This window comes from Acinetobacter sp. Z1 (assembly GCF_024296945.1).
GTDB lineage: Bacteria > Pseudomonadota > Gammaproteobacteria > Pseudomonadales > Moraxellaceae > Acinetobacter > Acinetobacter beijerinckii.
Genome location: NZ_CP101115.1, coordinates 519,042 through 576,712, shown reverse-complemented (window position 1 = coordinate 576,712; position 57,671 = coordinate 519,042). Strand labels below are relative to the sequence as shown.

General features: G+C 39.2%; 47 protein-coding genes, 2 tRNA genes, 3 rRNA genes and 1 pseudogene. 33 read left to right on the top strand and 20 right to left on the bottom strand.

Translation table 11 applies throughout. The features are described 5' to 3' along the window. Nucleotides 1-1,806 (bottom strand): acyclic terpene utilization AtuA family protein, encoded by a 1,806-nt coding sequence (locus NGC85_RS02750; RefSeq protein ID WP_254804754.1) that lies wholly within the window; start codon nucleotides 1,804-1,806, stop codon nucleotides 1-3. Between the two features lie 191 nt (nucleotides 1,807-1,997). On the opposite strand from NGC85_RS02750, the gene NGC85_RS02745 reads away from it, so the two are divergent. The 4 genes from NGC85_RS02745 to NGC85_RS02730 all read left to right on the top strand — a co-directional run bounded on the left by NGC85_RS02745 (nucleotide 1,998) and on the right by NGC85_RS02730 (nucleotide 4,594). Then, the gene (locus NGC85_RS02745) at nucleotides 1,998-2,597 is read left to right on the top strand and encodes a TetR/AcrR family transcriptional regulator (protein WP_254804753.1); all 600 of its coding nucleotides are present in this window, start codon (nucleotides 1,998-2,000) and stop codon (nucleotides 2,595-2,597) included. After that, nucleotides 2,594-3,103 (top strand): GNAT family N-acetyltransferase, encoded by a 510-nt coding sequence (locus NGC85_RS02740; protein WP_254804752.1) that lies wholly within the window; start codon nucleotides 2,594-2,596, stop codon nucleotides 3,101-3,103. Before NGC85_RS02745 ends, NGC85_RS02740 begins: the two co-directional genes overlap by 4 nt. A gap of 118 nt (nucleotides 3,104-3,221) precedes the next feature. Continuing rightward, the gene (locus NGC85_RS02735; RefSeq protein ID WP_254804751.1) at nucleotides 3,222-3,839 is read left to right on the top strand and encodes a hypothetical protein; all 618 of its coding nucleotides are present in this window, start codon (nucleotides 3,222-3,224) and stop codon (nucleotides 3,837-3,839) included. A 17-nt stretch (nucleotides 3,840-3,856) separates the two neighbouring features. Then, nucleotides 3,857-4,594 (top strand): hypothetical protein, encoded by a 738-nt coding sequence (locus NGC85_RS02730; protein ID WP_254804750.1) that lies wholly within the window; start codon nucleotides 3,857-3,859, stop codon nucleotides 4,592-4,594. A gap of 55 nt (nucleotides 4,595-4,649) precedes the next feature. On the opposite strand, the gene NGC85_RS02725 is transcribed toward NGC85_RS02730, so the two are convergent. From NGC85_RS02725 to NGC85_RS02675, 10 genes and pseudogenes are all read right to left on the bottom strand, one after another. Next, nucleotides 4,650-5,822 (bottom strand): acyl-CoA dehydrogenase family protein, encoded by a 1,173-nt coding sequence (locus NGC85_RS02725; protein WP_254804749.1) that lies wholly within the window; start codon nucleotides 5,820-5,822, stop codon nucleotides 4,650-4,652. A gap of 93 nt (nucleotides 5,823-5,915) precedes the next feature. Next, on the bottom strand, nucleotides 5,916-7,079 hold the full coding sequence (locus tag NGC85_RS02720) for an acyl-CoA dehydrogenase family protein (RefSeq protein WP_254804748.1): 1,164 nt from the start codon (nucleotides 7,077-7,079) through the stop codon (nucleotides 5,916-5,918). Nucleotides 7,080-7,248: 169 nt separating this feature from the next. Beyond that, complete coding sequence (locus NGC85_RS02715; protein ID WP_254804747.1) at nucleotides 7,249-7,812, bottom strand: DUF4256 domain-containing protein; 564 nt, start codon at nucleotides 7,810-7,812, stop codon at nucleotides 7,249-7,251. Nucleotides 7,813-8,385: 573 nt separating this feature from the next. Beyond that, a pseudogene (locus NGC85_RS02705) lies at nucleotides 8,386-8,777 on the bottom strand (DUF2007 domain-containing protein). A gap of 295 nt (nucleotides 8,778-9,072) precedes the next feature. After that, nucleotides 9,073-9,573, bottom strand: coding sequence for a hypothetical protein (locus tag NGC85_RS02700; RefSeq protein ID WP_254804746.1), 501 nt, complete (start codon nucleotides 9,571-9,573; stop codon nucleotides 9,073-9,075). 136 nt (nucleotides 9,574-9,709) lie between these two features. Beyond that, a 5S ribosomal RNA gene (gene rrf, locus NGC85_RS02695) occupies nucleotides 9,710-9,824 on the bottom strand. Between the two features lie 173 nt (nucleotides 9,825-9,997). Further along, nucleotides 9,998-12,891 (bottom strand): 23S ribosomal RNA (locus NGC85_RS02690). A gap of 414 nt (nucleotides 12,892-13,305) precedes the next feature. Next, nucleotides 13,306-13,381 (bottom strand) — tRNA-Ala (locus NGC85_RS02685). A gap of 70 nt (nucleotides 13,382-13,451) precedes the next feature. Continuing rightward, nucleotides 13,452-13,528: transfer RNA gene (locus tag NGC85_RS02680), tRNA-Ile, on the bottom strand. A gap of 59 nt (nucleotides 13,529-13,587) precedes the next feature. Beyond that, nucleotides 13,588-15,125, bottom strand: a 16S ribosomal RNA gene (locus NGC85_RS02675). Together the 16S, 23S and 5S rRNA genes with 2 tRNA genes alongside form the textbook arrangement of a ribosomal RNA operon. A gap of 567 nt (nucleotides 15,126-15,692) precedes the next feature. On the opposite strand from NGC85_RS02675, the gene NGC85_RS02670 reads away from it, so the two are divergent. From NGC85_RS02670 to NGC85_RS02660, 3 genes are read left to right on the top strand one after another with little or no spacing between them, the layout of a single operon-like run. Further along, nucleotides 15,693-16,166, top strand: a complete 474-nt coding sequence (locus tag NGC85_RS02670) for a YfiR family protein (protein ID WP_039909287.1) — start codon at nucleotides 15,693-15,695, stop codon at nucleotides 16,164-16,166. A 5-nt stretch (nucleotides 16,167-16,171) separates the two neighbouring features. After that, complete coding sequence (locus NGC85_RS02665; protein ID WP_005051921.1) at nucleotides 16,172-17,395, top strand: diguanylate cyclase; 1,224 nt, start codon at nucleotides 16,172-16,174, stop codon at nucleotides 17,393-17,395. A gap of 8 nt (nucleotides 17,396-17,403) precedes the next feature. Next, nucleotides 17,404-17,883 (top strand): OmpA family protein, encoded by a 480-nt coding sequence (locus NGC85_RS02660; protein ID WP_254804745.1) that lies wholly within the window; start codon nucleotides 17,404-17,406, stop codon nucleotides 17,881-17,883. A gap of 46 nt (nucleotides 17,884-17,929) precedes the next feature. Here NGC85_RS02660 and NGC85_RS02655 read toward each other — a convergent pair whose 3' ends face one another. Continuing rightward, nucleotides 17,930-18,940: a metallophosphoesterase gene (locus tag NGC85_RS02655; protein WP_254804744.1), complete on the bottom strand. Its 1,011-nt coding sequence runs from the start codon at nucleotides 18,938-18,940 to the stop codon at nucleotides 17,930-17,932. Nucleotides 18,941-19,043: 103 nt separating this feature from the next. Between NGC85_RS02655 and NGC85_RS02650 the strand changes: the two genes are divergently transcribed. Then, the gene (locus NGC85_RS02650; protein WP_254804743.1) at nucleotides 19,044-20,672 is read left to right on the top strand and encodes a phospholipase D family protein; all 1,629 of its coding nucleotides are present in this window, start codon (nucleotides 19,044-19,046) and stop codon (nucleotides 20,670-20,672) included. Here NGC85_RS02650 and NGC85_RS02645 read toward each other — a convergent pair. Further along, nucleotides 20,665-21,495 carry a 1-acyl-sn-glycerol-3-phosphate acyltransferase gene (locus tag NGC85_RS02645; protein WP_039909289.1) on the bottom strand — a complete coding sequence of 277 codons (831 nt, stop codon included), beginning with the start codon at nucleotides 21,493-21,495 and terminating at the stop codon, nucleotides 20,665-20,667. The genes NGC85_RS02650 and NGC85_RS02645 overlap by 8 nt on opposite strands. Nucleotides 21,496-21,943: 448 nt before the next feature. Here NGC85_RS02645 and hflX point away from each other — a divergent pair, with 448 nt between their 5' ends. The 5 genes from hflX to NGC85_RS02620 all read left to right on the top strand — a co-directional run bounded on the left by hflX (nucleotide 21,944) and on the right by NGC85_RS02620 (nucleotide 25,580). Continuing rightward, nucleotides 21,944-23,287 (top strand): ribosome rescue GTPase HflX, encoded by a 1,344-nt coding sequence (hflX, locus tag NGC85_RS02640; RefSeq protein WP_254804742.1) that lies wholly within the window; start codon nucleotides 21,944-21,946, stop codon nucleotides 23,285-23,287. Between the two features lie 43 nt (nucleotides 23,288-23,330). Beyond that, complete coding sequence (locus NGC85_RS02635; RefSeq protein ID WP_005051928.1) at nucleotides 23,331-23,696, top strand: hypothetical protein; 366 nt, start codon at nucleotides 23,331-23,333, stop codon at nucleotides 23,694-23,696. An 11-nt stretch (nucleotides 23,697-23,707) separates the two neighbouring features. Further along, nucleotides 23,708-24,376 carry an LrgB family protein gene (locus NGC85_RS02630; protein ID WP_254804741.1) on the top strand — a complete coding sequence of 223 codons (669 nt, stop codon included), beginning with the start codon at nucleotides 23,708-23,710 and terminating at the stop codon, nucleotides 24,374-24,376. Between the two features lie 85 nt (nucleotides 24,377-24,461). Continuing rightward, complete coding sequence (locus NGC85_RS02625; RefSeq protein WP_005051930.1) at nucleotides 24,462-24,908, top strand: DUF2147 domain-containing protein; 447 nt, start codon at nucleotides 24,462-24,464, stop codon at nucleotides 24,906-24,908. Between the two features lie 228 nt (nucleotides 24,909-25,136). Continuing rightward, nucleotides 25,137-25,580 (top strand): DUF2147 domain-containing protein, encoded by a 444-nt coding sequence (locus NGC85_RS02620; RefSeq protein WP_254804740.1) that lies wholly within the window; start codon nucleotides 25,137-25,139, stop codon nucleotides 25,578-25,580. A gap of 57 nt (nucleotides 25,581-25,637) precedes the next feature. Here NGC85_RS02620 and NGC85_RS02615 read toward each other — a convergent pair whose 3' ends face one another. Then, nucleotides 25,638-27,821 (bottom strand): carboxy terminal-processing peptidase, encoded by a 2,184-nt coding sequence (locus tag NGC85_RS02615; RefSeq protein WP_254804739.1) that lies wholly within the window; start codon nucleotides 27,819-27,821, stop codon nucleotides 25,638-25,640. Between the two features lie 237 nt (nucleotides 27,822-28,058). Between NGC85_RS02615 and nagZ the strand changes: the two genes are divergently transcribed. Together nagZ and NGC85_RS02605 are read left to right on the top strand one after the other, a co-directional pair. Continuing rightward, nucleotides 28,059-29,078, top strand: coding sequence for a beta-N-acetylhexosaminidase (gene nagZ, locus NGC85_RS02610; protein WP_169108906.1), 1,020 nt, complete (start codon nucleotides 28,059-28,061; stop codon nucleotides 29,076-29,078). A 127-nt stretch (nucleotides 29,079-29,205) separates the two neighbouring features. Next, nucleotides 29,206-30,048, top strand: a complete 843-nt coding sequence (locus NGC85_RS02605; protein ID WP_005051934.1) for a class I SAM-dependent methyltransferase — start codon at nucleotides 29,206-29,208, stop codon at nucleotides 30,046-30,048. Nucleotides 30,049-30,104: 56 nt separating this feature from the next. Here the strand turns inward: NGC85_RS02605 and NGC85_RS02600 are convergent, their stop codons facing one another. Beyond that, nucleotides 30,105-31,421 (bottom strand): alpha/beta fold hydrolase, encoded by a 1,317-nt coding sequence (locus tag NGC85_RS02600; RefSeq protein WP_005051935.1) that lies wholly within the window; start codon nucleotides 31,419-31,421, stop codon nucleotides 30,105-30,107. Between the two features lie 344 nt (nucleotides 31,422-31,765). Between NGC85_RS02600 and NGC85_RS02595 the strand changes: the two genes are divergently transcribed. From NGC85_RS02595 to pta, 3 genes are all read left to right on the top strand, one after another. Next, on the top strand, nucleotides 31,766-33,031 hold the full coding sequence (locus tag NGC85_RS02595) for a glutamate-5-semialdehyde dehydrogenase (protein WP_005051936.1): 1,266 nt from the start codon (nucleotides 31,766-31,768) through the stop codon (nucleotides 33,029-33,031). Between the two features lie 292 nt (nucleotides 33,032-33,323). Continuing rightward, nucleotides 33,324-34,499 (top strand): acetate/propionate family kinase, encoded by a 1,176-nt coding sequence (locus tag NGC85_RS02590; protein ID WP_254804738.1) that lies wholly within the window; start codon nucleotides 33,324-33,326, stop codon nucleotides 34,497-34,499. Between the two features lie 35 nt (nucleotides 34,500-34,534). After that, nucleotides 34,535-36,670 (top strand): phosphate acetyltransferase, encoded by a 2,136-nt coding sequence (pta, locus tag NGC85_RS02585; protein WP_169108902.1) that lies wholly within the window; start codon nucleotides 34,535-34,537, stop codon nucleotides 36,668-36,670. Between the two features lie 67 nt (nucleotides 36,671-36,737). Here the strand turns inward: pta and NGC85_RS02580 are convergent, their stop codons facing one another. Next, the gene (locus NGC85_RS02580; RefSeq protein ID WP_254804737.1) at nucleotides 36,738-37,643 is read right to left on the bottom strand and encodes a DMT family transporter; all 906 of its coding nucleotides are present in this window, start codon (nucleotides 37,641-37,643) and stop codon (nucleotides 36,738-36,740) included. Between the two features lie 179 nt (nucleotides 37,644-37,822). Between NGC85_RS02580 and NGC85_RS02575 the strand changes: the two genes are divergently transcribed. The 3 genes from NGC85_RS02575 (at nucleotide 37,823) to NGC85_RS02565 (ending at nucleotide 41,005) form a co-directional block, all read left to right on the top strand. Then, on the top strand, nucleotides 37,823-38,683 hold the full coding sequence (locus NGC85_RS02575; RefSeq protein WP_254804736.1) for an AraC family transcriptional regulator: 861 nt from the start codon (nucleotides 37,823-37,825) through the stop codon (nucleotides 38,681-38,683). 148 nt (nucleotides 38,684-38,831) lie between these two features. Beyond that, on the top strand, nucleotides 38,832-40,358 hold the full coding sequence (locus tag NGC85_RS02570) for a fumarate hydratase (RefSeq protein ID WP_005059628.1): 1,527 nt from the start codon (nucleotides 38,832-38,834) through the stop codon (nucleotides 40,356-40,358). A gap of 104 nt (nucleotides 40,359-40,462) precedes the next feature. Next, entirely contained in the window at nucleotides 40,463-41,005 is a 543-nt protein-coding gene (locus tag NGC85_RS02565; RefSeq protein WP_254804735.1) for a DUF2059 domain-containing protein, read from the top strand. An 18-nt stretch (nucleotides 41,006-41,023) separates the two neighbouring features. On the opposite strand, the gene NGC85_RS02560 is transcribed toward NGC85_RS02565, so the two are convergent. The 4 genes from NGC85_RS02560 to tig all read right to left on the bottom strand — a co-directional run bounded on the left by NGC85_RS02560 (nucleotide 41,024) and on the right by tig (nucleotide 45,366). Next, nucleotides 41,024-41,740, bottom strand: a complete 717-nt coding sequence (locus tag NGC85_RS02560; RefSeq protein ID WP_254804734.1) for a DUF2846 domain-containing protein — start codon at nucleotides 41,738-41,740, stop codon at nucleotides 41,024-41,026. Between the two features lie 153 nt (nucleotides 41,741-41,893). Next, complete coding sequence (gene clpX / locus NGC85_RS02555) at nucleotides 41,894-43,204, bottom strand: ATP-dependent Clp protease ATP-binding subunit ClpX (RefSeq protein WP_005051946.1); 1,311 nt, start codon at nucleotides 43,202-43,204, stop codon at nucleotides 41,894-41,896. A gap of 28 nt (nucleotides 43,205-43,232) precedes the next feature. Beyond that, nucleotides 43,233-43,838, bottom strand: a complete 606-nt coding sequence (gene clpP, locus NGC85_RS02550; RefSeq protein ID WP_005051948.1) for an ATP-dependent Clp endopeptidase proteolytic subunit ClpP — start codon at nucleotides 43,836-43,838, stop codon at nucleotides 43,233-43,235. Nucleotides 43,839-44,034: 196 nt separating this feature from the next. Next, nucleotides 44,035-45,366 carry a trigger factor gene (tig, locus tag NGC85_RS02545; protein WP_254804733.1) on the bottom strand — a complete coding sequence of 444 codons (1,332 nt, stop codon included), beginning with the start codon at nucleotides 45,364-45,366 and terminating at the stop codon, nucleotides 44,035-44,037. Between the two features lie 472 nt (nucleotides 45,367-45,838). On the opposite strand from tig, the gene NGC85_RS02540 reads away from it, so the two are divergent. The 12 genes from NGC85_RS02540 to tatC all read left to right on the top strand — a co-directional run bounded on the left by NGC85_RS02540 (nucleotide 45,839) and on the right by tatC (nucleotide 57,547). Beyond that, complete coding sequence (locus tag NGC85_RS02540; RefSeq protein WP_254804732.1) at nucleotides 45,839-48,226, top strand: catecholate siderophore receptor Fiu; 2,388 nt, start codon at nucleotides 45,839-45,841, stop codon at nucleotides 48,224-48,226. Nucleotides 48,227-48,322: 96 nt separating this feature from the next. Beyond that, nucleotides 48,323-49,006 carry a Fe2+-dependent dioxygenase gene (locus NGC85_RS02535; protein ID WP_254804731.1) on the top strand — a complete coding sequence of 228 codons (684 nt, stop codon included), beginning with the start codon at nucleotides 48,323-48,325 and terminating at the stop codon, nucleotides 49,004-49,006. Further along, nucleotides 49,006-50,121, top strand: a complete 1,116-nt coding sequence (locus NGC85_RS02530) for an alpha-hydroxy acid oxidase (protein ID WP_254804730.1) — start codon at nucleotides 49,006-49,008, stop codon at nucleotides 50,119-50,121. The genes NGC85_RS02535 and NGC85_RS02530 overlap by 1 nt, the downstream gene beginning before the upstream one ends. 386 nt (nucleotides 50,122-50,507) lie before the next feature. After that, nucleotides 50,508-52,205, top strand: a complete 1,698-nt coding sequence (leuA, locus tag NGC85_RS02525; RefSeq protein ID WP_254804729.1) for a 2-isopropylmalate synthase — start codon at nucleotides 50,508-50,510, stop codon at nucleotides 52,203-52,205. Nucleotides 52,206-52,334: 129 nt separating this feature from the next. Next, complete coding sequence (locus NGC85_RS02520; RefSeq protein ID WP_005059637.1) at nucleotides 52,335-53,495, top strand: homoserine O-acetyltransferase; 1,161 nt, start codon at nucleotides 52,335-52,337, stop codon at nucleotides 53,493-53,495. Next, nucleotides 53,495-54,088: a methionine biosynthesis protein MetW gene (gene metW, locus NGC85_RS02515; protein ID WP_005051957.1), complete on the top strand. Its 594-nt coding sequence runs from the start codon at nucleotides 53,495-53,497 to the stop codon at nucleotides 54,086-54,088. Before NGC85_RS02520 ends, metW begins: the two co-directional genes overlap by 1 nt. Further along, nucleotides 54,085-54,672: a tetratricopeptide repeat protein gene (locus tag NGC85_RS02510; RefSeq protein WP_005051958.1), complete on the top strand. Its 588-nt coding sequence runs from the start codon at nucleotides 54,085-54,087 to the stop codon at nucleotides 54,670-54,672. Before metW ends, NGC85_RS02510 begins: the two co-directional genes overlap by 4 nt. A 96-nt stretch (nucleotides 54,673-54,768) precedes the next feature. Then, nucleotides 54,769-55,224 carry a hypothetical protein gene (locus NGC85_RS02505; RefSeq protein WP_254804728.1) on the top strand — a complete coding sequence of 152 codons (456 nt, stop codon included), beginning with the start codon at nucleotides 54,769-54,771 and terminating at the stop codon, nucleotides 55,222-55,224. A gap of 112 nt (nucleotides 55,225-55,336) precedes the next feature. After that, on the top strand, nucleotides 55,337-55,960 hold the full coding sequence (rdgB, locus tag NGC85_RS02500) for an RdgB/HAM1 family non-canonical purine NTP pyrophosphatase (RefSeq protein WP_254804727.1): 624 nt from the start codon (nucleotides 55,337-55,339) through the stop codon (nucleotides 55,958-55,960). A gap of 151 nt (nucleotides 55,961-56,111) precedes the next feature. Beyond that, nucleotides 56,112-56,327: a Sec-independent protein translocase subunit TatA gene (locus NGC85_RS02495; protein WP_254804726.1), complete on the top strand. Its 216-nt coding sequence runs from the start codon at nucleotides 56,112-56,114 to the stop codon at nucleotides 56,325-56,327. Nucleotides 56,328-56,339: 12 nt separating this feature from the next. Continuing rightward, nucleotides 56,340-56,783 carry a Sec-independent protein translocase protein TatB gene (gene tatB / locus NGC85_RS02490; protein WP_254804725.1) on the top strand — a complete coding sequence of 148 codons (444 nt, stop codon included), beginning with the start codon at nucleotides 56,340-56,342 and terminating at the stop codon, nucleotides 56,781-56,783. Next, the gene (gene tatC, locus NGC85_RS02485; RefSeq protein WP_254804724.1) at nucleotides 56,780-57,547 is read left to right on the top strand and encodes a twin-arginine translocase subunit TatC; all 768 of its coding nucleotides are present in this window, start codon (nucleotides 56,780-56,782) and stop codon (nucleotides 57,545-57,547) included. The genes tatB and tatC overlap by 4 nt, the downstream gene beginning before the upstream one ends. Nucleotides 57,548-57,671 lie beyond the last annotated feature (124 nt).

Below are 57,671 nucleotides of genomic sequence, written 5' to 3'. Positions count from 1 at the left end.
TTATTTTTCTAACAATTTCGCTGGTACTTTGACTGGCATATCTAACAACTGCTGTGCAAAAGCCTTACCTTGGGGATCAATGCGTAAACTTGCGATCCCACCGCCACCTAAGGCATTTTCCAACATAAAATTCAGTGCATTCATCGCAGGTAATTCATAACGAATGACCTTTGACTTTTCTGGATCTAAAACATGCTGCATATAGTCTGAAACATTTGCTTCAGTGAGCGCCGCTCGAATCCACGGCAAATATTCCGCTTTACGCGCAATCACACCAATATTGCTATGGTTACCTTTATCTCCACTACGAGCATGAGCAATCTCAATCAAAGGCACTTCGATTTCATCGCCTTGATAAGTTGCACCTTCACCAGTTGAATGGGGAACAAAGTTCTGTGTAGCTAAGCCTGTTGGAATCTCAACAGGATGACGTTGCCCCTCAAAATCGACCTCAACCTTGATTTGATCTTTATCAATTAAGAAAGAGAAAAGCTTCACCACTGCCGAAGCTTTAGGACGCCCCCCGACAATCCCCGCCAATGCAGGGGCCATACCTGTGGAAGCTTGTGCGATTTCAGAAGCGAAGAACATACACGCTTCTTTAAACATATGTTTGACTGCAATTTTGACCACGACTTCACGACTTTCTTTAATGCGTGCATGTGCCCCATAGGTGCTTTCAATACCTAAAATTTCGATCGATTTTTCTGTAAATGGAGGAACAGAACGTAAAGCCAATACACGCTCACATTTATTGATAATGGCATTGGCAATGGTTTGAGCTTTCTCAGGCGCTTCGCGACCTGCGATTAAGAAACTGACTAAAACACGATAACCATCAGCATAAGTGGCACTCACTTTATATTGTTGAGTTGGTGCTCGACCTGTTGCACCTGTAACTTTAACTCGATCATCACCCACTTGTTCTAAATAGACTTGGCTAAAATCAGCTGTCACATCAGGAAGTAAATAGGCTTGTGGATTACCTATTTCATAAACGATTTGCTCTGCGACCGTTGCAGTCGACACTAAACCACCTGTACCTTGTGGTTTAGTCACAACAAAAGAGGAATCTGCACTGACTTCTACAATTGGAAAGCCCATGTTGTCAAAGCCTTGTACTAAACGCCAATCAGTAAAATTACCGCCTGTACATTGAGCACCACATTCAATTACATGCCCAGCCAATGAACCTTGTGCGAGTTTGTCATAGTCGTCCAATGACCATTTGTATTCATGCAACAACGGTGCAAGTACCACAGCCGAATCAACTACACGACCTGTAATCACAATATCCGCGCCCAAATCCAAAGCGTCACGAATAGCAACAGCACCTAAATAGGCATTACTGCTCGCCACATGTGCAGGCAAAGGCTCACCATTAAACATTTCTTTGATATTTTTTTGCTGTAATTCAGCATGCTTTGGCAATACATCGTCACCAAGTACCACAGCTACTTTTAAATCTAAGCCCTTTTCATCAATGATTTTTTGTAAAGCATCACGACAGGCTAACGGATTCACCCCACCTGCATTACTGATTACTTTGATTTTCTTTTCAGCAATTTTATTGATCAGTGGAGACATCACACGACTAACAAAATCCAATGCATAACCATGATTAGGATCAGTCATCATTGCTTTAGCCATGATTGACATGGTAATTTCTGACAAATAATCAAATACTAAATAATCAATATCACTCAGATGTACCAACTGAAAAGCGGCTGTATTGGTATCGCCCCAAAACCCTGAAGCACATCCAATTTTTACTAGCTTTTGGTCATCCTGCTTGACGCTTGTCATGAGCTTTCTCATTATTATTAAAAACAACACAACATTACCAAGCAAGTGCTTGGTTTGTAAAGTGCAGAATGATATGCTGCGTTAGCAAAAATAGACAAATTCAAGCAAATGCTTGTTATAAAAAGATAAGACAATTCATGAAATGAATTTTGTTACAATACACTTTGATTAGATGGGATAGACGGACAGGCATGATCGCAACTTCAATTGAGCAAATACCTAAAATCGTATGTTTTGACGATAGCCCACGTGGACGTTTGCTCTTAGGTGCCGCCTATCTGTTTTACAAGCAAGGCTATGATAAAACCACGGTTCGCCAACTTGGTGAATTTATTGGTATTCAATCAGGTAGTCTCTTCCATCACTTTAAAAGTAAAGATGACATTCTGGCTACGGTGATGGAACAAACCATCATTTATAACTTTGCCCGTTTAAAAGAAGCGGCTGAACGCTCAACTGATCCTGAACAGCAATTGCGTGATTTAATCAGAGCTGAATTAATTTCAATTACTGGTGATACTGGTGCGGCAATGGCTGTATTAGTTCATGAATGGTTTGCGCTATCAAAAGAAAAACAAGACTATCTTTTAAAGATGCGTAATGAATATGAGCAAGTCTGGCTTGATGTAATTGAAAAATTACGTAATCAAGGCAAGGTTAAACATGATGCATTTATTTGGCGACGTTTAGTCGGTGGTTCTATTTCTTGGACAGTGACTTGGTATAGACCTGAAGGTAAAGTTAAAATTGATGAATTGACTGAAATGGTCTGGGAAATGGCTTTGAAATGAGTCATGTCTATTTACGTAAGCCCCAACTCAGCGATTTAGCTGAAATCAAAAAGGCCTACCAAAATAGTATTCATCTACATCAACCGTGGACATATCCTCCTAGAGATTTTGAAAAATATCTACAACAAGAACATCGTTATTTTGTCTGCTTAACTGAAAACCATGCAATTGTAGGAACTTTTAATATATCGAATATCATTCGAGGTCACTTCCATTCCGCTTATTTAGGTTATGAAGCCTTTTATCCATATATAGGTCAGGGATATATGCGACAGGGACTCCAACTTATTTTACAAGAAGCATTTCAAACACTGAACCTTCATCGACTAGAGGCAAATATCCAACCTGAAAACACCCCCTCCATTCGCCTTGTGGCTAGGGCAGGCTTTGTTAAAGAGGGGTTTTCACGTCAGTATTTACGTGTCGGTGGTAAAGGATGGAAAGATCATGAGCGGTGGGCGATTTTAAATTCGAATTGGACAGATAAGAAATATCTAGCCTTCTAAAATTTAAACCCAATTTTACTACGACACAACTTAACGCCTAACCAATTTCCTCTATTCTCGTTCAAATTAAAAACTGCTATTCTGCTTAAACATCAAAAGATTACAAGAAATAGCAAAAATGAATCCAGTCCAACATGCCAATATTTCGGTGAAACGTCGCGGGGGTGAGCTTGAAGATTATACTGATATTCATGCTCTAATCGACAGCACCAAAATGCTCTGCACTGACAATCGCCATCGTATCTTGCATACTTTTTGGGGAGTTCAAGAAGTAATTATTCCGATTTTTGGACATTACTTCGAAAATAGTGCTGGCAATAGCATAGAAGTTAAAGACCTTTGTGAAAAAGATCATCTGTTAGTGGATTTCCATCACCGCTTTATTCCAACGATTGGAGACTTCGTTGCAGCAATGCAAGATATTCCTACAAATGGACTGGCTAAACGCCTCGAAAAATTCCACTCAGATGTGATTGATGATCCAAAGCTATCAGCAACATTACTCTCTCCATTATCAGTGACAGGTCAACTAAAATCTTTACTGATCACTCACAATAGTTGGTTTATCAATACCATTCTTCCCATGATGGGAAAAAGCGAAGCCAAATTTATTGATTTTGATATTAGTCCAGACTTCTTTTTCAATCCAATGCGTTTTGAATTCTGGATGGACAATGGGATGGCCGTCCCGCCAAGTGCAGCCAAACTGCAAGACTTAAAAATAAAAATCGCTTAATTTAAGGGGAAATAAAAATGAGTAATATCCAATACGTTATTCGTCAAAACGACTTTGCTTACAATGATGAATGGCATCTGACCAATTGCGTTTCAACTGGGGCTATCAAGCAGATTTATACAGATAAAGCTGAAGCTGAAAAGGTATACAAATCACTAGTCGTCGAAGGCTTATACTATGATGAACTATGTAACTATGATATTGGCAATGGTGAAGCAGATGATGAAATCTACGAAAAACTTGAAGCTTTAATTTTAGAAAAAACAGGAAAAACTTTTAATATAGATGATGGTGAAATTCCTAAATTGAATGAAGATGATGCTTTTGAATTTGCTAAAATCTCAGGTATTGTCTGGTACCAATTATTGGAAGTTGATGCATCACAACCCTGCTATGTACTCTGGGTCAACTCGGAAGAAGACTATTTTAGTGGTTATGAAACAGGCAGCATCATTTCTAGTCAAAATGAAAACTTTAGTGATGTGTCTTGGGAGTCCAATATTTATGCGATGGACTATGAATTTGAAGCTTTGATGGACAAACCACTTGCAGAATTAAGCGATAGTCCGCTGTTATTCAAACAATTTATCGAACAAACTCCAGATATTCGTTACGATGCTGAAAAAGACTGCATCGAAGGTATTGCCTTAGACAATATAAAATTTATCGATATAAAAACTTTGAACTCATTTTTGAAACAGCCTATATTTGAAATCCGCCAAATCTCTTTAGAAGAGTTAGCTGAGCTAGAATAAATTTGAAAATAAAAAGTGCGGAAATTAACCGCACTTTTTATTTGTCATGAAGGTATTAATAGCCTAGCTGCTTACTGATTAGATCCTTCATAATTTCTTCAGCACCACCACCAATCATATTCACTTTGACTTCACGATAAATTCGTTCGGACTTGGTTCCACGCATAAAACCCATTCCACCCAAAGTTTGCACAGCAGCATCCGCACAAAATTGCATAGTACGAGTCGCTACATTTTTTGACATCGAAATTTGTGCAATGAGGTCTGCTCCTTGAAGCTCTTTTTGTCCCATTCGATAAGCTGTATCTTCTAATAATGCTCGTGTTGTGGTCAATTGTGTTGCCATCTCTACAAGTTTGTGGCGAACTACCTGATGATCTACCAAGCGCTTCCCAAAAGTCTGTCGCTGCTTTGCCCAATCCAAGGCTTCCTCATAACAAACCAATGCGTAACCATATGCCATCGCTGCTAGCCAAAAACGCTCCATATTAAAGTTATTCATGATCACTTTAAAACCTGCATTTTCCTCGCCCAATAAATGGCTGACAGGTACTTTGACATTGTCAAAATGCAAATGTGCAGTGTCTGATGCCCACCAACCCATTTTCTGTAAAGGTGATTTGGTTATTCCATCGCTATGCGCATCGACCAATAACATAGAAATGCCTTTTGCGCCTTGAGCATTCTGATCTGTCTTTACAGCAACCGTATAATAATCAGCACGAATCCCTGATGTGATAAAGGTCTTTTCACCATTCAAAATATAATGGTCTCCTTCTCGCACTGCTTTGGTTCTAATTGCTGCTACATCAGAACCACCACTCGGCTCTGTAATTGCCAAGGCTGAGATTTTTTCACCCGCAATAATCTGTGGCATAACTTCATCACGAATCTCAGGTCGAGCAAAATGATGAATGGGCGGTGTCCCAATACTATGGATCATAAGCGAAATATGTACACCACCAGATCCAGCTTTTGCCATCTCAATAGCTGCCAACATCACGTAAAAAGCATCGGAATCAGGAATACCGCCATGCTCATCATCATAGCCGAGCCCCATTAAACCGACATTCGCAGCCTTTTGATAAAGTTTTCGTGGAAATGATCCTGCTTCATCCCATTCATTTACATAAGGTGAAATTTCTTTCTCTACAAAACGTTTGACACTGTCTGCAAAAGCCCGATGTTCTGATGTGTAATAAATCGGGTTAAGTGATAAACCATCCATGTCTTTTTCCTAAATTATTATTTAACGCATTCTTGTTATGTGGATAAGGCTTTAAACCTGTTTACTGTTGATTTAAAGCCTTTAAAATTTGGATTAATAGCCCAGTTGGCGACTGGCAAGATCTTTCATGATTTCCTCAGCCCCACCGCCAATCATGTTGACTTTCACTTCGCGATAAATACGTTCAGATTTCATACCACGCATAAAACCCATACCGCCTAATGTCTGCACCGCAGCATCGGCACAGAATTGCATCGTTTGTGTTGCGACATTCTTAAGCATACAAATTTGAGCAATCAGTTCATTTCCCTGTAATTCAGGTTTTCCTAAACGGTAAGCCGTATCTTCCAATAATGCACGAGTCGAAGTTAAACGTGTCGCCATATCAACCAGCTTGTGACGAACGACTTGATGATCTACCAAACGTTTCCCAAATGTTTGTCTCTGCTTTGCCCAATCCAAAGCCTCCTCATAGCAAACCAATGCATAACCATAACTACTTGCGGCAAGAAAAAATCGCTCCATGTTAAAGTTGTTCATGATAACAAAGAAGCCCATATTTTCTGCGCCGAGTAAATTTTTAGCTGGCACGCGCACATTATCAAAGTGCAAATGAGCTGTATCCGATGCCCACCACCCCATTTTATCTAGTTTTGATTTTGTGATGCCTTCACTATGTGCATCAATCAGCAACATTGAAATACCATTAGCACCCTTCGCATCGGGATCAGTTCTTACCGCAACAGAATAATAATCTGCACGAATACCCGATGTAATAAAGGTCTTTTCGCCACTGACAATATAATCGTCACCTTCTCGGACCGCTTTAGTTTTTAAAGCCGCAACATCTGACCCACCACTCGGTTCAGTAATTGCCAATGCAGAAATTTTCTCTCCCGATAAAATTTTTGGTAATACTTCAGCTTTTACTTCTTCTTGAGCAAAATGTTGAATTGGTGGTGTACCGATCGTATGTGAAAGCAAAGATGCAGCCAAACCACCTGATGCACACTTCGCTAATTCAACGGATGCAAGTAGAGTATAAAATGCATCAGTTCCGGCAATACCTCCATAATTTTCATCAAAGCCAACGCCGAGCAAGCCAATATCGGCTGCTTTTTTATAAAGCTCTCGAGGAAAGGTTTCTGCTTCATCCCATTCATTAATAAAAGGGCTAATCTCTTTTTCAGTAAAGCGCCTAACACTATCAGCAAATGCTAAATGTTGCTCAGTATAATATAAGGGATTAAGTTGCATGCTTGCTTCCTGGCGATTAATGGTAATTGTTTTCGAATATTTAGTGAGCACTAAGGTATCAAAACCACAAAAACCAAGCAAGCGCTTGGCAAAATTTATAATTAAAAAAATATTCAATTGGTTCGTTTTCTTTAACTCCCTAAAAGGAATTATTCATACCCACGGAACTTTAGATTTTTAATAAACTACGAAATCCTCGAGTGGAATAATAAGATTGGGCACCATTGTGATAAGTGAAAATTCGTCCGTAGCGACGATCACAAAAAATAGCTCCACCTTTCTCCCGAATATCATCTGGCGTTTTCACCCAACTCGAAGTCTTTAAATCAAAATGCTCAACAGACTGTAATTGCTTATATTGCTCTTCTGTCAAAAGATCAACGCCCATAACCTCAACCACATCAATTATATTATTTTCAGGTTTATGTTCCTTACGTGATTCCAATGCCTCACGGTCATAACAAAGGCTTCTGCGGCCTTTTGGCGTTTTCAAGACAAAATCATAGAAGATAATTTGTGATGGCTTTGACTCAAATGAAACGATATCTGGTTCACCACCAGTCTCTTCCATTTGATTGAGTGACCATAACTTTTCAGGTAGCTGTTTTAATTGATTTTCGATATCAACCCAATTTAAACCTTGATGTCGATGCATATTGGCTTCAAAACGCTTCTTTAAGATCATCAGCAAAACTTCTGTTTGCTCTACATCTAATTGCCTTACATTACTCATTTTTATTCTCTAAACTATTGCTTATATATAAGTTAACCAAAAAATAGTGGGTTGATAGTTCATTTATTCTAAATCATTAATACAGAATAAAAATTCATTGTGTAACATCAACAATACTAAGATGAAAGTTGCTGTCGCCAAAGATATTCTAATCTTGCTAAAGAGCTAACAAAAAACGCTTCACCTAAAATATGTATGATCGCAAAAATTGTCATTTCTTGCCAAAACATCCATAACATAATTAGACAAATCAAACCCCATATACTATTAGCAACCATTAACATGTTGATCAATAGAATGGAACGTTTTTTATAATTGGCTAATAAAAATGAATAACATGCATATAGCAAATTTACACAGCCAATAAAAATTATAACGTTCTTTGGTAAATGATAAAGTGAGCTTAGCTATTGGACAGCAAATAACACAAGCATTCCTACCAATGCAGCTGCCCCACAATCAATCCATAGAATATTTTTTTGAATGTTCATAACCGATACACTTTTTATTCTAATGTGAGCATAAGCCAATCATTGATTCTTTAAAATCTATTGTAGATTCTTATAGAAAATATTAGCTCCAAAAATATTGGCATCTCTGACACTTCATTCCATTTTTATAAAAATATAATGGAAAACCAAGCAATAAAAAAACTAAATAAGCAGGACATTTTCCTTCAGTATATGGCCGTATATCACTGCTACCACAATTTGGGCAGTTTTCACTTAGTCTAAACTCTTATTGTAATTGTTGGCTAAAATCCTGTGCAAGCAACGTTCTCGCTTCTTCCGAACCTCCTTCTAAAACCAATAGACGAACACCATCTAAAGCATTGGAATAAAGCCAATCCATATTAATCGTATGTTCATTTTCAATACGTGCAGGAAGCCAGCCGCTTCTAATTGCGTTTTGGCAATCTGAGCCTCATATGGAAAAGAAAAGCTTTGCACAACAACCCATGTCATTTAGGAAAGCCTTTAAGTAAACAACCAGTATATAAAATTCATCGCATAAAAAACTCCCAACAAGAATTGGAAGGTTTAGTATTTTTAAGCTAGTGATGCCATATTCTCACTTTGCAAATGCCACATTACCATCCAACCCTAAAATGTTTCCTTTCTGAGTTCGGAAATGGATCAGGTGATTAACTCTTGCCATTGTCCCCAGCAAACTGCTTATGGATACTTGCTTTGATCTCATCTACGCCAAGACTTTTTCAAATGAGTATTTATTTTTAAGTAAACCTACTTTAATTAATTCTCATAACTCTTCCCAAGTAGCAATTAAGTCTTTTGCTGTAATAGACCAGATATGTTTCCCGACCCATTCAATATTATGAGTGAACATTTTCTCATTATGTCCATAACTACTCCAAGGATCAAAAAATAAAAACTCATCATAACGCCACATAAATGAATTAATTGAAATATCTTTTTGATAGGGAATCTCGAGTTCTAGCACACCTTGATAAATCAATCTAAGTCGAAAAGGCTTTTCTTTATAGTCTCTATGATCTTTTTTTATTAATGTGAGGATAAGATGAGCCGTTTCTTTTCCAAAATCAATGATTTCAATATTCTGTAATTCACAATAATAGGGAGCCGTTGAACCACTTCCACCATACCATTGCTCAGAAGCCATCAAGTCTAAGATGCTGGTTGGAAATTTATTTCGATTTTCCCTTAAATATTCGTTATAAGCTTCAAAAATATATTTGGAATTACCTACATGATCTAACTGATCACTTAATTTATAAACCATATTTGCTCTTTAAGTACTATTTATTTTATATATAAGTGTATACCACCACTGTGCACAACATTTTTCCTTTTTTCTTTTTCTCACGCAATAAAAAACACCCCCTCTGCATTAGCGGAGGGGGTGTTTTGAATTTAAAAGCTGGCGATGACTTACTCTCACATGGCAAGTGCCACACTACCATCAGCGCGAAGAGGTTTCACTTCTGAGTTCGGGAAGGGATCAGGTGGTTCACTCTTGCTATTGTCGCCAGCAAACTGTTGTGGTGTTTTCGGGTCTTATTCACGATGTAATCATCGTATGCCTTACTTACGGTCCAAAGAGTTATTAACGGATTAGATAATTGGTCTGTATTGTAACTAGTTTGTACACTAAATCAAGTTAAGTATTGAATTTATCTTGAATACAACAACTGTTTGGGTGTTGTATAGTCAAGCCTCACGAGCAATTAGTATTGGTCAGCTTCACACGTCACCGTGCTTCCACACCCAACCTATCAACGTCCTAGTCTCGAACGGCTCTTTAGAGGACATAAAGTCCTAGGGAAATCTTATCTTGAGGTAGGCTTCCCGCTTAGATGCTTTCAGCGGTTATCCCTTCCGAACATAGCTACCCGGCGATGCCACTGGCGTGACAACCGGTACACCAGAGGTTCGTCCACTCTGGTCCTCTCGTACTAGGAGCAGATCCTCTCAAATTTCCAGCGCCCACGGTAGATAGGGACCGAACTGTCTCACGACGTTCTAAACCCAGCTCGCGTACCTCTTTAAATGGCGAACAGCCATACCCTTGGGACCTGCTTCAGCCCCAGGATGAGATGAGCCGACATCGAGGTGCCAAACACCGCCGTCGATATGAACTCTTGGGCGGTATCAGCCTGTTATCCCCAGAGTACCTTTTATCCGTTGAGCGATGGCCCTTCCATACAGAACCACCGGATCACTAAGACCTACTTTCGTACCTGCTCGACTTGTGGGTCTCGCAGTTAAGCGCGCTTTTGCCTTTATACTCTACGCGTGATTTCCGACCACGCTGAGCGCACCTTCGTACTCCTCCGTTACTCTTTAGGAGGAGACCGCCCCAGTCAAACTACCCACCAGACATGGTCCTCGCCCCGGATTACGGGGCAGAGTTAGAACCTCAACATTACCAGGGTGGTATTTCAAGGACGGCTCCATTGGAACTAGCGTTCCAACTTCAAAGCCTCCCACCTATCCTACACAAGTAAGGTCAAAGTTCAATGTCAAGCTGCAGTAAAGGTTCACGGGGTCTTTCCGTCTAGCCGCGGGTACACTGCATCTTCACAGCGATTTCGATTTCACTGAGCCTCTGCTGGAGACAGCGCCGCCATCATTATGCCATTCGTGCAGGTCGGAACTTACCCGACAAGGAATTTCGCTACCTTAGGACCGTTATAGTTACGGCCGCCGTTTACTGGGGCTTCGATCAAGAGCTTCGCTTACGCTAACCCCATCAATTAACCTTCCAGCACCGGGCAGGCATCACACCCTATACGTCCACTTTCGTGTTTGCAGAGTGCTATGTTTTTAATAAACAGTTGCAGCGGCCTGGTTTCTGTGGCTGCCAATAGCTCAGGGAGCAAGTCCCATCACCGTCAGCAGCGTACCTTCTCCCGAAGTTACGGTACCATTTTGCCTAGTTCCTTCAGCAGAGTTCTCTCAAGCGCTTTGGTCTACTCGACCTGACCACCTGTGTCGGTTTCGGGTACGATTCCTGTGTAACTGAAGCTTAGAGACTTTTCCTGGAAGCATGGTATCAGCCACTTCACTGTACAAGTACAGCTTGCTATCAGCTCTCAGCATAGAGCACCCCGGATTTGCCTAAGATGCATGCCTACAGCCTTCCACCTGGACAACCAACGCCAGGCTGACTTAACCTTCTCCGTCCTCTCATCGCATTACACAGAAGTATTGGAATATTAACCAATTTCCCATCGACTACGCCTCTCGGCCTCGCCTTAGGGGTCGACTCACCCAGCCCCGATTAACGTTGGACTGGAACCCTTGGTCTTTCAGCGAACGGGTTTTTCACCCGTTTTGTCGTTACTCACGTCAGCATTCGCACTTCTGATACCTCCAGCATACTTCTCAATACACCTTCATCGGCTTACAGAACGCTCCCCTACCACTTACGCTAATGCGTAAATCCGCAGCTTCGGCACATAGTTTTAGCCCCGTTACATCTTCCGCGCAGGCCGACTCGACTAGTGAGCTATTACGCTTTCTTTAAAGGGTGGCTGCTTCTAAGCCAACCTCCTAGCTGTCTATGCCTTCCCACATCGTTTCCCACTTAACTATGATTTTGGGGCCTTAGCTGGCGGTCTGGATTGTTTTCCTCTTGACTACGGACGTTAGCACCCGCAGTCTGTCTCCCGGATAGTACTCATTGGTATTCGGAGTTTGCATCGGTTTGGTAAGTCGGGATGACCCCCTAGCCGAAACAGTGCTCTACCCCCAATGGTATTCGTCCGAGGCGCTACCTAAATAGCTTTCGGGGAGAACCAGCTATCACCAGGCTTGATTAGCCTTTCACCCCTATCCACAAGTCATCCCCTGGCTTTTCAACGACAGTGGGTTCGGTCCTCCAGTTAGTGTTACCCAACCTTCAACCTGCTCATGGATAGATCGCCTGGTTTCGGGTCTACACCCAGCAACTAAACGCCCTATTAAGACTCGATTTCTCTACGGCTCCCCTATTCGGTTAACCTTGCTACTGAATGTAAGTCGCTGACCCATTATACAAAAGGTACGCAGTCACCGAACAAGTCGGCTCCCACTGCTTGTATGCATGCGGTTTCAGGATCTATTTCACTCCCCTCACAGGGGTTCTTTTCGCCTTTCCCTCACGGTACTGGTTCACTATCGGTCAGTCAGGAGTATTTAGCCTTGGAGGATGGTCCCCCCATATTCAGACAAGGTTTCACGTGCCTCGCCCTACTCGTCATCATTGTGTGTGCCCTTTCGTGTACGGGAATATCACCCTCTACGTTCGCACTTCCCAGAGCGTTCCACTAGAACACACACAACTTAATGGGCTGCTCCCCGTTCGCTCGCCGCTACTAAGGGAATCTCAATTGATTTCTTTTCCTAAGGGTACTGAGATGTTTCACTTCCCCTCGTTCGCTTCATAAACCTATGTATTCAGTTTATGATACCCGCCTTATAGCGGGTGGGTTCCCCCATTCAGAAATCTCCGGATCAAAGGATATTTGCCGCCTCCCCGGAGCTTTTCGCAGGCTATCACGTCTTTCATCGCCTCTGACTGCCAAGGCATCCACCACATGCACTTAATTACTTGACTATACAACCCCAAACAGTCGTTAACACATACAAGTGAGTGTTAGCGTTGCAAACTTAATTGCTACTATTCGTTGTCTGTGAACTTAATCACCATACAGCTTCAATCTAAATTCATTACCAAAACGCTTGATTCAGTGTTTTTGCTAGTTCTCAGATTAACTCTTCATCCAACTGAAATACTTACGTATTACTGTTAGTGTTGAATTAATCGAGTTTGAACAATTTATTTCAGACTCAATTTTCTAATCTGTTAATGATTAACTACCACCTCGTCGGTGCGTAGTAAACTGTGATAAATCACAGAAGTTAATAAACTCAAATCAAAATCTCTTTTGACTTATTTAGGTATTTATTAATTTCTATAATTTACTTTAGCTTTGAATTAATTTCGTTCTTACAAACTCTTTTTAATTCATGGTGGAGACTAGGAGAGTCGAACTCCTGACCTCCTGCGTGCAAAGCAGGCGCTCTACCAACTAAGCTAAGTCCCCAGCTTAAATCATAATGAACGACATATCTTTCAATCTAGCAGCTTGTGATTATTCATCACTTCGTCAGTAGTGGTGGGTCTGACAAGACTTGAACTTGTGACCCCACGCTTATCAAGCGTGTGCTCTAACCAACTGAGCTACAGACCCTCAGATACATCTTCGAAGAACAACTTGTTGTGGATTCTTACCGGCCATCAATCTTTCGTTAAGGAGGTGATCCAGCCGCAGGTTCCCCTACGGCTACCTTGTTACGACTTCACCCCAGTCATCGGCCACACCGTGGTAAGCGTCCTCCTTGCGGTTAGACTACCTACTTCTGGTGCAACAAACTCCCATGGTGTGACGGGCGGTGTGTACAAGGCCCGGGAACGTATTCACCGCGGCATTCTGATCCGCGATTACTAGCGATTCCGACTTCATGGAGTCGAGTTGCAGACTCCAATCCGGACTACGATCGGCTTTTTGAGATTAGCATCCTATCGCTAGGTAGCAACCCTTTGTACCGACCATTGTAGCACGTGTGTAGCCCTGGTCGTAAGGGCCATGATGACTTGACGTCGTCCCCGCCTTCCTCCAGTTTGTCACTGGCAGTATCCTTAAAGTTCCCGGCTTAACCCGCTGGCAAATAAGGAAAAGGGTTGCGCTCGTTGCGGGACTTAACCCAACATCTCACGACACGAGCTGACGACAGCCATGCAGCACCTGTATGTAAGTTCCCGAAGGCACCAATCCATCTCTGGAAAGTTCTTACTATGTCAAGACCAGGTAAGGTTCTTCGCGTTGCATCGAATTAAACCACATGCTCCACCGCTTGTGCGGGCCCCCGTCAATTCATTTGAGTTTTAGTCTTGCGACCGTACTCCCCAGGCGGTCTACTTATCGCGTTAGCTGCGCCACTAAAGCCTCAAAGGCCCCAACGGCTAGTAGACATCGTTTACGGCATGGACTACCAGGGTATCTAATCCTGTTTGCTCCCCATGCTTTCGTACCTCAGCGTCAGTATTAGGCCAGATGGCTGCCTTCGCCATCGGTATTCCTCCAGATCTCTACGCATTTCACCGCTACACCTGGAATTCTACCATCCTCTCCCATACTCTAGCTGACCAGTATCGAATGCAATTCCTAAGTTAAGCTCAGGGATTTCACATCCGACTTAATCAGCCGCCTACGCACGCTTTACGCCCAGTAAATCCGATTAACGCTCGCACCCTCTGTATTACCGCGGCTGCTGGCACAGAGTTAGCCGGTGCTTATTCTGCGAGTAACGTCCACTATCCAGTAGTATTAATACTAGTAGCCTCCTCCTCGCTTAAAGTGCTTTACAACCAAAAGGCCTTCTTCACACACGCGGCATGGCTGGATCAGGGTTCCCCCCATTGTCCAATATTCCCCACTGCTGCCTCCCGTAGGAGTCTGGGCCGTGTCTCAGTCCCAGTGTGGCGGATCATCCTCTCAGACCCGCTACAGATCGTCGCCTTGGTAGGCCTTTACCCCACCAACTAGCTAATCCGACTTAGGCTCATCTATTAGCGCAAGGCCCGAAGGTCCCCTGCTTTCTCCCGTAGGACGTATGCGGTATTAGCATTCCTTTCGGAATGTTGTCCCCCACTAATAGGCAGATTCCTAAGCATTACTCACCCGTCCGCCGCTAGGTAATGTAGCAAGCTACATTTCCCCGCTCGACTTGCATGTGTTAAGCCTGCCGCCAGCGTTCAATCTGAGCCATGATCAAACTCTTCAGTTTAATATCATTTGTGCTTTATTCTAAGCACCAAATCTGGCTCATCAATTTTCTGACTTTAATTTCTCAAATAAACTTCGAGTAATTTCTACCATTCAATCAATGAAATATTTTCGATCGATTAACCAGTAAAAATCCACACAAGTTGTTCTTCTATTCTCTTAATGATCTTCTCGATGATTCGTCATCATCAAGCTAGGTCGGCTATATTACTCTGAATTTCTTCAAAGTCAACAGGTAATTTAGATATTTAGCAAACTTATCAACCAACTCAAGAATCTAACCAATCTAGCCAAATCCTTGTTTCTCAACAAGTTTTTATCTGCATCACCGCCGATGGATGTGCATTCTACAGCATTTCCAAACCAACACAACCCCTTTTCTTAATTTCTTTTTATTTATTATCTCAAGTGGTCAGCTTTTGAACTAACCAGTAACTTTTAATACTTATTCTTTCGAATTAAGAACTTTTTTTAAACAATTAAGTCCAGTAGAATATGTTTCTTGCTTCACGTTTTTTGGCATTTTTGATTGAAAATACGGTTCGTTGGTAAAAAAGCACAGTTTATTTTGCTTTTAGCTTCTATGGCTATGAGTGAGCTTTGCTACGCCTTATCAAACCACAGCTATTATGAGTTGGCATTAACGATATTAAGTTATAGTAAATGGTCTAATACATCACGCCCAGTCATTTGTGTAATTGATAACCCAGATGCCGCCAATCAATTTCAAGCGAATATCAAACAATTGGCTTATGATTATCAGGTTCAAGCGGTTAACACTAAAGATTTTTTAAAAACAGAATGTCATGTTGTTTATTTTTCAACAACTACGGCACAGCAACAACAAAATTTAATTCAATCTTATCCATCACGCTCATTATTATCATTAAGTACAAACAATCCAAATTGTGAGACTGGTAGTATTTTTTGTCTTTATAATCGAAAAACTTTTTCTACATTTAAAGTGAATTTAGATGCTTTAAGTTATTCCAAGGTTCATATCGACCCCAGAGTTTTAATCTTGGCGAAGAACACGGAGTAGTTAAAGTGATTTCAAATTTATATCAATCTACTTCTTTGCATGCTTTATTCCGTAAATCTCAATTTACGATTTTTGCGATTACCTTTGTGATTTGTAGTTGTACATTTGCAACAATTTCAATGTTTACGATGGAAACTTATGCCAAACAAAATTTAAAATTATTAAGCCAAACAGTATTAGAGCGTGTTCAACCTGCTGTCGTTTTTAAAGATAAAGGTGCGATTGAACAAATTTTAAAAGATTATACAACTGAACATGCGATACGAAGTATTCATGTTTACGATCCGCAACAACAATTACTTTCGGAAAGTACCAAAAAAGTTGCATACACCCCTTTCCTTCAAAATTTATTGGATGAATGGTTTTTACATGATCCAGTTAAATTGGTGGTGATGCACCACAATAAAAAAGTAGGTGATTTGGTTCTTTATGGTAGTTCTGAAAATATTTTACATTTTTTAAAGACCATTATTATTGGTTTAGCAATTTCAATGTTTTTTATTGTGATTGCACTTTTATGGTCAATTAATTTGACCTATCGTCAGATCATGCAAGCGATTAAACCATTAACCCATATCGCTCAATTAGTAAGTGACCAAAAAGCTTATAATTTACGCTTTCCGAACAATCATATTAGAGAGTTTCAAAATTTAAATACGGTGTTTAATGAGTTGTTAGAAGAAATTCAAATTTGGAATAACAATCTACAAAAAGAAAATCGTCAACTTTCGTTCCAAGCACATCACGATCAGTTGACCAGTTTACCAAATCGTCATTTCTTCTACGAAGAGCTGCTCAATATTTTTGAAAATCCGTTATACCGTCATAATTCCGCACTGATATTCATTGATAATAATAAGTTTAAAGTAATTAATGACCAATATGGACATTTGGCTGGCGATGCTGTTTTGAAAGAAATGGCTTCCCGTTTAAAGCTTTCTGTTCGACAAGAAGATTTCATTGCTCGTTTGGGTGGTGATGAGTTTGCAATTATTTTGCATGCAATTCACCATGCTGATCATTTACAGGCAATTGCTGAAGGTTTACTTGCAAGCTGCAAAGAACCTTTGGATTTTAATGGGGATGTTATTCATTTTGGTTTTAGTTTAGGTATTGCATTTTCTCAATTTGCTGAAAATCCAGAGGATTTAGTCATGCAAGCAGATCAAGCAATGTATAAAGCTAAAAATTTAAATCCACATTGGTTTGTTTATAAACCAGAAATTTAGGATATGTTATGTACGCTCGCAGCATTAAAATTTCATTCATAGCGTTACTCTGCCTAACATTAGCTAGCTGTTTAAGTTTTGGTCCACTTAAATACCGTCAAGTAAAAATGTTGAAAAAAGAAGGTTTCGTTTTAACAGACGAGGGTTGGAGTTTGGGTTTACCTGAGCGTTTACTTTTCGATTTTAATAAATCAGGTATTAAACCTGATCATGCGAAGGAAATTGCTCGCCTTGCAAAACAATTAGAGAAATATGATTTACAGAAATTAAAAGTCGTAGGTCATACCGATGATATTGGCAATTCAGAGTACAACAAAAAGCTTTCTGAAGAACGTGCTCAAAGTGTTGCTTCGATTTTCGTTAATCAAGGTTTTAAGCCAAATAATCTTACAATTATTGGTCGTGGCTCAGATCAACCATTTGTACCCAACACCTCTGAGGAAAATCGTGCCAATAACCGTCGTGTCGCTGTGATTATTATTCCTTAATTATTATAGTTTAAAAAAGCCGACTTAGATGAGTCGGCTTTTTTATTTATTTTAATTCAATAATATCAATGGTTGGAGGAACTCTAAAACGAAATGGGACTCCGACCATTCCTGTGCCTACAGTGACAAATACATCTGCATGCTCATGAGTATAAAAGCCTCTTTTATGACCTAAAATTGAAACCCGTTTCATAATATAACTGGTAATCCACGGCAACTCGATTTGACCTCCGTGAGTATGACCAGACAACATAAGCGGTCTCATTTTCAATTCTGGCACCATATCTACAGTATCAGGATTATGCGATAAGATTAGCCACGGTTTATCTTGGGGTAACTCAGGTAAAAAACGCATATTTGCTTTACCTGCCCATAAATCACCAATACCCACCAATCGGAATTCATCAAATTCAACAATCTTACCTTCAATGTCCATCACATTATTTTGGCTCAAAGCTTCACTCAGTAACGCTTGAATCGGTGGTCCAGGATATTGTTCATCATGATTACCGTTGACTGAATAGACTGGCGCTTGAATTTGTTTGAGTACTTCAAGCTCTTCCACCAATCTATTTTCAGGCTCATAAGTCCAATCACCTGCAACCACAACCAAATCGGGCTTTGTTTGATTCAATTTTTCTACAATGATTTTTAATTGACGTTCATGACCTGAAAATAGCCCAACATGCATATCTGCAATCAGCGCCACTTTTACTGATTTTCTAAATTCGTGTTTTGGATTTAAACGATATTGGTGATATTTAACATGGACTAAATGAGGTTCAATAAAACGCGCATAAATTAATAAAGTACTGAGTAAAAAGACAAATGCTGTCTGATGTAAGCTATAAAAACCAGACCATCCTGCATATAAGCTAAAAAACCAAAGTGGGATTAGAAGATAAGATAAATAAAATGCCAATAAATGAACAAAGGCTTTGAAAGGGTGAATAGTTTCAGTTCTTGCCTGATGTATCCATGCCTGCACCAATCCCCATAATGCCAAGATCAGAAAAATAATATAAAAAACTAAAATAACACTGTCAGAATTCCACATTACCAATCTCATTCATCTCACTATAACGGTATATATCGCATCTCATATTCATAATCTTCGATGAAATGATATACTCAAGCCCAACTTTTAATCAGTAAAGATTATGACGCAATTTTCGGTTCTAAATCGCAAACATACAAAAATAAGTACATCTACTTACAATAAAAGTATGCTTACGATTTCATTGAGTATTGCGATCACAATCTCAGGTTGTAGCACCTTACCCAAACACTCTATTGAACCGACCCAAGCGATAGCTTTAAAAGTTGATACATCAGAAACCACACTTGCACAAATCATAGATCCTTTGCAGCAACAGAACCCTGATCTTACTGGTTATTATGTTTTATTCGATCCTATAGAAGCTTTGGCAGCTCGATTACGTTTAATTGATAAAGCCGAAAAAACATTAGATCTACAGTATTATATTTGGGATAACGATAAAGTCGGGGCAGTCGCGTTACATGCACTTATTCGTGCAGCAGATCGTGGCGTAAAAGTAAGATTATTGATCGATGATAACAACGCAAAACAAACTGAAGGAATCTTTTTAGCTTTAGCACAACATCCCAATATTGAGGTAAAGCTATTCAACCCATATCGTTTTAGAAAATATCGTGGCATTGATATGGTATTGGATTTAAAGCGTATCAATCGACGCATGCACAATAAAAGCTTTATCGCAGATCACAAAGTCGCATTAATCGGCGGCAGAAACATGACCAATCAATATTACAATGTCAGCGATAGCTATCAGTTCTCAGATGTTGATGTCATGTTGGTGGGAACTGCCGTTAATGATATTTCTAACTCTTTTGATGACTATTGGAATCATGATTATGCTTATGCTGTTCAAGAAGTCGTAAAGCAAAAATCTCATCGTCTAAGTTATGAAAGTTTAAAACAACAATTAGATGAACATTATAAAAAAGTTACCGTTCAAAACTATTTAGATTTAACCAGTAATTCCCAAGCAATCGACTCACTCATCAACCGAGATATTGCTTTAGATTGGGTGAAAGCTGAAGTCGTTAAAGACTCACCTGATAAAATAAAATCAAAAGCAAAGAAACAAGAGCATCTTAATTTCCAACTGATCAATCATTTAGAAAAACCTGAAAAAAATATTGATCTGATTTCTGCTTATTTTGTTCCCGAAAAAAAGGGTGCGAAAATTTTAAGTGAATTAGCACAAGATGGTGTTCATGTTAGAGTTTTAACCAATTCTTTCAAAGCAAATGATGTTGCTGTTGTTCATGCATTTTATGGCAAATATCGTCAAAATTTATTAGAAAATGGGGTAGAACTTTATGAGTTTTTACCCGCTTTAGATAAAGATGATCTTGATAAACATACCGAAGATTTAGCTAAAAAAGCAAAAGTAAATATCAAAGGATTAAGTCGTTCTAGTTTACATGCCAAGCTTATGGCACTAGATGAAAAGCAAGTTTTTATCGGTTCATTTAATTTTGACCCACGCTCGGCGTACCTGAATACAGAAATTGGGGTGCTATTAAATAGCCCAACATTAGCAAGATCAGTGCATAGCACCATGGATCAAAACTTGAGTAAGTATGCGTATAAATTGGTTTTAAATGCCGAGAATAAAATAACTTGGCAACGGCAAACTTCTCAAGGTCCTGTGATTTATACCAAAGAACCTCGCATGAAGTGGTGGCAAAGAGCAGGAATGAAAGTTATTTCATGGCTGCCAATTGAAGGCTTTATGTAAGCTCATTTGCAGTTGGAGGAACAGCCAGCACTTTATTTTGCAACTCAAGCAAGCCTGCCCGCATTTGTCGATCAACTTCTTTGGTTAAACTATCAACCGTATGACCTTCTACAGGTATCGCAGGTAACGTCAGTAAATGCGCAGTCACTTTTGGCATTTCCAACACTCGCTGTACATGCTCTGCAAAAGTCATTTCACCAATAAATGGTGCAATTAAATCTAACTCACCTTGTTGATTTACATAGCAAATCACACAAATCTGTACAGGGCGTTGTGCTTCAATTGCAGCACCTAAAAGCCTTCCATGTACTTTTTTAACCTTGGTACCATCAGTCGTGGTGGCTTCTGGAAAAAATAAAACAGGAATATCTTGCTTCAAAAACTCTGTAATTTGCTCACGAATTCGAATTGAATCCCCTGAACCACGCTTAATAAATAGAGTTCCGCCCCCCTTGGCAAGATTACCCAAGATTGGCCATTTTTCCACTTCAGCTTTGGCTAAAAAGAAAATTCGAGCGCCAGAGCCCAGTACAGCAACATCTAGCCATGAAATATGATTACTCACCCACAAAGCAGGTTCGCGTGGAATCGTGCCATGCACTTGTACTTCAATATTAAAAACTTCGCACAATCGACGACAAAAATATTGAACATATCGCGTGTTAATTGGATTGTTTGGATCCTTATAAAGTCCATGACGATAAATGAGATAAAAGCCTTCACCAATCGTTTCTAAGCCTGATGCTAGTTTTCTTGTATATAAACTAAACTTTGAAAATAAATTTAACTGAGTATTATTCACTGCTGTTGTTTCTTGAGTCATAGAATTATTAAAACCATTGGGCTTGCTACCCTTAACAGATGCTTTCAGCATGAACCTACTACGGCACTTTGTGTTTGCTCAAAGTAAAGCTTGTTATAGCACGCAAATATATAGAGTTAAAAGTTTGCTTTATGACAAAAAGCGAACGTAAGCATAATATTTTTCAATTTTAAATGTTTTATTAGATCAATTACTATAAATAAATCGAATTTACAGATGAATGGGTCTCACTATGAATCATCAAACAACGACACACGCGGTATCAAATAGAATTCCCTATCGCTACGCTTTAAAAATGTTTTTAGGGTGGTCAATTTTATATATGGGTACATTAGTAGGATTTGTTGAACTTTTACGTCGTAATATCATCTAAATGGGGTAACTCTTTTGCCCTTTGCTTTCACTTTATTCTAGAATAGGAACTTAATACTAAGGATATGATAACAGCGTGGAAAATTTTGAGCAGCGTCACAGTGGTGAACGAGCAATATTAGTCAGTGTTTCCGTTCAACAGCTTGACGATCTTGATGCCGAAGAGTTCCGATTGCTCGCTCAATCTGCTGGTGCGGAAATCCTAGAGCATATTACTGTGCCAAGAAATAGACCTGATCCAAAATTTTTTATTGGCTCAGGCAAAGTGGATGAAATCGCTGAGCAAGTCCAATATCTTGAAGCTGAACTGGTCATTTTCGATCACTCATTATCGCCAGCGCAGGAACGTAACTTAGAAAGAATTTTAAAATGTCGCGTAATTGATCGTACAGGATTGATTTTAGATATTTTTGCCTTACGCGCTCGCACACATGAAGGCAAACTACAAGTTGAACTTGCTCAACTTAAGCACTTATCCACTCGTTTAATTCGAGGGTTTACAGGAAACTTAGAACAACAAAAAGGTGGTATTGGACTACGTGGTCCTGGTGAATCACAACTCGAAACTGATCGTCGACTGATTCGCGTTCGTATCACCCAACTCAAAGATAAACTCGTTAAGGTTCAACAAACCCGCTTACAAGGACGTGCTGCACGTCAGAAAGCTGCCATTCCAACCATTTCCTTAGTCGGTTATACCAATGCAGGGAAATCCACGTTATTTAACATTCTTGCGAAAAGTGATGTATACGCGGCAGATCAGTTATTTGCCACGTTAGATCCGACGCTACGTCGTCTCGAATGGGATGGTGTGGGTACTGTTGTGCTTGCCGATACCGTTGGTTTTGTTAGAAATCTACAGCATGATTTGGTTGAATCATTCAAAGCAACATTAGAAGAAACGCTCGAAGCAACATTATTGCTTCATGTGATTGATGCGAGCAGTCCGAATATGTCTGAACAAATTGAGGCTGTAGAAACCGTACTAAAAGAAATTGGCGCAGATGCTCCTGTCTTGCATGTCTATAATAAAATTGATATCAGCGGTGATGCTGCAAAAATCATCTACAAAACAGCAGAGTTACCCGAACGAGTGTATGTTTCAGCCCATTCAGGTCAAGGTTTAGAGTTATTGAGCGAAGCAGTACAACAATGCTTAATGGGACAGTTACAACACTTTGATTTAACCCTTAAACCTGCTTACGGTAAACTACGCAATCAACTTTATACATTGAATGTAATTGAATCAGAGCGCTACGAAGAGAATGGTGATTTACATTTGACAGTTTGTATTGCTCCACACAAATTGGAGCAAATCATTAAACAAGCTCATTTACCATTAGACGAAATTCTTGGCAATAAAGCTTCCATATTTCAACGACCTTTGGAAGAATTTGAAATACAACATTCGTCACTTTAAGCTTGATGAGTTATGGTTTAAAAAGATGACAAGAGCATGAGTAATGATGAAAAATATTGATTGGACAGCATGGTTCTACACACTGTTATTAATCATCATCTTTAGAGAAGGTGCAGTAGCAATCACCAAAATTTTTCATCATCCTGAACTAGGAAATTTGGTTGGATTAATTAGTCTACTTGCGACTTTACTGATTTGGCGAAGATTCAAAAAGATTTCCAATCGTTTAATCGATACAAATAACAAAATCATGAAAGAAAGTGCTTTCGCCTTTTTACCTATTTGTGCAGGCTCTTTAATTATGCTGGTACATTTGGGCAAAGAGATTCCTGTATTTTTATTTGTTCTAAGCTTAAGTACATTATTGCCATTATGGATCTATGCCAAAATGGCAAAACGCTGGTTATAGGAATCTGAAATATGTTTATGATTATTTACGGATTCATGATCACATTGGTTAGCTATTTGATCGCAAAACCACTGAATAAAAAAATGCCACAAATCCCTTTAATTGTTTTCGCCATGTTTATCGTGATTGGACTGTTGGCAATTTTAGGTATTCCTTATGAACGCTACATGAATAGCGTAAATAATGTTTTTAATCATTTATTGGGCTATGTCACAGTTGCATTGGCTATTCCGCTTGCTGCGATGCGTTATGATGACTTACCTCTCAAATCCATGATTGGTATTTTATGCTTTGCTAGTATTAGTGCAGTTGCGCTGCCTATGGGACTTGCTTATTTATTACACATGTCTGAGCCTACAATTATGGCATTTGCAACACGTGCAGTGACTACGCCAATTGCATTGAATATCGCAACGTTATTACATGCTCCACTTATGATGGTGACACTTATTGTCATTTTATCTGGCGTGATTGGTGCTGCATTTTCGCCTTGGATCTTAAAACATATTCATGATGAACGTGCGTCTGGCTTAGCACTGGGTTTAGCTGCTCATGCGATTGGAACAGCGCAAGCATGGCAACGTGGGCCAGTTACTGGACGTTATGCAGCATTCGGAATGGCGATAAATGGTGTATTTACAGCGATATGGTTGCCTACCTTTATTTTGTCTTTATCTTAAAATTTGCCGCAAATATCACATAAAGATTGAACTAGTTGTCAGAAATCCGACATAATGGAGTTTCAAACGTTAAAAGGATTTTTTAATGATGGGCAAACAACTAATAGGTGCATTACTTTTATCTGTGGCAAGCAGTTTTACTTTTGCAGAAGATATCACAGGTCTTTGGCAAAGTATTGATGACAAAACTGGCGCACCTAAAGCATTAATTGAAATTCGCCAAGAATCGAATGGTACATATGCTGGTAAAGTCGTAAAAATTACACCTCGCGCAGGTTATACACCAAAGGAAACGTGTGTTGACTGTCCTGCTCCATATACCAATAAGCCAATTTTAGGTTTAGATGTTGTAACCGGTTTAAAACATGCGAATGGTCTAAACTACACCAATGGTCGTATTTTAGATCCAAATTCTGGAAAAATTTACAGCATGAAAGCTAAATTAAGCGCCAATGGTAAACGCATGCACTTACGTGGATACTTAGGGGTATCAGCATTAGGTCGTAATCAAATTTGGATTCGTACTGAATAAATAGTAAAACCAAACAGTGCATCCATCATCTTGATATTATTGATCACGGTTTACTAAAAAAAGCTTCTTCATTAAATATAAAAATGAAGAAGCTTTTTATATTTTAAGACGAGAAATCCTTGAATTTTCAACAATTAAAAAAATACACAATTGTAAAATAATTATTGAATCTATTATTAGAAATCCGAAATAATAGCAATACAATAAAAGCGGCTGAGCAGCGTCAATATGTTTATTAAATTCCTCTCAATTTTCCTTCTATTTAGTTTTAGCCATATAAGTTTTGCACAAGATATTACTGGGGTGTGGCAAAGCGTTGATGATTTAACTGGGGCACCCAAAGGACAAGTTGAAATAACTCAAGAATCAGATGGTACCTACACTGGTAAAATCACTAAAATAACCCCTCGAACAGGTTATACACCCAAAGAATTTTGCATAAATTGTCCAGCACCCTATACCAATAAGCCAATCTTAGGTCTAAATGCCATCACTAAACTAAAGCATAAAAAAGATCTTTTATACACTGCTGGAAAAATCTTAGATCCAAATAGTGGTCGTGTTTATAGCCTTACAGCAAAACTGAGTAATAATGGGCAACGTCTACATTTACGTGGTTATGTTGGCGTTTCAGTTTTGGGGCGCAGCCAAATCTGGATTCGTGTAGATTAATTTAAACGTAAAAAAACCTGCATTGAGCAGGTTTTTTTACAGAGTTTGATTTAGAAATTATCGACTTTGTAATTTCGAGTAGTCTAGCAATACATTAGCAGCTTCAGTCACGAATGTTTCTTCTTCTGGTAATGCAGGGCGCAGATGCGCTTTCATTTTAGCGCGAGCTTCAATCAAGGCATCAATTGAAGCTTGATAACTTTCCCAATTTGCATAAGGTGCTTGACCAGTCGCTTGACGGCGCTGATTTTCAGCATCTAAAGTCTGTTTCTCTAAATCAATTAATTCAGCACGTCGCTGATTGATATCCAAAACGACTTTCTTCTGATCAGAAGTTTTCTGAGCAATCGCTTTACGAGTTTCTAAATATTTAAACTGCGCATCTGCTGCAACACGTTGAGCAGAAAATTCAGACAATTTGGTTACATAAGGTTGTACTGAACCTTCTCGTTTAAACGGCGCTGTTGGAATGGTATCCCACTTTAAAGCATTCTTGGCTTTACGTTCGCCAAACTCTTCATTGTAGATATCAACCAGTTTAATATCTGGAATCACACCTTTATTCTGAGTACTACCACCCGTTACACGATAAAACTTACGTTGAGTAAGTGTTGCTTGGCCATGTGCTAATGAATCCAGTTGGACCTGTGCCGTTCCCTTTCCTGTTGTGGTGCTACCAATAATAATACCGCGCTCATAATCTTGAATTGCAGCAGAGTAAATTTCACTTGCTGAAGCAGAAGCGAGATTGATAAGTACAGCCATTGGTCCTGCATAAATTTGCTCACCACCATCTGTATCTTCAAAAACGTTCACATTGCCGTTACCATCACGAATTTGTACCACTGGTCCAGATTTAATGACCTGACCAAGCATACGAGCAACTTCTTCTAAAGAACCACCTGGATCATTACGTAAATCGATCAAGATCCCTTCAACTTTCTTCGCTTTTAGAGATTCAAGTGCCTTAGCGGTGTCTTCAGAAACTGAACGATATTCGGTACCAGCACGGCGAGAACGATAATCAAAATAGAAAGATGGGATTTCAATTACGCCAAATAAATGCTTCTTACCATCTCGCGTAATTTCAACTGTGCGTGAACGTACCCCTGCATCTTCTTCTTGAATGATGTCTCGAACTAAAGTGACATTACGCGCCTGACTCATTGCAGCACCAGTTGCCAATAAACGTACGGTAACTTTCGTACCACGCTTACCACGAATCAATCCAACAATCTCTGAACTTGGCCAGCCAATGACATCCACCATCTTATCGCCATCTTGGGCAACACCGATAATGCGATCGCCAGATTTCACCTGACCAGATTTACTCGCAGGTCCACCTTCGACAATTGTTTCAATCTTAGTGTAGTCTTCATTACCGCGCTCAGGGCGAATAGATACGCCAATGCCCTCTAATTGCAGCGTCGTTTGGCGATTTAACTCCATCGCATCGATTGGTGGGTAATAGTTACTATGTGGATCATATGTAGCCAACATCGCATTTAATGTTTTATCTAGCACATCATCGCTTTTAACACGACCGATCCGTTCTAACTGACGTGTATAACGCTTTGTTAATGTCTGTACTGGGGTCAAATCTTCAGGACCTGTCAAATCTTGACCATTGGCAAGCGAAGGATTTGCTTTTAAGGCTTTCTGTTTGGCTTGCTCTTCTTCTTTACTAATCGTCAAATTGATCAATTGAGAGACTAGCATTTTCTGCCAATGATTTTGTTGCTCAGCAGCCGTTTTAAAATAAGGTGCTTTTTCACGATCAATTTCTAAATAAACATCTTTTTGATTGAGGTCTTGCGGCTTTTTCAATTCAACCAACATGTATTCATAAAAATGTTTTAAACGTTCACGATATTGGGCGTGAATAGCATAAGGCCCTGTTAGATTCCCCGCTTTTAACGAACTACCAAAATTAGAACCATATTTTGTTTTATATTCTTGGACTTCACTATCTAAAAATAATGAATGGTCAGGATCGAGGCTATCCAAATACATATCTAAAATACGGTTAGATGTTGCCGCATCTAAACGCATATTCAAATAATGCTGACGATCAACTAATGTTGCCAACTGACGTGAGACTAAAGCTTGCTCTTGTGATGGCTTGATCACCGTTGAAACGAGCGGAGCTTCCGTCGCCGCAAATGCCTCATTGATTGTATGAGTAAAAAATAAACCACCAGTCGCAACTGCAACTGCACACGCTATCATTTGAAGTTTCATAAAATTTTGGTACTTCCTTGGATATGGCAATTATTACATGCTGGCATCATCAATATGAACAGATTTCATTCGAATTTTAACCAACGTGTAGAACTCATTGGTCGTCATAATTAAATGACCAACAAGTACTTATCATCAATATCATGTAGTTTTATCATATTCTGTACTGACAAAATGTAGCAAATCATTGCACAATTTAGCTATCGTTTTTTACATCAAAATTCAAACGGAATACCTATGATCGGCGCATTGATGCTAGACATTGCTGGCACAGAACTTAATCAAGAAGATATTGAACTATTACAAGCTCCGCAAGTCGGAGGCATGATTTTATTTGGGCGAAATATTGAATCACCTCAACAAGTTCGCGCTTTAACAGACCATATGCGTCAAGTACGTCCAGATATTTTAATCGCTGTAGACCAAGAAGGTGGTCGTGTACAACGTTTAAGGCAAGGCTTTACCTTATTACCTGCAATGGGCAGACTAGGTGAACATTACTTAGAACATCCACAACAAGCAATTGAATTAGCCGAACAATGTGGTTGGTTAATGGCAATCGAAGTGCTCGCTGTTGGTATCGATTTCAGTTTCGCCCCAGTTTTGGATCTGAATGACATTAGTGATGTGATTGGAGATCGTGGTTTTTCCAAAAATATTCAAGATATTATTCCACTCGCAAGCGCATTTATGCGTGGCATGAAAAAAGCTGGTATGGCAACAACAGGGAAACATTTCCCAGGACATGGCTCTGTTAAAGCGGACTCACATGTCGCTGCGGCAATTGATAGTCGTTCATATCAAGAAATCTATGATAAAGATATGCAAAGCTTTATCAAGCTCATGCCACAATTAGATGCGCTGATGCCTGCACATGTGATTTATGATCAAATCGATCCAAATCCAGCGGGCTTTTCTCAATTTTGGCTACAACAAATTTTACGTCAAGAAATGAAATTTGATGGCGTTTTATTCTCTGATGATCTCAGCATGCAAGCGGCATGTGTTGCGGGTGGTGCAGATGCTCGCATTCAAGCCGCTTTAAATGCGGGTTGTGATATGGGCTTAGTCTGTAATGACCGCACAGCAGCATGCCATGCTTTAGATGGCATTCAAACATTAGCACTGCCAAATCAACAACGACTTGAGCGTATGCGTGGTCATATTCCAAATATTCAAATCGGTAATACATTATCTTTAGATGAAAACTGGCAAAACGTCAGAAAAGTCATTGAAGACTTTAAGAATTCGTTTTAATTTGCTGTATAGCTATAGATGATGTAACGATTCATCTGCAATTGACCTATTTAAACCATGATAGGTCAATTTCCTCGCGCAAATGGGTTGTGCATGGGAAACACAATAAAAATTGAGTCTAGGACAGATGACACAACAACTTTCGAAACATCGCCATATTTCATTTACTGCGCACTATACAGGTTATATTTGGTATCAAATGGGGATTTCTCATCCTGCTCTAGCAACGGCAAAGGGCAAAACACTTGCAGCACTGGTGCATCCGATTGAAAGTTGGGCTGAGAAATATGTTGGTGGCAGTATGCGAACAACATTAAAGCAACGACATACCATGCTAGATCAACATTTAGAAAAGCTGATTGAACAACATCCTGATTTACAAGTTCTTGAAATTGCATGTGGTCTTTCACCACGAGGTTGGTGGTTTAGACAGCATTACCCAAGCATTCTCTATCGTGAATTAGATTTGCCAGATATGGCAGCAACAAAACAAGCTGCCTTACAACAAATTGAAACAGATGCAAAAGATGTTCTATCTGTTGATTTATTTACAGATGCTTTCGCCTCAGCTTTCGAGGTATTCGATCCTCAACGCCCACTAGTGATTATTAGCGAAGGTCTAATTAATTATTTTGAAAAACCTCTTTTACAGCAATTAATTCAAGCGATTGCTTCGTATGGTCGTAACTTTAAGGAACTTCATTATTTAACTGATATTTATCCTGAACCGACTCAAAATAAATTGGCGACCATTATTTGGAATAGCAGTCGTTTGCTTAAATGGATGTCTCGTAGTGCTTTTAGTTTTCACTTTAAAACGCCTGCTGAAGTCGAAACTTTTTTTCATGGCGCAGGATTTGAACAAGTTGAAGTGCTGCAACCCAAACAATTTTTTGAAAATATTGATCTAGAAAGTAATCAACAACATTTGGGTGATTTAGTTTGGATGATACAAGCAACTAATAAGTAGTTTATAAAAAAGACAAAAGTGGCAATTTGCCACTTTCTTTTTAGATCAAAATATTCTCAGTCTTTAAGCTCTTTTTGACGCTCAATGAATCGAGTCAGGCGTTCAGCAATATCAAAACTACCATGTTTAAATAAAATACGAAGACCTTGTTCAGAAGCATCAAAATTTAAACATTCAATTTTAAACTCACCCTCTTCGTCAGCTAAATGTAGAGCTAGATCACGAGGATGTTGGCTGACAAAATCAAGCTGTTCCAAATTGTGGAGTTTTAAATACACACCAAAGAAAGTAATGTCTACAATCTTCACTGCGACTTCATTATCTATATGACGATGTGTGAGCTTCGTTTCAGGTTGCTGAACTAAAATTCGTTCTTCACCGCGACGCTCAATTTTTTTCATTTCTTCACGTGTCATTGGAATAATACCATCAAGATTATCGATGGATTCACCCTTTAAGAATGAAGTAAACAAATTCATCGTTTCTTTACGGCGCTGCAACTGTGGCACATGATCCGCATTTGCAATCAATGCAAATTGCATATCTTGGCACTGCAACGCAAAGTCCGCATTTTCATGTGGCAAAGTAAAACTATCGTACTGCCCTGCTGCTACAAGTGTTTTACATTGCGGTACAGGAACGTCGCTTAAACGTAACAGGCGATTACAGTTAATTTCATAACGCTCACGCTCAGTCGCAGTAAATTCAGCCATTTGTCTAAAGAACAAACGTTTTGCTGTTGGTGACATACGTGTTTTATCGAGTTTGGCATGATTAACCAAATACAAAATAACAGCCTGACCAAACTCATCCATGCGATCTTCACGCATGAGATGCAGTGATTCTTCAAGTAGCATGCGCCAGCTTTTACGCGTTTTTTGCATCACGCCCATCAGCACCATACGATCGACCAATTCTGGACGTTGATGTGCAAATGAAGATGCAACCACGGAGCCTAGAGACATGCCCATCATTGAAACTTTATCAATTCCAACAATATCGAGCCATTGCCCAAGCATTTTAGATAAATCTGGTAATTCTAAAATGCCTGCAGATTCACCGGTATCAACATTTCGAATCTGTTGATTTGCTCCCATAGACGGTAAATCAATTAAAATGACAGGTCCACTCTCAAAGAGTTGCTCAACACAATACTTATAAGAGTTAAAGTTTTGAAATGCGCCCCCGACAATTACAATCGGCGTTTTGTAGATCGTTTTAGGATCAGCAATCGCCATATATTCAATTTTCCAACCATCTATCCATGTAGTACGCGCTGGTTGTTTAAAACTGTTTTTATTGTAAATGTCGAAAAAACCAAAACCTGTGTAGGTATGATTTAAATCCGAGTCCATTTGGATAATGGAATTCATATCCTTCCTCCATCCTTGTTTATTTTTTTGCTGCAAGAGTCTCATTTTTAGCGATTTCTACTTGCAAGTTAACAAATCTATAAAATTTGTATTACATTTATCCTATACAGTTTCATTCTATACAAATGCATGTTTTATACGCAATCATTTCCTTAACCACTTATCTTGTTTAAGACATTAAACTTTTGCAAAATATGTAATCAAATAATTAGATTGATCTCATTTATATAAAATTATTTGTGCGATTTAACAATTTATAATTTTGGAATTATCGGTTCAAACTATTCATTGTTCCGCATTTGGCTGTTACTATCTTTATAAATACATGCAATCATCAAAATGCTATGCAAGATTCTATTCAAAATTATATGCAACAAGTAGGTGTTCAAGCACGTCAAGCGTCTCGATTACTAACGAGTGCATCGACTCATTTGAAAAATAATGCCTTGTCTGCAATTTATACTGCTTTGGAAAATAATCAAGCACAAATTTTAGCAGCCAATCAAATTGACATGGAGAATGGTCGCCAACGTCAATTAGATACTGCTTTACTTGATCGCTTAGAACTGACCCCTGCTCGATTTAAAGGCATGTTACACGGCTTAAAAGATGTGATTGCATTGGTTGATCCAATTGGTGAAATTACTGATCTTGCTTACCGCCCTTCGGGAATTCAATTAGGCAAGATGCGTGTACCACTTGGGGTGATTGGGATGATTTACGAATCACGTCCAAATGTCACACTTGAAGCAGCATCTTTGGCGTTAAAATCAGGTAATGCCATCATTTTACGTGGTGGCTCAGAAGCACTTGAATCAAATAAAGCGATTGCAACAGCGATTCAGCACGGTTTACAAATTTCAGGTTTACCAGAGCATGCTGTTCAAGTCATTGATACACCAGATCGTGCTGCAGTAGGTCATCTGATTACAATGGCTGAATACGTCGATGTGATTGTGCCACGTGGTGGAAAAAGCTTGATTGAGCGAATTAGCAATGAAGCACGTATTCCTGTGATCAAGCATTTAGATGGCAACTGTCATGTTTTTGTTGAAGCACAAGCAGATTTACAAAAAGCCTTACCCATTGCATTAAATTCAAAAACGCATCGTTATGGTGTGTGTAATGCAATGGAAACTTTGCTTGTTGATGAAGCGATTGCAGAAGAATTCCTACCAAGCATTGCTGAGTTATATGCGGAAAAACAAGTTGAACTTCGTGGTTGTCCAGAAACACAACGCATCTTAGGTGTATCAGTAAAAACAGCGACTGAAGATGATTGGTATACTGAATATTTGGGTCCTATCCTTGCAATAAAAGTAGTCACAGGAATGGATGAAGCAATTGAACATATTAATAAATATGGTTCGCATCACACGGATGCCATTATTACTGAAAACTTTAGTCTAGCGCGTGAGTTTTTAGCACGTGTTGATTCAAGCTCAGTCATGATCAATGCATCGACTCGTTTTGCTGATGGTTTTGAGTATGGATTAGGTGCAGAAATTGGTATTTCAACCGATAAAATTCATGCACGCGGCCCAGTTGGCTTAGAAGGCTTAACTTCACAGAAATGGATTGTTTTTGGTGATGGTCAAATTCGCCAATAAATCCTTAGCTGTTTAAATTCAGAACACGATAAAGTTTAGTACATTGATCTTTATCGTGTTTTTTCATTTTTTAATACAAAAAAACTTAGTAAAATAAACAGATCCATCCATTGATAATTTTATTTACACGCTATACTCATAAGATTCAATTATAAATCAGTTGTATAGGCTAAAGTCTATCTTCGCCAATATAACAACCCATGTTAAAACATTGCGCGTGATTGCTTCACTCGACACGTTGCAGCAAGATCAAAGTGTTCGTCATAAATTCAAATTTGTTAGGTGTTCAAACGTGGCTAAATCTGTACTTGTAATTAACTGTGGTTCATCTTCAATCAAATACGCGCTTATTTCAGAACGCCGTGAAGATCGTATTTATGGCTTAGCAGAAAATTTAGGTTCTGCTGATGCACGCATTAAAGGGGTAACAGTGGGTGGCGAACCATTGGAACTTTCAATCCCTCACGCAGATCATGCTAAAGCGCTTGAAACCCTTTTAGCCCGTTTAGCAAATTACAATCCCCAGGCGATTGGACATCGAGTCGTACACGGCGGAAACTTAACCAAAGCTGAACTTTTAACACCAGAGATTGTAAAACGTATTGAAGCAGCAACACCGCTTGCGCCATTGCATAATCCTGCTCATTTAATTGGGATTGAAGCAACCATGCGTTTATTTCCTGAATTACCTCAAGTTGCAGTTTTCGATACAGCGTTCCATCAAACGATGCCTGAACGTGCATATCGCTATGCCCTACCGCAAAACTTATATACAGAACACCAAGTTCGTCGTTATGGTTTCCACGGCACAAGTCATGCTTATGTGACTGAACGCGCGAGTGAATTGGCAGGAGCAAAAAATCAGGGTGGTTGGCTCAGTGCTCATTTGGGCAATGGCAGTTCGACGTGTGCCGTTTGGAATGGTGAAAGTTTAGATACGTCAATGGGGATGACCCCACTTGAAGGTGTGGTCATGGGTACGCGTAGCGGTGATGTTGATCCTAGCTTACACTTGTTTTTAGCAAGTAATTTAGGTTGGGATATTCAAAAAATTGACAGTATGCTCAATAAAGAAAGTGGCTTATTGGGGCTATCTGGGCTATCTAATGACATGCGGACATTAGTTGAAGCTTCGCAAAATGGTCATGAAGGCGCTACGCTTGCGATCGAAGTGTTCTGCTATCGTTTAGCAAAATCTTTATCGGCATTAAGCTGCGGATTACCGCGTCTCGATGGTTTGGTATTTACTGGTGGTATCGGTGAAAATTCAGCTTATGTTCGAGAAAAAACATTAGGGTATCTACCACATTTCGGTTTGCAATTTAGTCAAGACAAAAACAATGCCTTGGCACGTGGTAGCGAAGGAAGAATAGATGCTGGAACAGGTCCTCAAATTTGGGTCATTCCGACAGATGAAGAAGGTCGCATTGCCAAAGAGACACGTCAAGTCATTGAGCAAACAGCATAATTTATAGCAAATTTAGATAAGAATTTAAGGTCATTATGAACACAATTTTGCTCATCCCTACTGGGGAAGGTGTTGGTCTAACCTCTGCATGCTTAGGCATGATTTATGCGCTGGACTGTAAAGGCATCAATGCGGGTTTTCTAAAACCATTTTCTCAAATTGCTGAGACCACGGTTGATCGCACCACGACCCTATATAGTCATTTATTTAAACATAATTCGGTTGAACCCATTACTTATGAAAAATTAACTCAATTACTCGCATTAGGCGAAACAGATGAGTTACTTGAAGCAGCAGTGGCATTACATCGTCAAATTTCGGCTCATCATGATGTGATTATTGTCGAAGGGCTAGTTCCAAATGGGCAAGATCATTTTGCCAGTGAAATCAATGCTGCACTTGCTCAAGCCTTAGATGCACAAGTTGTTTTGGTGAGCACAGCAGATTTAACCGATCCACGCAAAACAGCTGAAAAAGTTGATGCGCATTTACGTCAGTTTGGCGGTGCAGCTTCTGCACGCACCACAGGCGTGTTATTTATGCGTACCAAAGGACTTCCTGAAGGAACAGCTGAAATTCCAGTCACCCTAGACCCAAGTCTGCGTTTAGACAAACAAATTGCTGACTTTGCACTAGAGTTACAACGTTATAACCGCTATATGGGCACAGATGATTTACCTATTATTGGTTTAGTTCCGTTTAGTAATACTCTGAGCGTACCGCGTAGTTTAGACATTGCTTCGGTTGTAAATGGTCACTGGCTACACGAAGGTGAGGCAAAACAACGTCGTATTTTACATACCAGTTTGATCGCATCTGATATCGAGTCAGAATTGCATAAATTTGTGGCTGGTGAACTGATTATTAGTGCTTCACAACGTACAGATACATTACTTGCTGCGAGTCTTGCCAGTAGCAATGGCATACCTTTAGCGGGTCTTGTGTTAACTGAACAATCAGCTCCTCCATCAAACGTTTTAGAATTTTGTCAAAGCGCAATCAAACAAGGTCTGCCGATTTTACATACCTCTTTAGATACACTAGAAACAGCTCAGCGCTTGCATCACTTCGGCAATGAGATTCCAGTTGACGATACTGAACGTGCAGAACAAGTGACTCGTTTTGTATCAAGTCATATTGACAATAATTGGTTAGATCAACATACCCAAAACAATCTGAATCCACGCTTATCTCCTTCTGCATTTCGCTATGAATTGGTTCAGAAATCAATTGCGGCTAAAAAACGCATTGTTTTGCCTGAGGGCGATGAACCACGTACTGTTCAAGCCGCTGCAATTTGTCAATCACGTGGAATTGCACATTGTATTTTGCTGGCTAAACCTGAATCTGTTGCCGAAGTTGCTAAAGCGCGTGGTATTCAATTACCAAATGATTTAGAAATTATTGATCCTGATACAATTCGTGATCAATACATCGAGCCAATGGTAGAGTTACGCAAAGGTAAATTGGATGCATTACAAGCCAAAGCACAATTGCAAGATACAGTCGTACTCGGCACGATGATGTTAGCATTGGATCAGGTCGATGGTTTAGTCTCGGGTGCGATTCACACCACAGCAAATACTGTTCGCCCTGCATTTCAGCTCATTAAAACCTCACCGAACTACTCATTGGTTTCATCTATTTTCTTCATGTTATTACCTGATGAAGTCTATGTGTATGGCGATTGTGCGATTAATCCTGATCCAAATGCAGAACAACTTGCCGAGATTGCCATCCAATCAGCAGACTCAGCTACAGCCTTTGGTCTTAATCCACGTATTGCCATGATTAGCTATTCAACTGGTACATCTGGTACAGGTGCAGATGTTGAGAAAGTTGCAGAAGCAACCAAAATCGCTCAACAACGCCGTCCTGATTTATTGATTGATGGGCCATTGCAATATGATGCCGCTTCGGTCGAAAGTGTCGGTCGTCAAAAAGCACCTGAATCTAAGGTCGCTGGTCGCGCGAATGTGTTTATTTTCCCAGACTTAAATACAGGCAACACGACCTATAAAGCAGTACAACGTGCAGCCAATGTGGTGAGCGTTGGTCCAATGCTGCAAGGTTTAAACAAACCTGTGAATGACTTGTCACGCGGTGCTTTGGTGGATGATATTGTATTTACCATTGCCTTGACTGCGATTCAGGCAAAGCAACAAGACTAAACTGATTTAGTTATACTAAAGCCATTAACTCAATCAAAAGTTAATGGCTTTTTTATTCATCAATGAATCAAGCATTTTTTGAAGAGTTCAAACGCTTTAACTGCGGAATTTTCACAAAGAAAATTGCATTACCACATAAGATCAAGATCACTCCAATCACTGCATTCATTTGCCAGTGATAATCTTCCCATACTGTCGAGATCAGCAATGCCACTAAAGGAAATAACAAGGTGCTATACGCTGCCTTACCTGCGCCAATCCGCCCGACCAAATAGAAATAAGCAGTAAAACCAATCACTGAACCAAAGATAGCGAGATACAATAACGCACTCACTGCACTGAATTGCATACTTGGGAAAAAGTCATCCTGTCTTAACCATGAAATCACAGCCATCAACAAAGAACCGTATAACATGGCGTACGCATTGGTGGTAAAAATATCCAACCCATGTTTTTGATGGCGCGTACTGATCATATTGCCCAAAGAGAAACCATAGGTTCCTAAAATGCACAGCCCAATCCCCAACAAAGTATTACTATTTAAAGTCGTACCCGCCACATCATGCCAAAACAAAGCAATTATTCCGAGTACACCTAATAACGCCGCAGGATAAAAGCGCGTCGACACCAGCTGAGCAAAGAAGAATTTAGCGTTAATGGTATTAAAAATCACCGCCATGGAGAAAATCACCGCTTCCAAACCGCTACTGATATATTGCACTGCATAGTAAAAACAGACAAAGTTAAATCCAAAAATACAGCAAGCTTGCAACATACAAAACAAATGATCTTTGCCAGCCAGTTTCTGTAACTTTCGGGTTAAAGCAACGAAAATAAATAACACCATTGCGGAAATAAAAAAACGCCAGAACACCGCAACACTGGCTGAAATTCCACTTTGCTGCTGTAGCGTAATTGCAATCCATGTGGTGCCCCAAATCACCACAACCAAAGCATATAACAGCGCATTCATCTCTCTAAAACCATAGTCAATCAGGACTTTTATATTTTGCGGGTTGGGTCAACTGATTGCTTGCATGATCTTGCGGTGATTATCACGAACTTGCGATTTTAATAAGCTTTTTGACCAGATGACAAAATGGGGGCAACGCTCTACACTAAACTGAAATTACTTGGCACTGCGTATAGAAGATGAAATATCAGATTCTAGATCAATTACAGCAATATAAAGCTCAATTGCTCGACTCAATAGAACTGGGGTCGGGCATGCAGTTGGCCATGTGGCAAAATAACCAAGACCGCGTCAGTGTTTGTAGCAATCATCACACCTTGAGTATGTATATTCAGGGCGGTTATGAAAGCTATCAAAAAACCCAACAGGGCTGGCACAATGGCGGTGGCCCTGACCGTATGTGCCTGATGCCACAAGATTTCGAGTCAACTTGGGATTTACGTGATCCTCTCACTTTCGTACATCTTTACTATACTGAACAACATTTACATCGTGTTGCAGAGCAAGTGTGGGACAGAGAGCCAAGTCAAATCATTTTAGATCCAAAAATTTTTGTGGCAGACCCACAAATCTCGATGATCTATCGACACTTTTTACTCAGTGGTGCATGGCAAGATCGTGAAAACCATTTGCAAATGAGTACCGCAACAACGCTGTTACTCAATCATCTGATCAAAAATTATAGTCATGCACAATGGCAGGCACCTGCAGTCAAAGGTGGTCTCTCCCCTTACGGACTTAAGCAGTTACTGGAATGGATTGATCAACATCTACATTTGAGTTTGGCCTTGTCTGATCTGGCTCAGCAAGCGCAACTCAGCGAGTATCATTTTGCGCATATGTTTAAACAATCGATGCAGATGCCACCGCATCAATATGTGATGCAACGTCGCCTAGAACTGGCACATCAAGCACTTGAACAAAGCACCGCGAATCTGACCGAGATTGCAGTGCAATATGGCTTTAGTTCAAGCAGCCATTTTAGCCATCGTTTTAAAAAGCAGTTTGGCTATAGCCCATCTCAACTGAGAAAAAACTAAAATCCACAACGCATCTTTTGTTGCTGCAATTTAGATCAAAGGCCCACTTTAGACCTTTAGCCAAATCTAAGCTAAAACTCCCACATTCTTTCCTTTTTATCATATAATTTAGCCCGCCAGCTAATCGCCCGCTCAAGAGAAATTTGATATGACAACGATCATCAAACAAGATGACTTGATTACATCAATCAAGGATGCCCTGCAGTTTATTTCTTACTATCACCCACAAGACTTCATCCAAGCGATGAGCCGTGCTTATGATCGTGAAGAAAACCAAGCTGCAAAAGATGCTATTGCCCAAATCCTTATCAACTCACGTATGTGTGCTGAAGGTCACCGACCAATCTGTCAGGATACAGGGATCGTTAACGTTTTCCTTGAAGTCGGCTTAGATGTTAAATTTGATTTAACCATGAGCTTGGATGATGCTGTAAACGAAGGTGTACGCCAAGGTTACCTAGAGAACTCAAACGTACTCCGTGCTTCTGTTTTAGCAGATCCAGCTTTTGGTCGTAAAAATACCAAAGACAATACACCTGCCGTGATTCATTACAAACTCGTTTCTGGTAATAAAGTTGATATTACCGTTGCAGCGAAGGGTGGCGGTTCAGAAAATAAATCTAAACTTGCGATGTTAAATCCATCTGATTCAATCGTGGATTGGGTACTTAAAACTGTTCCAACGATGGGTGCAGGTTGGTGTCCACCAGGTATGCTCGGTATTGGTATCGGTGGTACTGCTGAAAAAGCCATGATGCTTGCAAAAGAAGCACTTATGGAAGAAATCAACATGGACGAATTACTTCGTCGTGGCCCACAAAGCAAGATGGAAGAACTCCGTATCGAGATCTTCGAGAAAGTGAATGCATTGGGTATTGGTGCACAAGGTCTTGGTGGTTTAACCACAGTTCTTGATATTAAAATCAAAGACTACCCTTGTCATGCAGCAGGTAAGCCAGTCGGTATGATTCCGAACTGCGCTGCTACTCGTCACGCACACTTCCAGTTAGATGGTACAGGTGTTGCACACATTCAAGCACCAAAACTTGAAGACTACCCTGCTGTAACATGGGATTCGTCTCAATCGAAGCGTGTCAATCTGGATACCATTACTCAAGAAGAAATGAATGCTTGGAAGCCAGGCGATACATTACTCCTCAACGGTACTATTTATACAGGTCGTGATGCTGCACACAAGCGCATGGTCGACATGTTAAATAATGGTGAAGAACTGCCAGTCGATTTAAAAGGTAAATTTATTTACTACGTGGGTCCAGTCGATCCAGTGGGTGATGAAGTGGTTGGTCCTGCTGGCCCAACAACAGCAACCCGTATGGACAAGTTCACTCGTCAAGTTTTAGAAGCAACTGGCTTGTTCGGCATGATTGGTAAAGCGGATCGTGGTCCTGCTGCAATTGAAGCGATCAAAGACAATCAAGCAACTTATTTGATGGCTGTTGGTGGTGCTGCTTACCTCGTGTCTAAAGCAGTTCGTGAAGCTGAGGTCGTTGCTTTTGCAGACTTGGGTATGGAAGCGATCTATAAGTTTGTGGTTGAAGATATGCCTGTTTCCGTTGCGGTTGATGTAAATGGTACGTCAATTCACGCAACAGCGCCAAAAATCTGGCAAGCTAAAATTGGTAAGATTCCAGTTGTGGATGCTGCTGCAATCTAAATAATACTCATACAATAATTATAGCCGAATCATCGTATTCGGCTATTTTTTTAGCTCAAGCTTCTGTTAAATTATAAAAAGACATAAGAATAAAAGTGCCAATTATGAATAAACGTATATACACGCTTATGATTAGTTTTTTTATCATAGGTATGATGCAAAATGCAATCGCGTCTCCTGCGCAAACAAAATCGGTCAGAGAGTTGATCAAACTAAGTGATCTCGAAAATGTTTTGAGCACGTCACTAGATGAAATGCAGCCCACGCTTGATCTCGAAGCAGAAAATATTTTATTACGTGTTCTCGGTAAAGAAAAGCTAAACACTACTCAAGAATATCTTGCAGTCATCGAACTTAGCCAGCTACTTAAAGACACTAGCTCAAAAGTATACGCTCGCCCTGAAACCTTACAAGCAATTGAAAAAATTTATACAGAGACTTTAACTGAAGAAGAAATACAGGCTTATTTAAAGTTTTTAAGAACGCCCGAAGGAAAATCAATCAACCAAAAGAACTTAAAAATCGGCACCCATGTTTTTCAATACATGAATAATTTAAGTCAACAAACTTTAAGTGATCCTGAACAAAGTTTACAAATAAAAGAGCAGTTTCTTACTATTATTAAACCTTTGATTCAACAACAATAATACTGCTCATTAATCGAATTACCAAGTCAAAGGATTCCACAATTTAAATGGTTTGACTAAATGGACTTCTGATTTTTCATCATACTTGGCTGGTTTCAGTTCTTGCGGTTTAGAGCGAACTTTACCGGATGCATCTTGTGCCACAAAGTTATAACTTGACGATTTTAAGCGAGTAAAAGCGATTTCCTGATGTGCTACTTTATCTGGAGTTAGCATAAATGGACCCGTATGCTCACTCCGTGCAATCTTATTTTCTTCATCATATTTAATAAAATAGGTTTGTGCAGCATCTACAGTGAAATCTAAATATTTTGGTTTTTGAAAGTGCAATCCAGCCAAAGGACGACTCACACTCAAACGATAAGTTCCGGCTGGCAGTTCCACCCAGTAATAATGATTATGCAATAAACTCGGAATACGATGACCGTTAATAAATAAGTTTGCCGCCGCGATCTCTTGACGATTCCAACGCGTATCAGGTCGATATAAATATACCACCGCTGCTTGTTCATTTTGTGGCTTAATTGGTGCGTAATATTGACCTAGTTTTTGATTGACCCAACCACCTACAGTGAAACCACCCACATGATATTGATCAAAGATGCCAGGTTCTTTTTCTGTATCAACTGGTGGTAAAGTTGCGGTGAGTGCTGTTGGTTTTTCTTCCACTGTCTTATGACTTTGACAGCCAGCCAATACCCCTGCACAACATAATGACAATATTAAATAACGCATGACATCCCTCAAGGCGTTTTCTTCGATTTATTTTTAACAGCGCAAAACTATGCGAATTTTTTAACTTTTTAAAGATTAACATTTCAATGCTTAATTGCAAATAAAAAAAGCATGAAAAGCCTAGCCTTTCATGCTTTTTTAGATGAATGAGAATTAAGCTGATTTCGAATCAACCACCTTCAAATCCTTCTTTTCAACCAATTCTGGCGTACCCACTTGTGGTAAACGTTCAGATTTAAATGTTGGTTTAGCCGTGCCGTTAATCACAGCAGCATCAACAATTACCGTACCCACATCAGTACGACTTGGTAAATCATACATGGTTTCAAGCAATACATTCTCTAAGATGGAACGTAGACCACGTGCGCCTGTATTTCGCTCAAGCGCTTTCTTCGCCACGGCACGTAATGCAGATTCATCAAAAACAAGGTCTACATTTTCCATGGTAAAGAGATATTGGTACTGACGAGTTAATGCATTTTTAGGCTCTGTCAGAATCTGCATTAATGCATCTTCATCCAGCTCTTCTAAAGTTGCAATCACTGGCAAACGACCAATAAACTCAGGAATTAAACCAAACTTCACCAGATCTGTCGCTTCAACTTGACGGAATAATTCAGAGACTTTCTTACTGTCATCTTTATTCTTCACATCGGCAGTGAAACCAATTCCACCTTTCTCTTGGCGTTGCTGTACGATTTTTTCCAAACCAGAGAATGCACCACCACAAATAAATAAAATATTTGCAGTATCAATCTGAATGAACTCTTGCTGAGGATGCTTACGGCCGCCCTGCGGTGGAATAGAAGCAACTGTACCTTCAATCATTTTTAATAATGCTTGTTGTACACCTTCACCAGAGACATCACGAGTAATCGATGGATTTTCCGATTTACGGGTAATCTTATCGATCTCATCAATATAGATAATACCTTTCTGCGCTTTCTCGACGTCATAGTCTGCTTTTTGCAATAACTTTTGTACGATGTTTTCAACATCTTCACCCACATAACCAGCTTCAGTTAAAGTGGTTGCATCAGCCATCGCAAATGGAACATCTAATAAACGCGCAAGGGTTTGCGCAAGTAAAGTTTTACCTGAACCTGTTGGACCAATCAGCAAGATATTACTTTTTGCAATCTCAATTTCATGATGACCGTGATTCGATTGACCGACTTTCAAACGCTTGTAGTGATTATACACCGCTACAGACAATGTTTTCTTAGCAACATCTTGTCCAATCACATATTGGTCTAAGGCAGCACGTATTTCGTGTGGTTTCGGCAACTCTTTAGATGCCCAATCACCCGCCTCAACTTGTTGACTTGTTTGCACTAAGTCTAAGCAGACATCTACACACTCATTACAAATATATGCGTCCTCACCTGCAATCAGTTTTCCAACTTCAGATTGCGTTTTACCACAAAATGAACAATGTTTTTGTCCTTGAGGATGTTCGGACATATTTACTCCACAACTTGAATCTTAAAAATTAAGGACGTTTACTCAATACTTGGTCAACCAAGCCGTACTCTTTTGCTGCTTGAGCAGTCATAAAGTTATCACGATCTGTATCACGTGCAACTCGCTCATAGTCTTGACCACTATGCTCGGCCATCAAGCGATTTAAACGCTCTTTGATAAATAAAATTTCACGAGCATGAATTTCAATATCAGATGCTTGACCGCGGAAACCACCTAATGGTTGATGAATCATCACACGTGCATTTTCAAGACAGTAACGTTTACCTTTCGCACCAGCATTCAATAAAAATGCACCCATAGATGCGGCCTGTCCCATACAGTAAGTCACAACATCTGGTTTAATGAACTGCATGGTGTCATAAATCGCCATACCCGCAGTCACAGAACCGCCCGGCGAATTAATATAAAGATGAATGTCTTTCTCTGGATTTTCAGCTTCTAAAAATAGCATTTGCGCAACGATTAAGTTCGCCATGTTATCTTCAACTTCACCAGTCAAGAAAATCACTCGTTCACGCAATAAACGTGAGAAAATATCAAACGAACGCTCACCACGTGAAGACTGTTCAACGACAACAGGAACTAAAGCATTTTCAATTGTTGGAACATACATATGTTTATTTATTCCTAAATTATTGTGACTCGATCATGCCAACAATATGAGGGATAATCGACTAAATTGCAAAAGGTTCAACCCTAAATATTCGACTATTTAGACTAAAATCTGGTAATTCCTAAACAAATTAACACTTTCATAACACGGATAAAAAAAGGCGCATTAAGCGCCTTTCTTCTGAACTTTTAAAAGATTAGCCACGGCGAGCTTGTTGTTCTTTCAATAAGTCTTCATAACTTACTGCAACATCACTTACTTTAGCAGCAGCTAAAATGTGATCAACAACTTGATCTTCTAAAACAACAGCTTCGATTTGAGCACGTTGTTGTTTGTCATTTTTGAAGTATTCAACAACTTCAGTTGGGTCTTCATAAGAAGAAGCCATTTCGTCGATGTAAGCTTCAACACGTGCTTGATCAACTTCAAGTTTAGCATCAGCCAATACTTTGCTTACTAACACGCCAAGTTTTACTGATTTTTCAGCTTGCTCTTTGAACAATTCATCTGGAAGCATGCTGCTATCAAATGCGCCTGCACCTTGAGCACCAAACTGCTGAGTGAATTGTTGAATCATTTGTTGACGTTGACGGTCAATTTCTTGAGCAACCATAGAAGTTGGAACTTCAATTTCATTTGCAGCGACAAGTGCATCGAATGCAGCTTGTTTAACTTGATTACGAAGACCAGTACGCACTTCACGTTCCATATTCTTACGAACGTCAGCTTTTAACTTTTCTACGCCTTCTTCTTCAGTTAAACCGAAGATTTTTAAGAATTCAGCATCAATCTCTGGAAGTTTTTGTTTTTCAACAAGTTTCACAGTGATTTTAAACTGAGCCGCTTTACCAGCTAAGTTTTCAGCTTGATAGTCTTCTGGGAAAGTAACATCAATTACTTTCTCTTCGCCTTTCTTCATGCCAATAATACCGTCTTCAAAGCCAGGAATCATACGACCTGAACCTAGAACAAGTTTAAAGTCTTCAGCCGCACCGCCTTCGAACTTTTCACCATCAACAGTACCTTCGAAATCGAAAGTTACTTGCATGTCTTTCTTCGCCATGCCTTTAGTTTCAGCCCAAGAAGCACGTTGTTTTTGCAAGTTTTCAATCATCACATCAACATCTGCATCGTTGATTTCTGATGATTTACGTTCAACTTCTAAGTCAGCAAAAGCTTTCACTTCAACTTCTGGATACACTTCTACAGTCGCTTCAAAAACTAATGCATCGTCTTTGTTTTCAACTTTATCAATGTTCGGCATACCAACTGCATTGATTTTTTCTTGCTGAATTGCTTCGAATACAGTGTCACGAATGATGTCATTCACAACTTCTTGATAAATGCTTGCACCATATTCACGGCGCACAACATTCAAAGGCACTTTACCTGGACGGAAGCCGTTGATCTTCACAGTTTTGGCAGTGCGTTGTAAGCGAGCTTCAAATTGCTCGTTAACACGGCTCGTCGGTACAGAAACATTTAAACGACGGGCAACGCCCGAAACCGCTTCAGTCGTTACTTGCATGGCTTCCTCGATATATTAGTTAGTAATAACAATTTTTAAAGTGCCACATTATATGACAACTTTGCTGATATACAAAATCGGATAATTAAAATTCTCTTTTTTAATTTCAATCAGAAAAATTTCCAAAATTTAATTACCTATAATTTTTTTCAAAAACAATCAACTCAGTTTAGAAAAATTATTTTAATCAATAAATACAATATCTTAATTAAACCAATCATTCTTTCCATTTTTTATATTAAAATAAATCGCTAATATCAATACAAATAATAAAATATATTTATCAAAAACTTAGGACAATATCACCCTTTTCACACAAGATAAAGCCATTGATAACGATAATAGTTATCATTAGACTTCACACAAATTGTTACACAGCTTAACAATCCATTCACTTTTACTGCATTTTCGTGAAAGTTTTACAATATCAATAGTTCTGTCATTCACCACTTCAATCCTAGGGGTTTTCTCAATGGCGAAGATTAAAAGTCGTAAACATCTACGCACAACTCAATTAGTTGCACTCGCTGCAAGTTTACCTTTAGCGGGTCATGCTGCGACTAAAGAAGAAAGTGTCGCTAAACTTCCAACGATTGAAGTAAATGCTGAAAATACCTATAAAGCAGAAGCAGTTAGTTCTCCTAAATATACGCAACCTTTAGTTGATACACCTCAAACAATCCAAGTGATTAAAAAAGAACTTTTGCAAGAGCAAGGTGCAGCGTCACTCGTAGAAGCGTTACGTAATACCCCAGGAATTACCTTGCAAATGGGTGAAAATGGTAATACCAGTGCTGGTGATACTTTTCAAATGCGCGGTTTCTCTACTCAAACCTCAACTTATGTAGATGGAATTCGCGATCTTGGTGCAGTCAGCCGTGATGTGTTTAATTTAGAACAAATTGAAATTGTAAAAGGACCTTCTGGCGCTGAAGCTGGTCGTGGTTCCGCTTCAGGTTATATCAACCTTGTCACCAAGTTACCTAAAGCTGAAAATAGTAAAGAAGTTTCTGCGCGCTATAATACTGCTGAAAATGCACGTTTAACTGCTGATATTAATCAGGCGATAAATGACAACGTTGCTATTCGTTTAAATGCAATGGGTCAAGATGGCGGAGTTGAAGGTCGTGATGTTGTTGAAAATAATGGCTGGGCAATTGCACCATCGATTGCTTTCGGTTTGAACACAGACACTCGTTTCTACTTATATTCACAACATGTCCGCCAAAATAATATTCCTGATGGCGGCATTCCAACAATTGGTATGAGAGGCTTTTATGGTTATACCTCTAACTACGCAAACAATAAAAATCTTGCGTTAAGAGATCAAATCCGTGAAGCCATTAATAACTCTGCTGATATGCAGAGAGTGAATAAGGCTTTACAAAATGCGCCTGAGGTTGATCGTAGCAACTTTTATGGAAGCGTAAATGATTATGAAGATATTAGCTCGGATATGATTTCGGCTAAAATCGAAAGTGACTTTAGTGAAAATATCAAATTTACCAATATCTCTAGATTTGGTAAGACAAGCATGAAAAGAGCATTAACTGGAATTAATGCAATTAATGCTCCATCAGTTACAGTTACCGTTAATCCAGATAACAGCTATAGTTACAAATTTAACTATGGGTCATTTGATCCTGATAATAGAGATACATGGGCAATTTCTCGTTCACATCAAGGCGTAGATCAAGAAAATAAAATTCTTGCGAATACATCAACTTTGAATATTAATTTTAAAACTGGTGATATTGAGCATAATCTTGTTACGGGCCTAGAGTTTATACAAGAACAGCAAATTACTCGTACCTTAGCAACTCAAATGCCTGGGCAAACGACTATTACGGCGCCTTCAGCAAATTTGTATAATCCAAATCAATACGATGTAATGCCTGATCTAGTTTATACTGGTGGATATACAGATGGCGAAACAAAAACCGCAGCAGCTTATTTATTTGACACCATCAAATTACTTAATAATCGCTTACAGTTCAATGGCGGCGTGCGTGTAGATTACTACCATACCAATTATGATGCGCTCACACTTCCAAGTGGTGCAAAAGAACTCGTACCAACCAATCTCGTTGCACATGACACATTAGTAAGTTGGAAATTAGGTGGTTTATTTAAACCAACCGAAAATAGTAGCGTTTACGCATCCTATGCTAAATCGTTAACTCCACCAGGAAGTGCAAATTTTAGTTTATCTGATACTGGTGCTAATAGCTCAGTAGCAAAACCACAAGAAACACATCACTATGAAATTGGTGGGAAATGGGATGTGTTAAAAAATAAATTAGCATTAACTGGTGCAGTTTATCATACAGAGAACGAAAACCAGTTTACGCAAGATCCAATTACCAAAGAATCTATTCAAGAAGGTAAAACCCGTGTTCGCGGCGTAGAACTTGGTGCTGTCGGTCAAATTACTGATGCTTGGAACATTTCTTTGGGCGTTGCTCACATGAAAGTGAAGCAAAAAGATCAAATTAGTTTTAATGTAGATAGTGGTGAAAAAACTGTTACCGATTCAGTACGTTGGTCTCCAGATTGGACTGCTTCATTATGGACAACCTATGATATTGCAGGCTTTAAAGTAGGCTTAGGTGCACGCTATGTCGATGAGCAAAAACGTGTGGTTACAGATAGTACTGCGCCAGCAAATATGCCAACAGTTCCATCGTATGTTGTATTTGACGCAATGGCAGGCTATGCATTCAACAAAAATGCATCTGTAAACCTGAATGTTTATAACTTAGCCGACAAAGAATATATCAGTGCTTTAAATAATGGCGGTAGTCGTTTTGTTCTAGGTCAACCACGTTCAGCAGCATTGACGTTTAACTATAAGTTTTAATTAATTATTTAAGTCTTCGGATTGAATAGATAAACACAGCTTGTCAGAAAAGGTATAATTTTCTGGCAGGCTGTTTTTTATTGGGAGGTTTTTAAAATGATGTTGCATGTTCCTGAGGTACTTGACAAACAAACCGTATTAAAACTTCGCCAACAAATGCAACAACCTAATCTATGGATAAATGGTAGCCAAAGTGCTGGCCCACAAGCACAACAAACAAAGAAAAATCTACAAATAGATATCAATTGTGATTTATATCCATCTATGAGTGATTATATTCTAGATGCTTTGCAAAAAAATATGCTGTTGCGTTCAGCAGCTCTTCCACAACATATTTTATCTCCAATGTTTAATTGTTATGAAAATCAAGGTAATTATGGCAATCATGTTGATAGTGCCATTCAATACTCATCAAGAATAGGACAAAGTATCCGCACTGATATCTCAATTACGGTTTTTTTATCTGAACCAGATGAGTACGAAGGTGGTGAACTGATTATTGAGGATACCTATGGTAGCCATGAAGTTAAACTTGATGCAGGCGATGCAATTGTATATCCCTCAACCAGCTTACACAGAGTCGAGCCTGTGACTCAAGGTAGTCGGATTGCCGCATTTACATGGATTCAAAGTATGGTTAAAGATGATTGGCAACGTACTATGCTATTTAATTTAGACATGACCATATTGAAATTAAGACATCAACTTGGGGATTCAGATGAAGTTGTTGCGCTCACAAGTCATTATCATAATTTATTAAGACAGTGGGGCAACTTATAATGGCTGTACAACATATTCTTGCTCCACTCAAAACCATTCCAAATCATATACAAACCATACATGATTATGAGCAACAAGCTTCAAAGCATGTAACAGAAAAAACATGGCATTATTTACAGGGTGGAGCCATGCACGAATTAAGCGTGCAAGAAAATCAATTTCAATTTCAAAACATTCAATTGATTCCTCGACATTTAAATGATTTCACCCAAGCACACACCCAACTGAATTTACTTGGAATTGATTACCCCCACCCTATTTTTTTAGCTCCGATCGGACATCAAGCTTTGTTTCATCCCCAAGCTGAACAAGCCACCGCACTTGCAGCAGAGCTTATGCAAAGTAATTTTGTACTTAGTAATTTTACCAATACTGATTTAAAGCATTTAAACAAAGAAAACCCATACAAATGGTTTCAATTATATTGGCAAGGTCGAGAAACATCTCTGTCGTTAGTCAAACTTGCAGAGCAAAATTTATACAAAGCAATCGTCATCACAATTGATGCCCCACATAGTGGAATACGTGATCGGGAGCGTAAAGTCTTCTTCGAACTACCGACTCAGATGCAACACCCTCACACCTCAAGCTATTTCAAAAAAAGTCAGATTCAAGAAGGAGAACATCCTATTTTTCATGGTTTAATGAAAATAGCACCCAAATGGGAAGATATTGAATGGTTGGTTAGGCATGCAAGTTTACCAATCATTCTTAAAGGAGTACTCCACTCGGCTGATGCAAAAAAAGCTTTGGAATGTGGTGTTGCAGGTCTAATTATTTCAAATCACGGTGGTCGTATTTTAGACACAACTATTCCGCCTTTAATTGCTTTACAAAATATCCGCGCGATTGTTCCCGCTGGTTTTCCTCTTTTATTAGATGGCGGTATCCGTCGTGGTTCCGATATATTCAAAGCAATTGCCTTAGGTGCCAATGCTGTATTAATTGGTCGTCCCTATATTTATGGATTAACAACTGCTGGGGCACTTGGTGTTGCTCATGTCATAAGAATATTAAAAGAAGAGTTTGAAATTACGATGGCACTAATGGGAACAACCAACTTAAACAGCATTAATAGTGATTATATTTTCCAAAAAACAACCATATATAGATAAATATTTCCATCATTTAAATATTTTGTGCAAATTAAGGGATTTTTTTCGAAGATAAACTTATTAAAATACTGGATAGACCTTTGCAGTCGCTTGTATTTTCACCTAGACTGATCATGATTAGGTTATTAAGATAACTGCAAAATTAAATTACCAATGTGAATGGTAGATGATGAAAATTAATTATAGCTTTGCCCATCCGTCATATTCAAATCTTCTCGCTGCTCTGCTGATGCTGCGCCTCGCGCGCGTATAAATTTTCTGCCTAAGTTTTTTAGGCACTCAAGATATAAAGTTTCTTTAAATTGTCCCAAATAGACACCATATATTCAGTAGTAGGTTGCATTTAAATTTCAATTAGCATTCCTACTGCGACAAGGAGTTATCTCATGATGTTGGCAGACCCAAGCAAAAAATACCGCCGTATGTACCAGCGAGTGGATTTACCAGATCGCCAATGGCCGAATAATGAAATCAACCAAGCACCGATTTGGATGAGTACCGATCTTCGTGATGGTAACCAAGCAATTTTTGAACCGATGGATATGGATCAAAAATTAAAAATGTTCCATATGTTGGTTAAAATCGGTTTTAAGCATATCGAAATTGGCTTTCCATCAGCATCTCAGATTGACTTCGATTTTACGCGTAAATTGATTGAAGAAAATTTGATTCCTGATGATGTCTATATCGAAGTTTTAGTGCAAGCACGTGATCATTTGATTGAACGTACTTTTGAAGCTTTAGTTGATGCGAAACGTGCAATTGTTCATATCTATAACTCCAACTCGCCAACGTTCCGTCAAAAAGTATTGAATGTAGATGCAAATGGTGCAAAGAAACTTGCGATTAATGCAGCAAATAAAGTCAAAGAATCTGCTGCGAAATATCCTGCAACAGACTGGATTTTCCAATACAGCCCAGAGTGTTTTTCTGCAACAGAATTAGAAGTTGCCAAAGATGTCTGTGACGCGGTAACAGAAATTTGGGAAGCTTCACCGACCAATAAAGTCATCTTGAACTTACCTGCAACCGTTGAAGTGTCTACACCGAATGTCTATGCCGATCAAATCGAATGGATGCATCGTAACTTGGCGCGTCGTGATGGGGTGATTATCTCAGTTCACTGCCACAATGACCGTGGTTGTGGCATTGCTGCTTCTGAATTAGCGATTATGGCGGGTGCTGACCGTGTTGAAGGTTGCGTGTTTGGTAACGGTGAGCGTACTGGTAACGTCGATGTTGCTGCGATTGCGTTGAATATGTATACCCAAGGTGTCGCGCCAAACTTAGATTTCTCAAACATCAATGAAATCATTGCAACTGTTGAAGAATGTACTGGCTTACCTGTTCACCCTCGTCATCCATACGCAGGTGATTTGGTCTTTACGGCTTTCTCTGGTTCACACCAAGATGCAATCAAAAAAGGCTTTGAGTTCCAGAAAAACGAAGAAATCTGGGATATGCCATACTTACCAATCGATCCGAAAGATTTGGGTCGTGACTATGATGCGGTGATTCGAGTGAATAGCCAATCTGGTAAAGGTGGTATTGCATACTTGTTAGAATCGAATTACAACGTTGCTTTACCACGTCGTGTACAAATCGAGTTCAGTCAGATCGTACAGCAACATACCGATGAAAATGGCACAGAGATCAGTGCACATGAAATTTGGACCTTATTCCAAAATACATATGTCGATGTCAAGAACAGCCATTATCAAACCAAACATTATCAATTATCAGATATCAATGGCACACAAATCATTGAGTTAGATATTGAAATTGATGGTGAAATTCAACGCTTACGTGGTGAAGGTAACGGTCCAATTTCTGCAATGCTTAACGCATTACAATTACCGATCGATGTTGTAAATTATGAAGAACGTAGTATTAGTTCTGGCGCGAATGCTAAAGCGCTTGCCTTGATTGAACTTCAAGTCAAAGGCACTGGTAAAAATGCTTTCGGTGCAGGAATTCATGACAATATTGTAACCTCATCAATCGAAGCGATTATTGCATGTACCAATCGTTTAATTGAACAAGGTGTACTGACAACTGAACAAGTTGCTGCCGCAGCCGTTTAGATAGATGAAATATCATGTAACAGTCAGTAAACCTGAGTTGCAATATCAGAAAAAATGACTTTTGAAAGGATACCTGAATTGGTATCCTTTTATTATTGATAAAAAATTTATACAAGGCGAATCATTCCAGTGTCTTTTCCATCGGATTCAGTGGGTTTAGTCACACCACAAAAATTTCAATTTGAGCAACCATTAGAACTTGAATGTGGACGAGTTTTGCCTCGTTTCGATTTGATGGTTGAAACCTATGGAACACTTAATGCTGATAAATCTAATGCGATTTTAATTTGTCATGCATTATCTGGGCATCACCATGCCGCAGGTTATCATCATCCAGATGATAAAAAAGTAGGATGGTGGGATAGCTGTATCGGTCCTGGTAAAGCGATTGATACCAATCATTTTTTTATTGTTTCACTGAATAACATTGGTGGTTGTAACGGCTCAACAGGCCCTACTTCACCAAATCCTGAAAATGAAAACCGCCCTTATGGTCCAGACTTCCCTCTCGTCACGGTAAGAGATTGGGTAAAAACTCAAGCGATGCTATCTGATCGACTAGGTATAGATGCATGGTATGCCATTATTGGTGGCTCATTAGGTGGTATGCAGGCACTACAATGGTCGTTGGACTATCCTGATCGCTTAAAAAAATGTGTGATCATTGCGAGCGCACCAAAATTATCAGCCCAAAACATTGCCTTCAACGAAGTTGCACGCCAATCCATTTTGTCTGATCCTGATTTTCATCATGGTCGTTATTTAGAAAATGATAGCTATCCAAAGCGTGGTTTGATTTTGGCGCGCATGGTCGGACATATCACCTATTTGTCTGAAGAAGCGATGAAACAAAAATTTGGTCGTGATTTAAAATCAGGCAAGTTTATGTATGGTTTTGATGTCGAATTCCAAGTTGAAAGTTATTTGCGTTACCAAGGCGAACAATTTAGCCGTAATTTTGATGCAAATACTTACTTGATTATGACCAAGGCATTGGATTATTTTGATCCGTCACGTGAATATGAACACTCATTGACGAAAGCGATGAATCAGCCCAAATGTCAATTTTTGGTGATTTCATTTACGACAGATTGGCGTTTTAGTCCAAGCAGATCACAAGAAATCGTGGATGCTTTGATAGATAATCATAAGCCCGTCAGCTATTTAGATATTGATGCTGAGCAAGGTCATGACTCTTTCTTATTCCCTATTCCACTGTATGTGAAAACACTAAGAGCATTTTTAGGTGGTGTACAACAGTTGCAATCGACATCGCAGGAGCTTCACTGATGCGTATAGATCAACAACTCGCTGAAAAATGGATTACCCCGAATACAAGCGTACTCGATTTGGGTTGCGGTGATGGCGAATTACTGGCTCATATGAGCAAACAGCACAATATTCGTGCTTATGGCCTAGAAATTGATCAAGAAAAGATTGCAATTGCGATCAGTCGGGGGTTAAATATTATCCAACAGGACTTAAACTTGGGTTTAAGCCGTTTTGCTGACCAATCTTTTGATTCTGTGGTCATGGCACAAGCTTTGCAAGCTGTAGATGCACCTGATGTATTACTTCGTGATATGGTGCGGGTCGGCAAACAGGCAATTATTACTTTTCCGAACTTCGCGTATTGGAAGACTCGTTCTTTTCTTGCGTTAAAAGGAAAAATGCCTGTTTCGGAAGCTTTACCCTATATGTGGTATAACACCCCGAATATCCATTTATGTACTTTCCGTGACTTTGAAGCCTTATGTGCTGAGAACGGAATTAAAATTATTAATCGACTTGCCGTTAATGGTGACCAACAAGGTAGTGTGCTCAGTAAGCATATGCCGAACCTATTTGGTGAAGTCGCAATTTATCGAGTGAGCGCTCTATGAAAAAGACATTAATCAGCACATTTTTATTTGGTCTGATCAGTATACAAGCGCACGCTGACTATGTTACTCAACCGCAATCGGTTGCAACACAGGCAGCGCGATACTCAGTGATGAGTATTGGTGAATTACAAAGCGCAGCAAAAGCTGGTCAAGCTGGAGCACAATTTTATCTCGCAACACGTTATCAGTATGGTAAAGATGTAGCTAAAGATGAAAAACAAGCTTTTTCTCTGTTTAAAGCAGCAGCAGATCAAGGTATTTCTGCGGCACAGCTCAATGTGGGTCGTATGTATGCAGATGGTATTGGCATTAAAAAAGATGAAGCATTAGCGCGTAAATATTTCGAGAAGGCAGCAAGCCACGGAGATAATCGTGCAAGTTTCAATCTAGCGATGATGGAAGAACAGAAGAAAAACTTTGTTGGTGCATACCAGTGGTATGAGCTTTCAACTCGTGATGGCATGCTTGATACGAAAGTCATTAGTCTTTCTGAAGGTAAGAAAACCGCGTTGGCTGCTAACCTGACTCAAGATCAAATCCGTACCGCACGTGACCGTGCTGATAAATGGATTCAAGCACAATAATCTTATTTAGATCTATTGAGTAATATAAAAACCGACTTGTGATAGTCGGTTTTTTCATTATAGTAATAGCTTTCATTCTTATATTAACTACATTAGATGAGCGATATAGAAAAGGCGATATTCAAAGCGAAACTAGAATTGGAAACAATAACACCAGAAGAGATCCAAAGGTGGGCAATTGAGACATTAGAAAAAGATCCGTCTAATGATTTAGCTTTAGAAATATGCTTTCTCTCAATGCCAGAACAAGTTTTGAGCTACTTCAAACGACTTTCTAACAGCGTTTATAATATTAGTTCAGCAATAATATATGACTTATTAAAGAGTTATATAGAGAAGAATATTGATTTAATTCATAATAAAGAGGCTCTATCCCCTTTTCTTCGTAAACTTTTATCTTTATCCAAATTTATAGAGGATGAAGATTTATATGAATTATTAAACTATTATGATGATGAATTTTACTTAAGCTTTGAAGGATATTCACCTTCGGAACCAGATGAAGTTTTTAAAAGTTTCATCGAAGATTTAAAAAAGTTGTATCAAAATTAGATAATAAAAGGAAGCGACTTTTTTAGATTTTAGAATACAACCATTCAGCTCTACACTATTCTATAAAAACACCCTAAAATCCCATTAAATCTAAGCGAATTTAAAATTTTATATGTCTACTCAATCATGGCTCACCCAAGGCGCCCTTGTGCTTGCAAGTAATAACAAAGGTAAAATTGCTGAATTTGATCATCTATTTCAACAACTCAATCTACCTGTCGAAATTATTGCTCAAGGCAAACTTAATATAGAAGATGTGATTGAAGATGGTTTAAGCTTTGTAGAAAATGCAATTATCAAAGCACGCCATGCATCTAAGCTATCAGGTAAACCTGCAATTGCAGATGACTCTGGTTTATGTGTTCCAATCTTAGGTGGTGCACCAGGGATTTACTCTGCACGCTATGCAGGCGAACATGGTAATGACGCAGCCAACAACCAAAAACTATTGGCTGATCTTGCACCTTTGCGTAAAGATGGCGAAACAATTGAAGGCATGTTTGTTTGCGTATTAGCACTGGTTACACATGCAGAAGATCCTCTTCCACAAATCTTTCAAGGTATTTGGAAAGGTGAAATCTTAGAAGCGGCACGCGGCGAAAACGGATTTGGTTATGATCCTTTATTTTGGTTACCTGAGCTGAATCTTTCGAGTGCTGAACTCAGTAAAGTAGATAAAAATAATATCAGTCATCGTGGTCAAGCCATGCAACTCTTTAAAGCGAGCCTTGTATAAGTTGATTGATAAGCCCAAATGCAAATTTGGGCTTTTTCATATTCTCTCTCGATTTACGTCTATTCATTTGTCTTAAAATTGCAATATAAGTGTCACATCTTTGTCATGCCAAACTGTTGAGATATAACCAAAGTTTTATAGGAATAAAATTATGGCTGGTTTATCAATTTGGCATGTACTCATTTTTGCAATCGTGGTTATTTTATTATTTGGTACAGCCAAACTTAAAAACCTAGGTAAAGATGTTGGCGGTGCGGTAAAAGATTTTAAGAAATCAATCAAAGAGGATGAAGTAACGCCTCCACTGAATGAACCTCGCACTATTGATGCCCAGGTAAAAAATGCTGAAAGCTCTGTAAAAAGCTAAGCGAGCGTTATTATGCTGAATTTGGGAATGACCGAGATTTTTTGTTTTGCAGTGATTGCATTGCTAGTTCTCGGTCCTGATAAATTACCTGAAGCTGCTCGTTTTGTAGCGAAATGGTATGGAAAGATCAAAAAGTTCATCAACAATATTCAAAATGAAATTGATCGTGAACTGAAACTTTCTGAATTTCGTGATGAAATGCAAAAAGAAATTGAGAAAATCACTGAGCTTGAACGCAGACTACAAAAACAACTGGATGAATTAAAAACTCAACCTGCTGAAGAAATTAGTCCAGAACAAATATCAAAGTATTCTTTAACGAAGAATAACTATATCCCATATGTTTCAGGTTCAATTATTCCTTTTAGTATCCAACATCACAAATCATTTCCCAGCCTTATCGAATCAAATCTATCAACAGAGAAATTTGATACAGAATTAAAGATTGCCGTATGAGCCAATTGCCTGCTACTTCAGTAAACCCTGAAGAAAATTTACAACAAATGCCTGTCATGCAGCACTTGATTGTATTGCGCCAATATTTATTTAAGATAGTTGGCGTCACTATTTTTCTTTTCTTTTGTTTATTACCTTTTAGAAACCAAACATATCAATGGTTGTCTGAACCATTAAGACAGCAACTTCCGACAACTTCCACCATGATTGCGACAGATGTCACAGCAACATTTATGGCACCGTTTAAGCTTAATTTATTCGTCGCTTTCATGTTAGCCATGCCGTACATCATTTATCAAATTTGGTCATTTATAAAACCTGCACTCTATGAAAAAGAGCGCCATTTAGCGATCCCACTACTTCTCGGTAGTATCGTGTTGTTCTATTTAGGTGTCGCCTTTGCCTATTTTATTACCCTACCCGCTATCTTGCATTTCTTCATTAGTGTTTCACCTGAAACTGTTGCTCCAATGACAGATATCAATAGTTATTTAAGCTTTTGTTTAAAGCTATTTTTAGTATTTGGTTTTACTTTTGAGATTCCAATTATCACTTTGGTTTTAATTTTGATTGGTGTTGTGAATACAGAAACTTTAATCGCCAAGCGTCGCTTTATTATCGTTGGATGCTTTTTTGTTGCAATGTTTGTTACTCCACCTGATGCATTATCCATGATCATGTTAGCAGTTCCTATGTGGATGCTATTTGAACTGGGTTTACTGTTTGGAAAAATATTAGAAAAACGTAAAGCAGTTTCAGAGTAATAATAACCCTTTTCAATCCCTGAAGAATCTCAGGGATTTTTGTATTTTAAATTTATATTTTTTAAATATTTATAAAAATTAAATTGTCTTCAAACTGCCTTAAAAGTGTCAAAAAATTGTCATC

What these genes read in the sequence shown, in the direction of transcription:
- NGC85_RS02750 (WP_254804754.1), bottom strand. Translation starts at nt 1,806, where the DNA reads ATGACAAGCGTCAAGCAGGATGACCAAAAGCTAGTAAAAATTGGATGT.
- NGC85_RS02745 (WP_254804753.1), top strand. Translation starts at nt 1,998, where the DNA reads ATGATCGCAACTTCAATTGAGCAAATACCTAAAATCGTATGTTTTGAC.
- NGC85_RS02740 (WP_254804752.1), top strand. Translation starts at nt 2,594, where the DNA reads ATGAGTCATGTCTATTTACGTAAGCCCCAACTCAGCGATTTAGCTGAA.
- NGC85_RS02735 (WP_254804751.1), top strand. Translation starts at nt 3,222, where the DNA reads ATGAATCCAGTCCAACATGCCAATATTTCGGTGAAACGTCGCGGGGGT.
- NGC85_RS02730 (WP_254804750.1), top strand. Translation starts at nt 3,857, where the DNA reads ATGAGTAATATCCAATACGTTATTCGTCAAAACGACTTTGCTTACAAT.
- NGC85_RS02725 (WP_254804749.1), bottom strand. Translation starts at nt 5,822, where the DNA reads ATGGATGGTTTATCACTTAACCCGATTTATTACACATCAGAACATCGG.
- NGC85_RS02720 (WP_254804748.1), bottom strand. Translation starts at nt 7,079, where the DNA reads ATGCAACTTAATCCCTTATATTATACTGAGCAACATTTAGCATTTGCT.
- NGC85_RS02715 (WP_254804747.1), bottom strand. Translation starts at nt 7,812, where the DNA reads ATGAGTAATGTAAGGCAATTAGATGTAGAGCAAACAGAAGTTTTGCTG.
- NGC85_RS02700 (WP_254804746.1), bottom strand. Translation starts at nt 9,573, where the DNA reads ATGGTTTATAAATTAAGTGATCAGTTAGATCATGTAGGTAATTCCAAA.
- NGC85_RS02660 (WP_254804745.1), top strand. Translation starts at nt 17,404, where the DNA reads ATGTACGCTCGCAGCATTAAAATTTCATTCATAGCGTTACTCTGCCTA.
- NGC85_RS02655 (WP_254804744.1), bottom strand. Translation starts at nt 18,940, where the DNA reads ATGTGGAATTCTGACAGTGTTATTTTAGTTTTTTATATTATTTTTCTG.
- NGC85_RS02650 (WP_254804743.1), top strand. Translation starts at nt 19,044, where the DNA reads ATGACGCAATTTTCGGTTCTAAATCGCAAACATACAAAAATAAGTACA.
- NGC85_RS02645 (WP_039909289.1), bottom strand. Translation starts at nt 21,495, where the DNA reads ATGACTCAAGAAACAACAGCAGTGAATAATACTCAGTTAAATTTATTT.
- NGC85_RS02635 (WP_005051928.1), top strand. Translation starts at nt 23,331, where the DNA reads ATGATGAAAAATATTGATTGGACAGCATGGTTCTACACACTGTTATTA.
- NGC85_RS02630 (WP_254804741.1), top strand. Translation starts at nt 23,708, where the DNA reads ATGTTTATGATTATTTACGGATTCATGATCACATTGGTTAGCTATTTG.
- NGC85_RS02625 (WP_005051930.1), top strand. Translation starts at nt 24,462, where the DNA reads ATGATGGGCAAACAACTAATAGGTGCATTACTTTTATCTGTGGCAAGC.
- NGC85_RS02620 (WP_254804740.1), top strand. Translation starts at nt 25,137, where the DNA reads ATGTTTATTAAATTCCTCTCAATTTTCCTTCTATTTAGTTTTAGCCAT.
- NGC85_RS02615 (WP_254804739.1), bottom strand. Translation starts at nt 27,821, where the DNA reads ATGAAACTTCAAATGATAGCGTGTGCAGTTGCAGTTGCGACTGGTGGT.
- nagZ (WP_169108906.1), top strand. Translation starts at nt 28,059, where the DNA reads ATGATCGGCGCATTGATGCTAGACATTGCTGGCACAGAACTTAATCAA.
- NGC85_RS02605 (WP_005051934.1), top strand. Translation starts at nt 29,206, where the DNA reads ATGACACAACAACTTTCGAAACATCGCCATATTTCATTTACTGCGCAC.
- NGC85_RS02600 (WP_005051935.1), bottom strand. Translation starts at nt 31,421, where the DNA reads ATGAATTCCATTATCCAAATGGACTCGGATTTAAATCATACCTACACA.
- NGC85_RS02595 (WP_005051936.1), top strand. Translation starts at nt 31,766, where the DNA reads ATGCAAGATTCTATTCAAAATTATATGCAACAAGTAGGTGTTCAAGCA.
- pta (WP_169108902.1), top strand. Translation starts at nt 34,535, where the DNA reads ATGAACACAATTTTGCTCATCCCTACTGGGGAAGGTGTTGGTCTAACC.
- NGC85_RS02580 (WP_254804737.1), bottom strand. Translation starts at nt 37,643, where the DNA reads ATGAATGCGCTGTTATATGCTTTGGTTGTGGTGATTTGGGGCACCACA.
- NGC85_RS02575 (WP_254804736.1), top strand. Translation starts at nt 37,823, where the DNA reads ATGAAATATCAGATTCTAGATCAATTACAGCAATATAAAGCTCAATTG.
- NGC85_RS02570 (WP_005059628.1), top strand. Translation starts at nt 38,832, where the DNA reads ATGACAACGATCATCAAACAAGATGACTTGATTACATCAATCAAGGAT.
- NGC85_RS02565 (WP_254804735.1), top strand. Translation starts at nt 40,463, where the DNA reads ATGAATAAACGTATATACACGCTTATGATTAGTTTTTTTATCATAGGT.
- NGC85_RS02560 (WP_254804734.1), bottom strand. Translation starts at nt 41,740, where the DNA reads ATGCGTTATTTAATATTGTCATTATGTTGTGCAGGGGTATTGGCTGGC.
- clpX (WP_005051946.1), bottom strand. Translation starts at nt 43,204, where the DNA reads ATGTCCGAACATCCTCAAGGACAAAAACATTGTTCATTTTGTGGTAAA.
- clpP (WP_005051948.1), bottom strand. Translation starts at nt 43,838, where the DNA reads ATGTATGTTCCAACAATTGAAAATGCTTTAGTTCCTGTTGTCGTTGAA.
- tig (WP_254804733.1), bottom strand. Translation starts at nt 45,366, where the DNA reads ATGCAAGTAACGACTGAAGCGGTTTCGGGCGTTGCCCGTCGTTTAAAT.
- NGC85_RS02540 (WP_254804732.1), top strand. Translation starts at nt 45,839, where the DNA reads ATGGCGAAGATTAAAAGTCGTAAACATCTACGCACAACTCAATTAGTT.
- NGC85_RS02535 (WP_254804731.1), top strand. Translation starts at nt 48,323, where the DNA reads ATGATGTTGCATGTTCCTGAGGTACTTGACAAACAAACCGTATTAAAA.
- NGC85_RS02530 (WP_254804730.1), top strand. Translation starts at nt 49,006, where the DNA reads ATGGCTGTACAACATATTCTTGCTCCACTCAAAACCATTCCAAATCAT.
- leuA (WP_254804729.1), top strand. Translation starts at nt 50,508, where the DNA reads ATGATGTTGGCAGACCCAAGCAAAAAATACCGCCGTATGTACCAGCGA.
- metW (WP_005051957.1), top strand. Translation starts at nt 53,495, where the DNA reads ATGCGTATAGATCAACAACTCGCTGAAAAATGGATTACCCCGAATACA.
- NGC85_RS02510 (WP_005051958.1), top strand. Translation starts at nt 54,085, where the DNA reads ATGAAAAAGACATTAATCAGCACATTTTTATTTGGTCTGATCAGTATA.
- NGC85_RS02505 (WP_254804728.1), top strand. Translation starts at nt 54,769, where the DNA reads ATGAGCGATATAGAAAAGGCGATATTCAAAGCGAAACTAGAATTGGAA.
- rdgB (WP_254804727.1), top strand. Translation starts at nt 55,337, where the DNA reads ATGTCTACTCAATCATGGCTCACCCAAGGCGCCCTTGTGCTTGCAAGT.
- NGC85_RS02495 (WP_254804726.1), top strand. Translation starts at nt 56,112, where the DNA reads ATGGCTGGTTTATCAATTTGGCATGTACTCATTTTTGCAATCGTGGTT.
- tatB (WP_254804725.1), top strand. Translation starts at nt 56,340, where the DNA reads ATGCTGAATTTGGGAATGACCGAGATTTTTTGTTTTGCAGTGATTGCA.
- tatC (WP_254804724.1), top strand. Translation starts at nt 56,780, where the DNA reads ATGAGCCAATTGCCTGCTACTTCAGTAAACCCTGAAGAAAATTTACAA.